47 protein-coding genes, 1 tRNA gene, 1 pseudogene and 1 riboswitch (1 of these 50 running past the window's edge) are annotated in these 57,671 nt (G+C 74.8%); of the genes and pseudogenes, 20 read left to right on the top strand and 29 right to left on the bottom strand.

The window, feature by feature from the left end:
- Window positions 1-72: the 3' portion of a LysE/ArgO family amino acid transporter gene (locus tag Q0840_RS16685; RefSeq protein WP_298461556.1), read on the top strand. It extends 546 nt beyond the left edge of the window; 72 of the gene's 618 nt are visible here — the last part of the coding sequence; the start codon falls outside the window, past its left edge; the stop codon is at window positions 70-72.
- A 13-nt stretch (window positions 73-85) separates the two neighbouring features.
- On the opposite strand, the gene Q0840_RS16680 is transcribed toward Q0840_RS16685, so the two are convergent.
- Window positions 86-1,717: a cation:proton antiporter family protein gene (locus Q0840_RS16680; protein WP_298461554.1), complete on the bottom strand. Its 1,632-nt coding sequence runs from the start codon at window positions 1,715-1,717 to the stop codon at window positions 86-88.
- 241 nt (window positions 1,718-1,958) lie between these two features.
- On the opposite strand from Q0840_RS16680, the gene Q0840_RS16675 reads away from it, so the two are divergent.
- The 4 genes from Q0840_RS16675 to Q0840_RS16660 all read left to right on the top strand — a co-directional run bounded on the left by Q0840_RS16675 (window position 1,959) and on the right by Q0840_RS16660 (window position 8,832).
- Entirely contained in the window at window positions 1,959-3,311 is a 1,353-nt protein-coding gene (locus Q0840_RS16675; RefSeq protein WP_298461551.1) for a hypothetical protein, read from the top strand.
- A 215-nt stretch (window positions 3,312-3,526) separates the two neighbouring features.
- Window positions 3,527-5,050 carry an MDR family MFS transporter gene (locus Q0840_RS16670; protein ID WP_298461548.1) on the top strand — a complete coding sequence of 508 codons (1,524 nt, stop codon included), beginning with the start codon at window positions 3,527-3,529 and terminating at the stop codon, window positions 5,048-5,050.
- Window positions 5,051-5,167: 117 nt separating this feature from the next.
- Complete coding sequence (mprF, locus tag Q0840_RS16665) at window positions 5,168-7,900, top strand: bifunctional lysylphosphatidylglycerol flippase/synthetase MprF (RefSeq protein ID WP_298461545.1); 2,733 nt, start codon at window positions 5,168-5,170, stop codon at window positions 7,898-7,900.
- Window positions 7,897-8,832, top strand: a complete 936-nt coding sequence (locus tag Q0840_RS16660; protein ID WP_298461542.1) for a PHB depolymerase family esterase — start codon at window positions 7,897-7,899, stop codon at window positions 8,830-8,832. Before mprF ends, Q0840_RS16660 begins: the two co-directional genes overlap by 4 nt.
- A gap of 103 nt (window positions 8,833-8,935) precedes the next feature.
- Here Q0840_RS16660 and Q0840_RS16655 read toward each other — a convergent pair whose 3' ends face one another.
- From Q0840_RS16655 to Q0840_RS16640, 4 genes are read right to left on the bottom strand one after another with little or no spacing between them, the layout of a single operon-like run.
- Window positions 8,936-9,961, bottom strand: coding sequence for an alpha/beta hydrolase (locus Q0840_RS16655; protein WP_298461539.1), 1,026 nt, complete (start codon window positions 9,959-9,961; stop codon window positions 8,936-8,938).
- 1 nt (window position 9,962) lies between these two features.
- A complete protein-coding gene (locus Q0840_RS16650; RefSeq protein WP_298461537.1) occupies window positions 9,963-10,787 on the bottom strand; it encodes a carbohydrate ABC transporter permease in 825 nt (274 codons plus the stop codon).
- Entirely contained in the window at window positions 10,784-11,749 is a 966-nt protein-coding gene (locus Q0840_RS16645) for a carbohydrate ABC transporter permease (RefSeq protein WP_298461533.1), read from the bottom strand. The genes Q0840_RS16650 and Q0840_RS16645 overlap by 4 nt, the downstream gene beginning before the upstream one ends.
- A 6-nt stretch (window positions 11,750-11,755) precedes the next feature.
- Window positions 11,756-13,084 (bottom strand): ABC transporter substrate-binding protein, encoded by a 1,329-nt coding sequence (locus tag Q0840_RS16640; protein ID WP_298461530.1) that lies wholly within the window; start codon window positions 13,082-13,084, stop codon window positions 11,756-11,758.
- A 270-nt stretch (window positions 13,085-13,354) separates the two neighbouring features.
- Between Q0840_RS16640 and Q0840_RS16635 the strand changes: the two genes are divergently transcribed.
- Complete coding sequence (locus tag Q0840_RS16635; protein ID WP_298461527.1) at window positions 13,355-14,422, top strand: LacI family DNA-binding transcriptional regulator; 1,068 nt, start codon at window positions 13,355-13,357, stop codon at window positions 14,420-14,422.
- Between the two features lie 100 nt (window positions 14,423-14,522).
- Here the strand turns inward: Q0840_RS16635 and Q0840_RS16630 are convergent, their stop codons facing one another.
- A complete protein-coding gene (locus Q0840_RS16630) occupies window positions 14,523-15,542 on the bottom strand; it encodes an MsnO8 family LLM class oxidoreductase (protein ID WP_298461524.1) in 1,020 nt (339 codons plus the stop codon).
- Window positions 15,543-15,928: 386 nt separating this feature from the next.
- Between Q0840_RS16630 and Q0840_RS16625 the strand changes: the two genes are divergently transcribed.
- The gene (locus Q0840_RS16625) at window positions 15,929-17,164 is read left to right on the top strand and encodes a VCBS repeat-containing protein (protein WP_298461521.1); all 1,236 of its coding nucleotides are present in this window, start codon (window positions 15,929-15,931) and stop codon (window positions 17,162-17,164) included.
- A 281-nt stretch (window positions 17,165-17,445) separates the two neighbouring features.
- Window positions 17,446-17,889, top strand: coding sequence for a tyrosine-type recombinase/integrase (locus Q0840_RS16620; protein WP_298461518.1), 444 nt, complete (start codon window positions 17,446-17,448; stop codon window positions 17,887-17,889).
- A 120-nt stretch (window positions 17,890-18,009) separates the two neighbouring features.
- Here the strand turns inward: Q0840_RS16620 and Q0840_RS16615 are convergent, their stop codons facing one another.
- From Q0840_RS16615 to Q0840_RS16605, 3 genes are all read right to left on the bottom strand, one after another.
- A complete protein-coding gene (locus Q0840_RS16615; RefSeq protein WP_298461514.1) occupies window positions 18,010-19,440 on the bottom strand; it encodes a hypothetical protein in 1,431 nt (476 codons plus the stop codon).
- 92 nt (window positions 19,441-19,532) lie between these two features.
- On the bottom strand, window positions 19,533-20,189 hold the full coding sequence (locus Q0840_RS16610; RefSeq protein ID WP_298461511.1) for a nuclease-related domain-containing protein: 657 nt from the start codon (window positions 20,187-20,189) through the stop codon (window positions 19,533-19,535).
- A gap of 453 nt (window positions 20,190-20,642) precedes the next feature.
- Window positions 20,643-20,715: transfer RNA gene (locus tag Q0840_RS16605), tRNA-Arg, on the bottom strand.
- A 231-nt stretch (window positions 20,716-20,946) separates the two neighbouring features.
- Between Q0840_RS16605 and Q0840_RS16600 the strand changes: the two genes are divergently transcribed.
- Complete coding sequence (locus Q0840_RS16600; RefSeq protein ID WP_298461508.1) at window positions 20,947-21,894, top strand: alpha/beta hydrolase; 948 nt, start codon at window positions 20,947-20,949, stop codon at window positions 21,892-21,894.
- Between the two features lie 137 nt (window positions 21,895-22,031).
- On the opposite strand, the gene Q0840_RS16595 is transcribed toward Q0840_RS16600, so the two are convergent.
- Complete coding sequence (locus tag Q0840_RS16595) at window positions 22,032-23,105, bottom strand: CAP domain-containing protein (RefSeq protein ID WP_298461505.1); 1,074 nt, start codon at window positions 23,103-23,105, stop codon at window positions 22,032-22,034.
- Between the two features lie 273 nt (window positions 23,106-23,378).
- On the opposite strand from Q0840_RS16595, the gene Q0840_RS16590 reads away from it, so the two are divergent.
- Window positions 23,379-23,915, top strand: a complete 537-nt coding sequence (locus Q0840_RS16590; protein ID WP_298461502.1) for an OsmC family protein — start codon at window positions 23,379-23,381, stop codon at window positions 23,913-23,915.
- On the top strand, window positions 23,915-24,745 hold the full coding sequence (locus Q0840_RS16585) for a hypothetical protein (protein WP_298461499.1): 831 nt from the start codon (window positions 23,915-23,917) through the stop codon (window positions 24,743-24,745). Before Q0840_RS16590 ends, Q0840_RS16585 begins: the two co-directional genes overlap by 1 nt.
- Window positions 24,746-24,808: 63 nt before the next feature.
- Here Q0840_RS16585 and Q0840_RS16580 read toward each other — a convergent pair whose 3' ends face one another.
- Complete coding sequence (locus Q0840_RS16580; protein ID WP_298461497.1) at window positions 24,809-25,798, bottom strand: aldo/keto reductase; 990 nt, start codon at window positions 25,796-25,798, stop codon at window positions 24,809-24,811.
- 81 nt (window positions 25,799-25,879) lie between these two features.
- On the opposite strand from Q0840_RS16580, the gene Q0840_RS16575 reads away from it, so the two are divergent.
- The 4 genes and pseudogenes from Q0840_RS16575 to rocD form a co-directional block, all read left to right on the top strand.
- Window positions 25,880-26,296 (top strand): MmcQ/YjbR family DNA-binding protein, encoded by a 417-nt coding sequence (locus Q0840_RS16575; protein WP_298461494.1) that lies wholly within the window; start codon window positions 25,880-25,882, stop codon window positions 26,294-26,296.
- Window positions 26,293-26,766 carry an SRPBCC family protein gene (locus tag Q0840_RS16570; RefSeq protein ID WP_298461491.1) on the top strand — a complete coding sequence of 158 codons (474 nt, stop codon included), beginning with the start codon at window positions 26,293-26,295 and terminating at the stop codon, window positions 26,764-26,766. Before Q0840_RS16575 ends, Q0840_RS16570 begins: the two co-directional genes overlap by 4 nt.
- Before the next feature lie 181 nt (window positions 26,767-26,947).
- Window positions 26,948-27,772: a dimethylargininase gene (ddaH, locus tag Q0840_RS16565; RefSeq protein ID WP_367183148.1), complete on the top strand. Its 825-nt coding sequence runs from the start codon at window positions 26,948-26,950 to the stop codon at window positions 27,770-27,772.
- A 71-nt stretch (window positions 27,773-27,843) separates the two neighbouring features.
- Window positions 27,844-29,013, top strand: a pseudogene (rocD, locus tag Q0840_RS16560) (ornithine--oxo-acid transaminase); the annotation flags it as partial.
- 83 nt (window positions 29,014-29,096) lie between these two features.
- On the opposite strand, the gene Q0840_RS16555 reads toward rocD, so the two are convergent.
- From Q0840_RS16555 to Q0840_RS16535, 5 genes are all read right to left on the bottom strand, one after another.
- Window positions 29,097-29,558 carry an Lrp/AsnC family transcriptional regulator gene (locus tag Q0840_RS16555; protein WP_298461489.1) on the bottom strand — a complete coding sequence of 154 codons (462 nt, stop codon included), beginning with the start codon at window positions 29,556-29,558 and terminating at the stop codon, window positions 29,097-29,099.
- A gap of 40 nt (window positions 29,559-29,598) precedes the next feature.
- Window positions 29,599-30,576 (bottom strand): universal stress protein, encoded by a 978-nt coding sequence (locus tag Q0840_RS16550; RefSeq protein WP_298461486.1) that lies wholly within the window; start codon window positions 30,574-30,576, stop codon window positions 29,599-29,601.
- 142 nt (window positions 30,577-30,718) lie between these two features.
- The gene (locus Q0840_RS16545) at window positions 30,719-31,237 is read right to left on the bottom strand and encodes an HNH endonuclease (protein ID WP_298461483.1); all 519 of its coding nucleotides are present in this window, start codon (window positions 31,235-31,237) and stop codon (window positions 30,719-30,721) included.
- 245 nt (window positions 31,238-31,482) lie between these two features.
- Window positions 31,483-32,313, bottom strand: a complete 831-nt coding sequence (locus Q0840_RS16540) for a C40 family peptidase (RefSeq protein ID WP_298461480.1) — start codon at window positions 32,311-32,313, stop codon at window positions 31,483-31,485.
- A gap of 1 nt (window position 32,314) precedes the next feature.
- Window positions 32,315-32,513, bottom strand: a riboswitch (cyclic di-AMP (ydaO/yuaA leader).
- Between the two features lie 204 nt (window positions 32,514-32,717).
- Window positions 32,718-33,467: a metal-dependent transcriptional regulator gene (locus Q0840_RS16535; RefSeq protein WP_298461477.1), complete on the bottom strand. Its 750-nt coding sequence runs from the start codon at window positions 33,465-33,467 to the stop codon at window positions 32,718-32,720.
- A 156-nt stretch (window positions 33,468-33,623) separates the two neighbouring features.
- Between Q0840_RS16535 and serC the strand changes: the two genes are divergently transcribed.
- Both serC and Q0840_RS16525 read left to right on the top strand, forming a co-directional pair.
- Window positions 33,624-34,757: a phosphoserine transaminase gene (serC, locus tag Q0840_RS16530; protein WP_298461474.1), complete on the top strand. Its 1,134-nt coding sequence runs from the start codon at window positions 33,624-33,626 to the stop codon at window positions 34,755-34,757.
- A 1-nt stretch (window position 34,758) separates the two neighbouring features.
- Window positions 34,759-36,072 (top strand): sugar MFS transporter, encoded by a 1,314-nt coding sequence (locus Q0840_RS16525; RefSeq protein ID WP_298461471.1) that lies wholly within the window; start codon window positions 34,759-34,761, stop codon window positions 36,070-36,072.
- An 86-nt stretch (window positions 36,073-36,158) separates the two neighbouring features.
- On the opposite strand, the gene Q0840_RS16520 is transcribed toward Q0840_RS16525, so the two are convergent.
- The 4 genes from Q0840_RS16520 to Q0840_RS16505 form a co-directional block, all read right to left on the bottom strand.
- Complete coding sequence (locus tag Q0840_RS16520) at window positions 36,159-36,746, bottom strand: LPXTG cell wall anchor domain-containing protein (protein WP_298461469.1); 588 nt, start codon at window positions 36,744-36,746, stop codon at window positions 36,159-36,161.
- Window positions 36,747-36,865: 119 nt separating this feature from the next.
- A complete protein-coding gene (locus tag Q0840_RS16515; protein ID WP_298461466.1) occupies window positions 36,866-38,668 on the bottom strand; it encodes a DUF4012 domain-containing protein in 1,803 nt (600 codons plus the stop codon).
- Window positions 38,669-38,717: 49 nt separating this feature from the next.
- Window positions 38,718-40,073 (bottom strand): MFS transporter, encoded by a 1,356-nt coding sequence (locus tag Q0840_RS16510; RefSeq protein WP_298461463.1) that lies wholly within the window; start codon window positions 40,071-40,073, stop codon window positions 38,718-38,720.
- Window positions 40,070-40,549 (bottom strand): MarR family winged helix-turn-helix transcriptional regulator, encoded by a 480-nt coding sequence (locus tag Q0840_RS16505; protein WP_298461460.1) that lies wholly within the window; start codon window positions 40,547-40,549, stop codon window positions 40,070-40,072. The genes Q0840_RS16510 and Q0840_RS16505 overlap by 4 nt, the downstream gene beginning before the upstream one ends.
- Window positions 40,550-40,660: 111 nt before the next feature.
- On the opposite strand from Q0840_RS16505, the gene Q0840_RS16500 reads away from it, so the two are divergent.
- Window positions 40,661-41,317, top strand: coding sequence for a VanZ family protein (locus tag Q0840_RS16500; protein ID WP_298461458.1), 657 nt, complete (start codon window positions 40,661-40,663; stop codon window positions 41,315-41,317).
- On the opposite strand, the gene Q0840_RS16495 is transcribed toward Q0840_RS16500, so the two are convergent.
- The 3 genes from Q0840_RS16495 to Q0840_RS16485 form a co-directional block, all read right to left on the bottom strand.
- Complete coding sequence (locus Q0840_RS16495; RefSeq protein ID WP_298461455.1) at window positions 41,232-41,864, bottom strand: CAP domain-containing protein; 633 nt, start codon at window positions 41,862-41,864, stop codon at window positions 41,232-41,234. The genes Q0840_RS16500 and Q0840_RS16495 overlap by 86 nt on opposite strands.
- The gene (locus tag Q0840_RS16490) at window positions 41,861-43,174 is read right to left on the bottom strand and encodes a UDP-glucose/GDP-mannose dehydrogenase family protein (RefSeq protein ID WP_298461452.1); all 1,314 of its coding nucleotides are present in this window, start codon (window positions 43,172-43,174) and stop codon (window positions 41,861-41,863) included. The genes Q0840_RS16495 and Q0840_RS16490 overlap by 4 nt, the downstream gene beginning before the upstream one ends.
- A 108-nt stretch (window positions 43,175-43,282) precedes the next feature.
- Complete coding sequence (locus Q0840_RS16485) at window positions 43,283-44,749, bottom strand: NCS2 family permease (RefSeq protein ID WP_298461449.1); 1,467 nt, start codon at window positions 44,747-44,749, stop codon at window positions 43,283-43,285.
- A gap of 243 nt (window positions 44,750-44,992) precedes the next feature.
- Here Q0840_RS16485 and Q0840_RS16480 point away from each other — a divergent pair, with 243 nt between their 5' ends.
- Window positions 44,993-46,102 (top strand): acyltransferase, encoded by a 1,110-nt coding sequence (locus Q0840_RS16480; protein WP_298461446.1) that lies wholly within the window; start codon window positions 44,993-44,995, stop codon window positions 46,100-46,102.
- Between the two features lie 629 nt (window positions 46,103-46,731).
- Here the strand turns inward: Q0840_RS16480 and Q0840_RS16475 are convergent.
- The 6 genes from Q0840_RS16475 to Q0840_RS16450 form a co-directional block, all read right to left on the bottom strand.
- Window positions 46,732-49,533: an O-antigen ligase family protein gene (locus Q0840_RS16475; RefSeq protein ID WP_298461444.1), complete on the bottom strand. Its 2,802-nt coding sequence runs from the start codon at window positions 49,531-49,533 to the stop codon at window positions 46,732-46,734.
- Between the two features lie 93 nt (window positions 49,534-49,626).
- Window positions 49,627-50,811, bottom strand: coding sequence for a glycosyltransferase (locus Q0840_RS16470; RefSeq protein WP_298461442.1), 1,185 nt, complete (start codon window positions 50,809-50,811; stop codon window positions 49,627-49,629).
- Window positions 50,804-51,733, bottom strand: coding sequence for a glycosyltransferase family 2 protein (locus Q0840_RS16465; RefSeq protein WP_298461439.1), 930 nt, complete (start codon window positions 51,731-51,733; stop codon window positions 50,804-50,806). Before Q0840_RS16465 ends, Q0840_RS16470 begins: the two co-directional genes overlap by 8 nt.
- Window positions 51,730-52,659, bottom strand: a complete 930-nt coding sequence (locus tag Q0840_RS16460; RefSeq protein ID WP_298461436.1) for a glycosyltransferase family 2 protein — start codon at window positions 52,657-52,659, stop codon at window positions 51,730-51,732. Before Q0840_RS16460 ends, Q0840_RS16465 begins: the two co-directional genes overlap by 4 nt.
- A gap of 5 nt (window positions 52,660-52,664) precedes the next feature.
- Window positions 52,665-53,585, bottom strand: a complete 921-nt coding sequence (locus Q0840_RS16455; protein ID WP_298461433.1) for a glycosyltransferase family 2 protein — start codon at window positions 53,583-53,585, stop codon at window positions 52,665-52,667.
- On the bottom strand, window positions 53,585-55,135 hold the full coding sequence (locus Q0840_RS16450) for a sugar transferase (protein ID WP_298461430.1): 1,551 nt from the start codon (window positions 55,133-55,135) through the stop codon (window positions 53,585-53,587). Before Q0840_RS16450 ends, Q0840_RS16455 begins: the two co-directional genes overlap by 1 nt.
- 151 nt (window positions 55,136-55,286) lie before the next feature.
- Here Q0840_RS16450 and Q0840_RS16445 point away from each other — a divergent pair, with 151 nt between their 5' ends.
- On the top strand, window positions 55,287-56,852 hold the full coding sequence (locus tag Q0840_RS16445; protein ID WP_298461427.1) for a polysaccharide biosynthesis tyrosine autokinase: 1,566 nt from the start codon (window positions 55,287-55,289) through the stop codon (window positions 56,850-56,852).
- The last annotated feature ends 819 nt before the right edge of the window (window positions 56,853-57,671 follow it).

The following is a 57,671-nucleotide window of genomic DNA, read 5'->3' as shown; positions in this document are numbered from 1 at the left end:
CGGGTGCTCGACGGCGTCATCGCCCTCGTGATGTGGGCGCTGGCCGCCTCCCTCGTGGTGGCCGCAGCGTGACGCCCCGGCGGTCTCAGCCCGGAGCGCGCCCCGGCGCGGCGTCCGGCCCGTGCGGGTGCCCGGGGGCCTCCCGGTGCAGCAGGGTCTCGGCCGCCTGGTCGGCGAGCGCGGTGCCGGCCGAGCCGTAGAGATGGAAGACGGCGTCGGCCCCGTGCCGGCGCAGCTCCGCGACGTCGTCGTCGTAGCGCGCGACGGCGGCGACCTTGCCGGTGAAGCCGGCCGCGTGCAGGCGCGCCAGCGCGATCAGGTTGGCGTTGTGGAACGGCATCGCGAGCACGACCATCTGCACCCGTCCCGCCCGCTCCACCCGGCCCCAGAACTCGACGTCGGTGGCGTCGGCGCGCAGCACGTCGAACCCCTGGGCGGCCAGCTCGCCCGCTCGGAGCGGGTCGTGCTCGACGCCGACGACGGACAGCCCGTACCCGTCGCGCAGCTGGGCGTAGGTGGCCGCGCCGATCCGGCCGAGCCCGAGCACCAGCACGTCGGACCGGCCCACGTCCACGAGGCGGTCGTCGGGGTGCAGCTGCGCGGTGCTGTGGTGCGGCAGCAGCCCGACCATCCGGCTGGCCAGCTCGACGCCGCGCCGGTTGACCAGCGCGGACACCGCGAAGCTGAGCGCGACGGCGAGCGAGATGACCATCACCCACCGCTCGTCCAGCAGCCCGACGGAGGCACCCACGACGGCGACGATGATGCCGAACTCGGAGAAGTTGCCCAGCACGAGCCCGGTGAGGAACGCGGTGCGCCGGCGCAGCCGCATCGCCCACAGCAGCACCGCGTACAGCGCGACCTGCACCGGCAGCACCGCCAGCAGCGCGACGGCGAGCAGCAGGTCGGCGAGGTCCGGCCGGCCGTGCAGGCCGATCTGGACGAAGAACGCGACCAGCATGAGGTCCTTGAACGTCATCAGGGAGCGGGACAGCTCCGAGGCGCCGGGGTGCTTGGCCAGCAGGATCCCCATGAGGAGCGCACCGAGCTCACCGTGCACACCCGCCGCCTCGAACAGCCCCCAGCCGAGCGCCACCGCCACCGTCACGCCGAACAGCGCGTGCAGCTCGCCGTGGCCGATGCGGTCCCACACCCGGTGCAGCAGCCACGCGCCGGGCACCACCAGGACGAGGGCCGGCGCCCACACGTGGGGCACCTCGCCGCCGGCGAGCGCCATGAAGACCACGGCGACGACGTCCTGGAGCACGAGCAGCCCCACGGCGATGCGTCCGTAGAGCGTCGTCGTGTCGGACCGGTCCTCCAGCACCTTGACGACGAAGACGGTCGAGGAGAACGACAGGGCGAACCCGACCAGCGCGAGCCCGCCGACCGGCTCGTCGGCGACCAGCGCCGGCCCGGCCACGGCGAGCAGCCCGAGGAACCCCAGCCCGACCGCGGTGGACAGCACCATGTGCACGCCGCCTGCGAGCCAGATCTCCCGGCGCAGCAGGGTGCGGGCGTCGAGCTTGAGCCCGATCGCGAACAGCAGGAGCACGACGCCGAGCTCGGCGATCTGGTCGAGCCCGGCCGGCTCGGGTGCGTCGAGCGCCCCGAGGGCGAAGCCGGCACCGAGGTAGCCCACCAGCGGGGGCAGCCGGATCGCCGTCGCGAGCAGCCCACCGAGGACGGCCGCCAGGAGGTACAGGCCCAGCTCCATGCGCCCTCCCCCGGTGGTGCGGCCATTGTGGCGTGCGCGACGCCGCCCTCGCCCCTTGACGGCGGTCGATCACCGGTGGGACACCTGACCTGCTCCGTGGGGCGACGACGCCCCGGACGCCACGACCCATCGAGGCCCGCCGTGCGGGCCTCCACACGCAGGCAGGTGCCCTCGCCGTCGGCGGGGCCACCCACGCCGCGTCGCCGAGACCCGCTGGTTCGCGCAGGAGAGGGACAGTGACATGACACAGGACGGCACGGCGTCGTCGAACGGTGCGGCGACCACCACCAAGGCCACACCGCTGGAGGCGTTCATCGCAGCGCTCGGCGCGCTGCCGGAGAGCGAGTCCAAGCCCGCCTCGGGGTCCGTGGCGGCCGACGGCGACGCGCACGGGCGCCTGGAGGACCTCATCGCCCTGTCGCTGCTCGACGAGGTCGTCGGGCCCGTGGTCGACCGGGTCGCGGACCTCAGGCCCGGGTCCGTCCTGGTGGTCGAGGACCGCGCGTACCTGCACTCGTGCTGGGGCTACACCGGCGCCGAGGCGCAGATCGCGGCGCTGGAGACGACGCTCACGACGGCTCGGTCGGTGCTGACGGCCGAGGACGAGGCGGCGGCCCGGGACGCGGCACCGCCGTCTCCCGGCGGCCGCGCGGGCGCCGAGGGGGGCGACGTCGTCGGCGGCGCCGCGTCGATGCGCATGCTGGGCGTGACCACCGCGGGCCTGGCCGCCGCGGCTGGTGCGCTGCTGCCCGCGGCCACGGCCGCGGTGTCCCTGGTCGGGGCCGCGCCGGCGCTGATGGGCGCGGTGTCGGACGTCGTGGGCATGTTCCGGACGTCGTACTCCTTCACGGGCCGGGTGATGACCGCCCAGGGCACCCCGCTGGTCGCGGAGGTCGCGCGCACCCTGCGCGCGCGCCAGGTCCCGGTCCGGGTCGACGGGTTCGGCATGGACCCCGACTCACCGCTGCTGGAGCGGCTCGCCGCGTGCCGGACGCAGGCCGTGCAGCTGTCGGCCGACGCCGTCGCGCTGCGCGGCCGGGTCGCGACCCTGGGTGCGGCCGTCGCCCGCGCGCAGGCGGAGCTCGACCGCCTGCTCACCGCCGACCGCGAGCTCGCCGCGGAGGGCAAGGAGCAGGACGAGCTGCGGACGCGGATCGACGACGCCCGGGCGGCACTGGCCCTCGGCGGGGCCACCCACGGTCGACCGGCGGCCGCGCTGTCCGTCGTCGAGGCGGCCCTGACGGCGACCGACACGGTCGTCACCCAGCTCACCACCTCCGCCGACGGCGCGATGCCTCCCCTGGTGGCCGCGCTGCTGCGGGAGAAGGCGGTGACCGGCGGCGTCTCGCACGTGCTGTTCGTGTCGATCGACCACGCCGGCTCGTCGGCCGGCACACCCAGCGGCCGCAGCACCGAGGTGGTGTGGACCGGTGGTCTCCAGGTGAGCTTCCTCGCGCTGGAGCTGTCGTCCGGGGAGGTGGTCGCGGCGGGCGTCGAGCAGGCCGTCGGCTCGGCGAAGTTCCAGCCGAGCACCGGCACCCTCGCCTTCAGCCCGGCGCAGATGTTCCGGCGGCGGCTGAGCAGCAGCCGGTGAGGCGTGCCGGGCGAGACGTCACCCGTCGCCGGAACGCACCGGCCCGCTCCCGTCCACCACCGCGACCGGCTGCCGCCGGTCCCGGGCGCGGCGCCGAGCTCGGCCGGCGGCCGGGACACGTGGAGCCCCCGTCCCGGGCCCTACACTGCTCAGCCGGTCGACGTCGCAGCGACTGCTCCCGACGTGCAGCAGCGACCGGCCGAGAAGGGCACCACGTGACCAGCCGTACCGACTCCGACACCGGGCGGTCCGACGTCCTGCGCGACGTCACCGAGCTGCCCGACCCGGCCGGTCACCCGCCCCCCGCTGCCCCGGACCGGCTCTCGCCCGGGCACCGTCGCGTGATCGGCGTGCTCATGGTGGCCGCGTTCACCGTCATCCTCAACGAGACCGTCATGAGCGTGGCGCTGCCGGTGCTGCAGGACGACCTGGGGGTCGCCCTCAGCGTCGGTCAGTGGCTCACGACCGCCTACATGCTGACCATGGCCGTGGTGATCCCGCTCACGGGGTTCCTCATCCAGCGCGTGCCCACCCGCGCGCTGTTCGTGCTCGCGATGAGCGTGTTCAGCGCCGGGACGCTCGCGGCAGCGCTCGCTCCGTCCTTCGCCGTGCTGCTCGGTGCGCGCATCGTCCAGGCGTCGGGCACGGCGATCATGATGCCGCTGCTGATGACGACCGTGATGACCCTCGTGCCGGCGGCGCGACGGGGCCTGATGATGGGCAACATCTCGATCGTCATCTCGGTCGCCCCGGCCCTCGGCCCCACCCTCTCGGGGTACGTCCTGGGCCGTTTCGGGTGGCGGGGCATCTTCCTCGTCGTGCTGCCGATCGCCCTGACCACGCTCGTGGTGGGGGCGCGGTGGCTGGTCACCGTCGCTGCCACCACCCGTGCCCGCGTGGACCTGCTGTCCGTCCCGCTCGCCGCGCTCGGCTTCGGCGGCCTCGTCTACGGGATGGCGAGCATCGGCGAGGCAGCCGAGGGCGAGGCGGCCATCCCGGTCGGGGTGCTGTTCGCCGTCGGTGGCCTGTTCCTGCTGCTCTTCCTGCTCCGCCAGATCGTCCTGCAGCGCGACGACCGCGCCCTGCTCGACCTGCGGGTCTTCCGGTCGTCGATCTTCTCGGTCTCCATGGGCGCGATGGTGCTCGCGACCGCAACCATGTTCGGCGCGTTCATCCTCCTGCCGTTGTTCGCCCAGCGCGGGCTCGGGCTGGACCCGTTGCAGGCGGGGCTCATCACCTTGCCCGGTGGCCTGATGATGGGACTCGCCAGCCCGTTCGTGGGTCGCGTCTACGACGCCCGCGGTCCGCGCGTGCTCCTGGTGCCCGGCGCCGTCCTGATCAGCGGCGCCCTGTGGGTCCTGACCACGGTGAGCGCGACCACGACGGCGGCCCTGCTGGTGGGCACCAACATCGCGCTCATGGTCGGCCTCGCCGCCACCTTCACGCCCTTGATGACGGCGGGCCTCGGGTCACTCCCGCCTCGCCTCTACTCGCACGGCAGCGCCGTCCTGGGCTCGTTCCAGCAGGTCGCGGCCGCGGCCGGCACGGCGGTGTTCATCACCGTGGTCGCCGTCGCCGCCACAGCGGCCGGCGGCGACACCGCCGGGGCCGAGGGCACGATCGCCGGCGTCCGGACGGCGTTCCTGGCCGCCGCGATCCTCTCGCTGACCCTGTTCCCCGCCGTCCTGCTCGTCCGCAGGCCGGCGTCCCCCACGTCGACCGACGTCCCGGCGGCCTGACGGTCCGGCCGGGCGCAGCATGGACGACCGCACGCAGCGGGCCGTCATCTGCACCGACCCATGTCCGCCGCCCGGTTCGTTCACGACGGCGCGGCTGCGGACGATCCGTACCGTGCCATGGAGACGACCACCGCACCCCTGACGCCCCCGCACCCCCGACGGGGCCCGACCTGGCGCACCCTGCGCCGAGCGCTCGCCCCGGTGCTGGTGACCGGTGTGCTGGCCGTGGCCATCGGGCAGCTGCACCGGACCCTCGACGGCTACCGGTGGTCGCAGCTGCCCGGCGACGTCGCCGGGATCGGCGCCCCGGCGCTGGCCCTGGCCGTCGTCGCGACGGCGGTGTCGTACGGGGCGATGACCGGGTACGACGCCCTCGCGCTGCGGTACGTCGACCACCGGCTGCCGTACCGGCGGTACGCGGCCGCGTCGTTCGTGGCCACCGCATTCGGCAACTCGACCGGGGCCTCCGCCGTCGTCGGGGCGATGCTGCGGGCCCGCGTGTACTCCGCGTGGCAGGTGCCGGCGTTCGCCATCACCCGCATCGTGGCGTTCAACCTGGTGACCCTCGGTCTGGGCTTCGCGGCACTGTCCGCCGTGGGCCTGCTCGCGGCGCCGGGGCGGGCCGCCGACGCGCTGCGCATCGGGCCCGCCGCGGCCGTCGTCGTCGGCGCCGGGCTGCTGGCGGCCGTCGTCGGCTACGTCGCCTGGGCCCGCCGCGGCGGGCGTGCCCTGCACTGGCGCGACTGGCGGATCGACCGGCCGACGCGGCCGCTCGCCGTCGCCCAGGTGCTGCTGTCCACCGCCGAGGTCGCGACGATGGCCGCCGCGCTGTGGTTCCTGCTCCCGGTCGGCTGGGACGTCCCCTTCGTGCCGTTCACCGCGGCCTTCGCCCTCGCCACCCTGCTCGGCCTGCTCAGCAACGTCCCCGGCGGCATCGGGGTGTTCGAGGCCGCCCTGCTCGTGCTGCTGGCCGGCGCGATCGACCCGCTGGTGCTGGCGCCGGCGCTGGTGGCCTTCCGCCTCGTCTACTACGTCCTGCCGCTGCTGCTCGCCGCGGTCGTGCTGGTCACCCTCGAGGCCCGCCGCGGGCGCGACGCGACCACCGGGTCTCCCCGGTCCGAGCTCGTGCAGCGCACCGGCGTGCTGACCCCGTGGGTGCTCGCCGTCGTCGTGGCCGGTGCGGGCGCCGCGCTCGTGGTCACCGGGGAGATCCCCGGCCTCACGCACCGGCTGCCCGTCCACTCCGGGCCGACCCTGGGCCTGCTGGGCGTGGGGCTCGTGCTGCTCGCGCTGGGTCTGCGCCGGCGCCTGCACGAGGCCTGGCTGGGGACCGTGGTGGTGCTGGTGCTGCTGACCGCGCTGTGCCTGCTGCTGGACGCCCGCATCACCGGCCTGGTGTCCCTGGGCCTGCTGGCCCTCATGGTCCCGGCGGCCCCCGTGTTCGACCGCCGCAGCCACGTCTTCCACCACTCCCGCGGCTGGACCTGGTCCGCGGTGGCCGCCGGCACCGGCACGACGGCGGTCGCCTGGCTCGCGCTGCACGCGGCGGCCGACGGCAGCTCGACCTGGTGGGGGCTCGTGGTCGACGGCGCGCACCCGGTGTCCGCCCGCCTCGTCGCGCTGGTCGGGCTGGCCGGCGTCCTGCTCGCGGGCGCGCGGCTGCTGGCGCCCGTGGTGCCGGGGCCGGCCACCGGCGACGAGCGGGACCTCGCCCGCGCCGAGGACGTCGTCCGCCGGTTCGGCCGCGCCACGGCCCACCTCGCCTTCACCGGGGACAAGCGCCTGCTGTTCAGCGCGGGCGGGGACGCGTTCCTCATGTACGGGGTGGAGGGCCGCAGCTGGGTGAGCATGGGCGACCCCGTGGGCGACCCCGCGCAGTTCCGCGAGCTGCTGACCGCCTTCGTCGAGCGGGCCGAGAGGCACGACGGGCGGCCGGTGCTCTACGGCGTCGGCGACGCCCTGGTCCCCACCTACCGCGAGCTCGGGCTCGGCCTGAGCAAGCTCGGCGAGGAGGCCCTGATCGACCTCGGCACCTTCGGCCTCGAGGGCCGCGACCGGGCGAAGATGCGGCGCTGGCGCAGCATCAACGAGCGGGCCGGCTGCAGCGTCGAGGTCCTCCCGCCCGAGGCGGTCCGCCCGCTGCTGCCCGAGCTGCGGGCCGTCTCGCAGGAGTGGCTGGCCGGCCGCCGCGCGTCGGAGAAGCGGTTCTCCCTCGGCCCGTTCGACGAGGACTACGTGGTGCGGTTCCCGCTGGCCGTGGTGCGCCTGGAGGGCCGGATCATCGCGTTCGCGACGCTGTGGGTCGGCGACGGGGAGGGTGAGGTCGCGATCGACCTCATGCGCCAGGTGCGCACGGACGTGCCCAACGTCATGAACTACCTGTTCGTCGAGGTCATGCTGTGGGCCAAGGAGCGCGGGTACGCGACCTTCAGCCTCGGCATGGCGCCGCTGTCCGGGCTGTGCACCGACGCCACGGCGCCCTTCTGGGACCGCATCGGCCGGCTCGTCTTCACGCACGGCGACGCCTTCTACAACTTCCGCGGGGTGCGGCACTTCAAGGAGTGCTTCCACCCGCGCTGGGAGGAGCGCTGGGTCGCCGCGCCGCCCGGGCTGGCGTTCCCCACCACGATGCTCAACGTCGCGACGCTCATCGGCGGCGGGATGCGCGGGGTGTCGGCCGGGCTGCGCACCGCCGACGCCGCCGTGGTGCGCCAGCTGTGGCAGGTGGCCGGGGCCCAGGCCCGACGGCGGGTGTGGGCGAACCTGCCGGGGACGCGGGCGGGCACCGTGCCCGCTCCCCGGAGCGAGGCCGCGACCGGCGCCGAGGTCCCCGCGGACCAGGCGGCGTGACGGCCCGCCGGTCCGCCGGCCCGGTGGTGGTCCGGGCCGGCGTCCGCGCCGGGGACCGCGACCGGACGCTCGTCGTCGTCGGGTCGCGCGAGGCGCCGCCCGGGCGGGACCTGGTGCTCGTGCTGCACGGCTCCCGGCAGGACGGCGCCGGGCTGCGCCGCGTCACCGGCGCGGCGCTGGACGTGCTGGCCGCCCGGGACGGCGCCGTCGTCGCCTACCTCGACGGCTACCGGGGCGCCTGGAACGACGCCCGGCGCCGCAACCGGTTCCCGGCGCGACGCGACGGCGTGGACGACGTCGCCTTCGTCCGGGCCGTGGTCGACCGGCTGGCCGACACCCACGGCACCGACCCCGACCGCGTCCACGCCGTCGGGTTCTCCAACGGCGGCCTCATGGCCCTGAGCCTGCTGCACGTCGACCACCCGCCCCTCGCCGGCGCCGCGGTCGTCGCGATGACCATGCCGGCGCCGGACGACTTCGGGCTGCCCGTCGGCCCGGCCACCCGGCCGGTCCCGGTGCTGCTCGTGCACGGCACCGCCGACCGGGTCGTGCCCTACGCCGGCGGCCGGGTGCCGTGGTGGGTCCGCCGGGTGTTCCACGTGGACGGCCTGTCGGCGTCGGCGCCCGCCACGGCGGCCTACCTCGCGCGCCGCAACGGCATCACCGGGCCGCCGGTCACCGGGGCGGTCGAGCCGCCGCCGGGTCCGGCCCGGCGGGCGACCGGCCGGGGGCTGCGGGCCGAGGCCCTGACCTACGCCCGGGACGGGCGGCCGCCGGTCGTGCTGGTCACCGTGCACGGCGGCGGGCACACCGTCCCCGGGCCCCGGCGGGGGCCGCGCCGGCTCGGGCGCACCGCCACCGTGCCGACCGCGGACCTCGTGGCCCCGGTGCTCGGGATCGGCACCGGCGGCGGCGGCGGCGCCGGGGACTGACCGGCGCGACGACCCGCCCGTCGTCGGCCGAGCCGTCCGCGCCCGCCGGGCGTCCGACATCCGCCCCCGCCCGACGCCCGACGCCGCCCGGCGCCGCCCCGCGTCACCCGGCTCGGGCCACCCGCCCGGCCGCCTCCCCCACCGGCTCGGCCCCCGGCCGCGAGCCGGGGGCCCGCCCCAGCAGGCGTGCGAGCCACTGCCGCCGGGCGTGGCGCGCGTCCCGGGAGACGGCGGCCTCGGGCGCGAAGTGGTCGAACCCGTGGAAGCCGCCGGGCCACACGTGCAGCTCCGCGTCTCCCCCGGCGGACCAGAGCCGGTCCGCGTACCGCACCACCTCGTCGCGGAACGTCTCGGCCGAGCCGACGTCCAGGAACGCCGGCGGCAGCCCGGACAGGTCCGTGGCGCGCGCGGGTGCGGCGTAGGCGGGCACCCCCGGGCCGCCCGCGACGTCGCCCAGGTAGGCGCCCCACGCCGTGGCGTTGGCGGTGCGGTCCCACGCCCCACGACCCGCCATCTGCCGGGCCGACGGGGACCCGTCCCGGTCGTCGAGCATGGGGCACACCAGCAGCTGGCCGAGCACCGGCGGTCCGCCCCGGTCGCGGGCGAGCAGCGCGGTCGCGGCCGCGAGACCGCCCCCCGCGCTGATCCCGTGCAGCACGACGCGGTCGGGGTCGATCCCGAGCCGGACGGCGTCGGCTGCCAACCACGACAGCGCAGCGAAGGCGTCGTCCACGGCCGCCGGGTAGGGGTGCTCCGGCGCCAGCCGGTACTCGATCGACGCCACCGCGCAGCCCACCGCGGCCGCGAGCTCGGCCACCGGCCCGACGTCGTCGTACCGGCCCCCGGTGATCAGCCCGCCGCCGTGCAGGTGCACCAGGCACGGGACCGGGGTGCGGACCGTCGCCGGCCGGAGCATCAGCACCGGGACGTCCGGGGCGCCGAGGGCCCCGGGTGCGGCGTGCGTCGTGGCGGCGAACCAGCCGCCCCGGGTCACCGCGTCCCGGTCCGGCTCGACCGCCTGCCGGCGCAGCGCCGGGATGTCGGCGGGGGCCAGCGACGTGACGACGAGCTCCGGGCGGGCGCCGAGGGCGACCGCGAGCTCGGGGTCGAAGGGCGGAGGGGTCGTCACGTCAGCCCTTCAGGGATCCCTGCAGCAACGCCGCCACGAACTTGCGCTGGAAGATGAGGAACACCGCGAGCGTGGGCGTGAGGATGAGCAGGGACCCGGCGCACAGCAACGGGATGTCCGTGCCCCACTGGCCCTGGAACGCCCCGAGCGCTCCCGCCATCGTCCGCTTGGTCGGGTCGTCGACGAGCACGACGGCCAGCAGGAACTGGTTCCAGGTCCACAGGAACAGCAGGATCGCCAGCGAGGACAGCGCCGGCACCGACAGCGGCACGTGGATGCGCCAGAACAGCACCCAGGTGCCGGCGCCGTCGATCCGCGCGGCCTCCGACAGGTCCTCGGGCATGTTGACGAAGTGCGCGCGCATCCAGAACACCGCGAACGGCATGTACAGGCCGATCAGCGGCAGGATGATCGCCCACCGGGTGTTGAGCAGCCCCAGGTCCCGCATCTGGTAGTAGAGCGGGATGATCACGCCCTCGAACGGCAGGGTCAGGCCGAGGATGAAGGCGATGAAGATCGCCCGTCCTCCCGGCGGCCGCAGGTGGCCCAGCGCGAAGCCGGCCAGGGTGGCGATGAGCAGGGACAGCGGGACCACGCCCGCCACGATCAGGACGCTGGACAGCAGCAGCCGCCCCATCCCCGCGGACTGGAACGCCAGCACGAAGTTGGACCAGTGCGGGTCGTCGGGCCAGGCCAGCCCGGCCGGGTAGGTCCCGGGCGGGTGCAGGGCCGTCAGGAACAGGCTCACGAAGGGCAGCACGGTCACGACCATGAGGACGACGAGCAGCACGCGGCCGAACACCGCCTCCCGCGTGGAGACGATCATCGGTCGCTCTCCCGGTTCAGCCACTGCAGCGGCAGGACGACGGCCAGCACCAGGACCATGAGCGCGACGGCGAGCGCGGACGCCATGCCGACCTCCCGCTCGAAGAAGGCGAGGTAGTAGATCTCCAGCCCGGGGACCAGCGTGCTGTTGCCCGGCCCGCCCTGGGTGGAGATGTAGACGATGTCGAAGCTGGCCAGCGCCGCGATGATCGTCACGGTCAGGCAGACCGCGACCTCCTGGCGCAGGCTCGGCAGCGTGATGGCGAAGAACTCGCGCACCGGCCCCGCGCCGTCGATGCGGGCCGCCTCGTACAGGGCGGGGTCGATCTTCGTCATCCCGGCCAGCAGCAGCAGCATGCACAGCCCGAGCAGCACCCAGGCGCCGATCACCCCGACGGCGCCCAGCGCCGTGTCGAAGTCCCCGAGCCAGGCGCGCGTGACGGCGTCCAGGCCCACCAGGCGCAGGATCTGGTTGACCACCCCGTTGGTCGACAGCTGCCAGCTCCACATGATGCCGGCGGCGACCAGCGGGATGACCTGCGGCAGGAACAGGACGGTCCGGGCCACCACGGCGAGCCTGCTGGTGGCGATCCCGCGGATGAGGTTGGCGGTGAGCAGGCCGAGCGCGACCGGGATGAAGCTGAAGAACACGATGAGCTCGAAGGCGTTGAGGATCGGCCCGAACAGGGTCGGGTCGGTCAGCAGCGCCCCGTAGTTCGCCAGCCCCACCCAGGTCGACGGCGTGATGCCGTCCCACTCGTAGAACGAGAACTGCAGCGTCAGGCCGAGGGGCCGCAGCACGAACAGCGCGTAGGCGAGGGCGGCCGGGACGATCAGGGCGTAGGCGACCCCGCCCCGGCGCAGGCGCCGCGCCCTCAGGGCGCGGCGCCTGCTCTGCGTGCCGGCCTCGACGCCGGCCTGCCCCACCCCGCCGGCTGCGCTACCGACGTCGATCTGGGTCATGGCGCGTCAGTTCCCGGCTTCCGTCTCGTACTCGGCCTGCACGGCCGCGAGCAGACCCTCGGGGTCCTGCTCGCCGGCCACGAGCTTCTGCAGGTTCGGCGTCCAGCCCTTGGCGTAGATCGACCCGGTGGCGTTGGCGATGAAGTCCATCGCCCCGTCCTGCTCACCGAGGGCGGCACCGGCCTCGAGGGTCTGCGCGGTCACGGTGTCGGGGTCGACCTCCGGCATGAACGCGTCGGCCGGGCCCATCGGGTGCGACCCACCGACCTCGACGCCGATGGTGCGGGCGGCCTCGTCGGTGGCCACCCAGTCGAGGAAGAAGGCCGCGCAGTCCGCGTTCTCGGCGCCCTCGGCGATGCCGAACGTCAGCGGTGCGGACATCGCCCCGAACGTCCCGCCCTCCTCGAGCGGCGGCATCAGGAAGAACCCGACGTTGCCGGGCATCTGCTCGTCGAGGTTCCCCGACTCCCAGTCGCCGTTGAAGATGAACACGCTCTCCCCGCCGATGAACCGGCTCATCATCATCGCGTAGTCCAGCGAGTTGACGTCGTCGGCGAAGTAGCCGGCGTCGACCCACCGCTGCAGGTGCTCGGCCGCCTCGACGTTCTCGGGGGTCTGGATCGTGGCGCCCTCCGACTGGAAGATCCAGTCGTTGATCTCGGCCGGGTCGCCGTAGGAGGCCATCAGCGCCTGCAGCGGGAACGCCAGCCCACCGGTGGCGCCGCCGTTGAACTGCGCCATCGGCGTCAGGCCGGCGTCCTTCGCGGCCTGCAGGGCGGCGTCGAGCTCGGCGAGGGTCGACGGCGGCTCGGTCATCCCGATCTGCTCGGCCAGCTGCTTGTTGTAGAAGACGCCGGTCAGGGAGTAGTTCAGGCCCATCGCGTACAGCGGCCCGTCGCCGCGGCGGCCCTCCTCGTCCACGCGCAGCTGCTCGAGCTGCGAGGCCGGCCACTCGTCCCAGCCGAAGGCCTCCGCGTACGGGTCGAGGTTCTTCAGCAGGCCGTCCTCGGCGAGGTTGGAGACCTGCGGCAGCCGCATGAGGTCCGGCGGGTCGTCGGCGAGCACGCGCGGCGCGTTCTGGGTCAGGACGGCGAACTGGTCCTCGCGGATGTCGAACGTGACGTTCGGGTACTGCGTCGAGAACTCCTCGGCGAGCACGCTCGGCAGCGGGAAGCCCGTCTCGAAGTAGGCGTCCAGCGTCACCGGCTCCGTGCCGCAGTCCGGCGCCTCGCCGGTCCCCCCGGCGACGGCGGGCGTCTCCTGGTCGGGGGCGTCCTCACCCGCGGTGCTGCCGGGGCTGGAGCACCCGGCCGCCGAGGCCACGGCGAGCAGCACCGCGGTGGCGACAACATGCTGAGTCGATCTGCGAGCTCGAGACACCGGCGTCTCCCTTTCGTCACCGAACTGGATGGCCGGGCCACATCGCCCGACCGTGCTAAACCGAGTTAGCATGCGTTAGTCTCAGCGGGTCCCCGGTCGCCTGTCAAGCGACGAGACGCCGTTCGCCCAGTCGTGACACAACCGAGACCCGCCGGTCGGCATCGCCGCCCGCCGCCGGGTCGAGGCCACGCACCGTGCCCCGGACGGGGCCGCAGAAGGGGGCCCATGAAGCAGCGCAGAGTCACCCTGGCCGACGTCGCGCGCCGCGCCGGGGTGTCGTCGCCGACGGCGTCCCTGGTGCTGTCGGGGCGCGGCTCCGAGCTGCGGATCTCCGAGGCCGCCCAGCAGCGCGTCCAGGAGGTCGCCGCGCACCTGGGGTACCGGCCCAACATCGTCTCGCGGGGGCTGCGCAAGGGGTCGAGCCTCACGCTGGGCTTCGTCTCGGACACGGTGGCGACGTCGCAGCTGGCCGGCGACCTCATCAAGGGCGCGCTCGAGGCCGCCCACGACCGCGGCTTCATGCTGTTCATCGGGGAGACCGAGGGCGACCCGGCCCTCGAACGTCAGCTGCTGGACGCCCTGCTGGACCGGCAGGTCGACGGCATCATCCTGGCGTCGATGTTCACCCGCTCGCGGTCGGTGCCCGCGGGCCTGGGCGCCGTCCCGGCCGTGCTCCTCAACGCCCTCGGGGAGGACCTCGACGCCCCGCTGCCCACGGTCGTCCCGGACGAGATGGACGCCGGCCGCCGGGCGGCCCGGCTGCTGCTGGACGCCGGCCACCGGCGCATCCACGTCATCGGCGCCGGCCCGACGGCGGACCTCGTGCCCCCCGGCACCGTCGCCGGGCGCGACCGGCTGGCCGGGATCCTCGAGGTGCTCGCGGCGGCGGGGGTCCAGGTCGTCAGCGGCCACCTGTGCGACGAGTGGCTGCCCGCCAACGGGTACGCGGCGACGCGGCGGATCCTCGACGCCGGCGGTGGCCAGGACGCGATCATCACCTTCAACGACCGGCTCGCCTTCGGCGCCTACCAGGCGCTGCAGGAGGCCGGGCTGGCCGTGCCGTCGGACGTCTCGATCGTCTCCTTCGACGACCACCCCCTCGCGGACTGGCTGCGGCCGGGCCTGACCACCTTCGGTCTGCCGCACGAGCAGCTCGGGCGGCGCGCGGTCGAGATCCTGCTGGAGGTGGTGCGGGCGCGGGCCGGCACCGGCGAGGCGCCGAGCGGTGTGGAGCGGCTGCCCATGCCGCTGCGCACCCGCGGATCGGTCGCCACCTGCTCGACGCGCCCGTGACGCCTCGCGCCACCGGGGGGCGGGCGGCCGTGGGGCGCGGGGCACGGCGGAGGTCCCGGGACCGGGTGACCGTCATCCGGCGGTCCCTGATGACGAGGCGTCATGGTGCAGGCGTCGCGGTCTGACGATGGCCGAGCACGGCGGCGAGGGCGGCGTCCGAGGCAGCGAGGGCGTCGCGGTCGAAGGTGCTGCCGGCCGCGACCAGCTCGGCGGCCCCCGTGCGGTCCAGCAGCTCGGCGAGCCGGCGCTCCACCTGGGCCGGCGTGCCGGTGATCGCCGCTGCGGCGGTCTGCTCCAGGTACCGCTGCTGACGCGAGGTCGGGGTGGCGGCCCGCACGGCGGCCACCGGCTCCAGCGGCCCGAACACCCCGGTGGTCCGGCTCTGCGCCATCGCCCACGCCTCCGGCAGCAGCAGGTCCGCCGCCTCGGCGGCGGTGTCCGCGACGAGCACATCCAGGCTGACCGCCACCCACGGCTCCGGCTGCTGCGGGGACGGCCGGAACGCCCGCCGGTACCCGGCCAGCGCCTCCACCCCCGGCGCCGGGTCACCGCCCACCCCCAGCAGCGGGCCGCCGACGATCACCGGCAGCCCGAGCTCGGCGGCGACCTGCAGACCGCTGCCCGTCGCCAGCACGTACATCGGCACGGCGCCGGCCGGCTGCGGTCGCACGGTGATCTCCGCCGTCCCGTCGAGAAAGCCCCGCAGCTCGGCCAGGTCCGCGGCGAAGTCCTGCTCGACCTGCCGCAGTGCCCGACGCACCGGCGCCGTGAACCCCGGCGACCGCCCCAGACCCAGATCGACCCGGCCCGGCGCGAACGCGGACAGCATGGCGAACTGCTCGGCCACCACGAGCGGCTGGTGGTGCGGCAGCATCACCCCCGCCGACCCGAGCCGGAAGGCCGACGTCGCCCCGGCGACCGCCGCCAGCAGCACCGCCGGCGCCGCGCTCGCGATCCCCGGCACCCCGTGGTGCTCGGCCACCCAGAAGCGGTCGTACCCCAGCCGCTCGGCGTGGGCCGCACGCGCGACGGTGTTGCGGAGAGCGGCGGTGTCGGGCTCGCCGGCACGGGTGCGGGACCGGTCCAGGAGGGAGAGGCGGGGCGGGGCAGCGAGGGGCACGACGGGTGCAGCGTGGGGCGGGAGGTCGTTGTTCCGTCGCGACGCCGTCGTGCCGCAGCCTGGATCGCCCCGGCTTCCATGGCGGTTCCGGCGTGAGCCGGGTTCCGTGGCGTCGGGTGGCTGGACTCCAGCGGGACCCGGCACCGGAGCCCGAGTGCACAGTCCGGCCACCCCGATGGATGCTTCACGCAGGTGCACGCCCGGATCTATCGTGATCCCACCAGCAGTTCCGTCCGCTCGGCGAGAGGCGGTCGCCGGTGGACCACGGTCCCGGGACCCTGCCGAGCCCACGCCCAGTCGCCGTTCGGTGGGGTCGACCGGCAGACCATTCGCAGTCCGGCGGTCCGGACAGAGTTCTCCACTCCTCGGAACCTGGAGGCCCCACCATGAGACGTTCACCGACGGCCCGTCTGCTCACCGGGCTCTGCACGGCGGCGCTCGCCACCAGCGGCATCGCCCTCGCCGGACCGGCCCACGCCGAGTCTGCGCAGCGATTTCTCTCCTACGTCGACGGCTGGCGGGTGGATCGCCACGTGCGCGAGCTCGCCGACGTCAACGGGGACGGCCGCGCCGACGTCGTCGCCTTCGGCGACCCCGGCGTCTTCGTCGCCTACGGCCAGGCCGACGGCACCTTCGCCACTCCGGAGCTGAAGGTCCGCAACTTCGGCACCGCGCAGGGCTGGTCCACCGCACGGCACGTGCGGACGGCTGCCGACGTCGACGGCGACGGCCGGGCCGATCTCGTCGGCTTCGGCAACGCCGGCGTGATCGTCTCCTACGCGCAGCCCGACGGCAGCTTCACGGCGCCGGAGCTGAAGCTCCGCGAGTTCGGCTGGGACCAGGGCTGGCGGGTCGACCAACATCCGCGGATGCTCGCCGACCTCTCCGGCAACGGCACCGAGGACATCGTCGGCTTCGGCTACTCCGGAGTGACGATCTCCCACGGCCGGGCGGACCGCGCCTTCGACGGCACCGGCAAGCGGATCGACAGCTACGGCTGGGACCGCGGCTGGCGGGTCGACAAGCACCCGCGGATGCTCGCCGACATGGACGACAACGGGACGACGGACATCGTCGGTTTCGGGGACGCCGGCACGTACGTCTCCTACTTCTCGGCGCTCGGCGACACGTTCACCCAGCCCGCACTGGAGATCCGTGACTTCGGGTACGCCCAAGGCTGGCGGGTCGGCCAGCACCCCCGCGACGTCGGCAACGTCAACGGGCACGGCCCTGCGGACGTCGTCGGCTTCGGTCACAGCGGGGTCCTCGCGGCCTACTCCCGGCCCTACGCCCCGGGCGAGCCGAAGTACCTCCCCGTCTCGCTCGAGCTGGCCGACTTCGGCACGGCGCAGGGCTGGCGCACCGACCGGCACCCGCGGGACCTCGCGGACATCCACGGCGACGGGATCCTGGACGTGGTCGGCTTCAGCGACGCCGGCGTGCTCGTGGCCTACGGGGACGACAACTTCTTCGTCGGCCCCCAGCTCACGTCCACGTCCTTCGGCTGGAGGGCCGGCTGGGACCCGGCACGGTTCCCGCGCCTGCTCGGCGACGTCAACGGCGACGGTCGCGACGACGTCGTCGGCTTCGGGTACTCGGCCACGTACGTCAGCCTGGCCTGAGCACGGGACCGGGACGGCCGCCGTGCCGTCCCGGTCATGCTCCGGTCACGGAAGCATCCAGGCACCGCGGCCGTTCCCCGCCAGATGCGGGAGTCGCTGGCTCCACCCGAGCAACGGGGACCCGGCGAGTTCGTCTCTCGGCTCGACGCGGTCGCCCCGCGGTAGCGACTGCCGCCGCACCCGTCCGCCGGCACGACGCCCGACGTGTCGTGCAGACCCCGCACGGCCTCGGCGTCCGGGTGCACCGCGCGGCGACGCAGTCCAAGCGTTCGAGTGCGGCGGTGTTCGGTCCCACGAAGACGCATCAAACCCGGACCGTGCCGGTGCCGGCGGCGCTCGACGGCTACGTCCGGCACCGGGTCGCAACGACGCCACCGGGCGGGTTCCTGTTCCCTAGTCCCACTGGCGGCGTCTGGACCAACACCAACTTCCGTGCACGGTCGCGGTGGACCGAGGCGACGAAGACCGCCGGCGTCGAGGGCACGACCATCCACGACCTGCGGCACACCGCTGCCTCGCTCCTCATCGCGGCCGGCGCGGATGTCAAGGCGGTGCAGGTCATCCTGGGCCACTCGACCGCAACCATGACGATGGACGTGTACGGGCACCTGTTCTCGGAGGCGACCTGGGCGGCGATGGACCGGTTGCCGACGATCCCGCTTCAGAGCGCACCGCCAGCCATCGAGCCTCCACGGCAGATCGAGCCGCCGGGCTTCGGCATGTAGGCGTAGGCCAAGTCCGGCGTCCGGCGTCGTTCGTGCTACCGGTCCGTAGGACCTGTCATCGCGCGAAGCGGGCGGTCGGCCGCCCCGGCGTGCGTCACGGTCACGAGCCGCCGTCGGGAGTCACGCCATCGCTTGCTCTTCTACAGGCGCGTCCTCGTCGGCCCCTCCGTCGGCCGGATCAGTCGGCGCCGGTCGGGCATCGCTGACCTCGCGGGCCAACTCAGCACCGTCCTGGGACGAAAGTGCCGTAGACACCAGAGCGGGCGGCACGGGCTCGGCTGCGTCGGAGTCAGAGCGCACCCGTGGCGGAGCGGCGGACCACGCCTTCAGGTACTGCATCACTTCGGCGTAGAAGCCGTCGACAGCCTCGAGCACCGAGTCGATGAAGGTGCCGCGCCCGCGCCCCCGCTTGGACCCCATGGGGCGCGTGATCGCCACCTTGAACGATCGCAACTCCTTGGTCGGGTCGGTGACCAGGATCGCTGGGTCCGCACGAACATCGCGGAGCAGCTCGGCCGCGCCGGCGCCACGCGCATGAGCTGCGTACGCCTCGACCCGGACCGTCTCGGGTGCGTTCTTCAATTGGCGGACAAGCCAGTTCACCCGAGTCGTCGGCCGACCCTCCCGAGGGGCGTCGATGTCCACCTGGCACGTGACCGTGCCGGCACGCAGGTCGGCGGTGACGACGAGATTGCCGACGGTGCCCGGGATGCGTATAGCCCCCGTAAGCTGCCCGACCGAGGCGAGCGTGCCAACCAGGTCGGCGGTTCGTAGGGTGGGGTCTGCCAACTCCTTGCGGGTCAAGACTGGGGTCACCTCAGCACCGAGGCGCCGCCCAAGAGACAGGCTGGCGAAACGAAGCAGCGCATCGAAGCGGGCGGCGACCTCGCCGACACCCTTGTCGGCCGGACGCAGCGTCCCTGCCCTGACGGCGTCGCGAACGGTGACCCACGACTCCCCCATGTCGTCGAACTCAAGAGCGCCAGAACGCGGGTGCTCCAGGTAACGAATCAGCTCACCGAGGATCCACGCCTGGTCCGGATCGGCGATCCCACGGAACTCCTTCTGCATGACGGCTTCCGCGAGCACCTGCGTCCACGACAGGTGATGCAGCTCGACCTTGCGGAGTCGACGCTTGTCCACCTTGGTCGGGTGCTGCCCAGCGATGGCGGGGATCTCGTTGGAGATCGTGAGGACAGCGTCGAAGCCCTGCTCACGCGCGATGTCGAGGTAGTTCTCCAACTGCTCCGTGGCAAGCTGGTTGGTGCCCGTCTTGACCTCGACGAGAGCCGTCCACACCTTCTGACCACGCGCTACCCGGATGAGCCCGTCGGGGTAGAGGCGCTTGTCGCCGAGGGGGAAGGGCACCTCGATGTACGTCTCCAACGTTCCAGCGGGAGCCCCGTACGGCTTGGTGAGCGCACGTCCGAATTCTCGGACAGAACTCATCACCGCCAAGAGGGCGGACGTAGCGCGACGCTCCTGCTCTTCGGCACCGTTGATGCCCGACGTCGGAATGAGTCGTGCCTCGTGCCAGGCTTCTTCAGCCATTGTTTCCCCTTGCCAGTACGTCGTTGTGCTCGGCTCGACCCTACTCAGGTGTCGGCGGGCGCCCGCAGCAGGTCACGCGGTTCCGCCCGAAATCACCCGGCGTGCCGGCCCGGGCGTAGAGCCGCAGCTACGGCGTCGAAGTTCGTCACCGGCCGTCCCCTCTGTGCTCGCAATCGGTCGGCGAGGTGCCTTCCCTGGACGACGCCGACCCCGTCGATGTGCTTGCCGCCGTTGGCCACGTCGCCCCACCACACGACGACGGGCTGGACCCACACCTTCTGCCCACACCTCGCCGCGACCTGCCCGCTGAGCGCCGCCGCCTCCCCACGTGCTTTGCGGATGACCGACTCGACGTCGCGGTACAGATCAGGGTCGTACTCATGCCGTCCGATGAGCCTGCCCTCGGATGTCTCCTCGAGCCGGTAGCCGGACCACTTGGAGTTGAGGCAGTAGACGCCCGAGGGACCGAGCACGACATGGTCGAAGTTGGCCGACCCGTTGGCGAGGTCGTGGAGAACGACCCAGCCATCCCTCTCCAGGGCGCGCAACTGCTTGGCGGTTTCCTCCTCGCCATAAGCACCTTCCTGCCAGCTCGCGATGGAGACCGGGGGCGACTGCCGAAGTCCGAGCACCATGCCGATCAGGACGCCAGCGAACGTGGCGGCCGCCACGGTCTGGTCGCCCGGCAGCAGACTGAACGCCCACGAGAAGGAGCCCCAGATCGCAGCTGCAATCAGCGCAACGAGCACCCACCGCTTGCGGTGGCGCCTCAGCCACGCCTTCCGCAGCGCTTCGTACTTCCGCCGCGCGCGTCCGCCGGCACGACGCCAAGCTCGCCGGGCACGGACCCGCTCCCTGATCGCCGTCAACACGCCGTCCGATCGGCAGCCGACCCCCGGGCGTTGAGGAGTCGACGTCGGGCGCAGCGGAGCGCACTCTTTGCACGTCCGGCACGCCGTCATCGCCCGCGTCATCGACGCGGCTCTTGCGTCATCGCCTCGTCATCGTTCCGTCACCGGCGCGCGGCGATCGGCCCTGCATGCGCGAATCACCCGCGGACCCCGCGAGCGATCACAGCGAACAACCCATTCCAATATTCGAGAAGGGCTACTGACCATCCACTGACCACACCTGCCGATGACCGGCGTGCGACCCATGCGCGCAAGACCGCATTACCGTGCCTGACCAGCACAAACACCCTGTGCGCCTGGGCAGATTCGAACTGCCGACACCCGCTTTAGGAGAGCGGTGCTCTATCCCCTGAGCTACAGGCGCATGGGACTCGCAAGCCCCTGCGGCCAGCCTTGCCCCGGCGCGCGAGGCGGGACTGACGCCGTCGAGCGTACCGGCTCCCCCACGGGCGGCGCTGGCACGGCCCCGCCGCACGTCCGGACCGGCCGACACATCCACGGACGCAAGAAGCCCATCGGGTGCAGAGTGCTGGGCGTCGCCCACCGCCCCACGGGCCCGTCCCTGCCGCCTCAGCCCATCGAGGAGCCCACCCGCATGGCCTCGACCACCCCGGCCCCCGTCGCCGGCGCAGACGCGCCCGCCGTCGTCCCCGACCTCCCCGACCTCCCACTCCCCCGCCGGACCGACGACCGCCTCGTCTACGACGCCGTCACCTACGCCCGCCCGCTCGGGTTCCGGCCGCTCCTGATGGACGTCCACGTCCCGGCGGATGCCGACGGCCCCGTGCCGTGCGTCGTCTGGATCCACGGCGGGGCATGGTGGGACGGCGACCGGCGGTTCACACCGGGCAACTGGCCGAAGGACGACCACTGGTTCCGGCTGGTCGTCGGGTCGGGGATGGCGGTCGCGACGGTCGACTACCGGCTTTCCGGTGAGGCGCACCACCCCGCCCAGCTCGCCGACGCCCAGGCGGCCATCCGCTTCCTCCGGCACCGATCCGCCGACCTCGGCATCGACCCCGACCGCATCGGGGTGTCCGGCGAGTCGGCAGGCGGCCATCTGGCAGCGCTCGTCGCGCTGACCGGTGATGCGCCGGTCCCGCCGACGGAGCGCAGCGTCGTCGGGCCGAGCAGCGCGGTCGCGGCGGCGGTCCCGATGTACCCGGTGACCGACCTGTCGGCCTTCGGCCCGGACGGTCCGGACGCCGCCGCCGACACCGCCGGCGCCCCACCGTGGGTGGGGCCGACCCCGGAGGACCGGCTGCTGGGCCGGCCGGTCGGGGAGGCGGCCGACGTCGCGCGGGCGGCGTCGCCGGTCGGCCGCGTGCACGCGGGCGCACCGCCGATGCTGCTGCTGCACGGCACGGCGGACACCGTCGTCCCGCCGGGCCACAGCGAGCGCCTCGCTGCCGCGCTGGCCGACGCCGGCGCCCCGGTGCGGCTCGAGCTCGTGCCGGGTGGCGAGCACTGCTTCGACCGCGTGGACCCCGTGCCGGCGCTCCGGGCGGCGGTGGACTTCCTCGCCGAGCACCTGCGGGCCTGACGGCGGGCGGGCGGCGCGCCACCGCCCGCCGCACGCCCGTCCGGGACGCGGACTGCACACAGACGCGCCGGGCGGACGACGACGGGCCGGCACCCCGAGCAGGAGTGCCGGCCCGTCGCCTCAGGTGGTGGCGGACGTCAGCTGAAGTTCACCGCTCCGTACAACCGGTCGCCCAGCACCGCGGCGCCGACCTGCATCGACGACTTGTCGGTGCGCAGCATCCACGCGTTGTGCGCCGGGGAGTTCGCCCAGGCCCTGACCAGGGCCGACGCGCTGGCGGGCTTGACGTACCCGACGATCTTGTCCGAGCCGCCGTGCCAGATCGACCCGGCCTCGGCCATCGCGGCGGCGTGCGCGTAGAGGGTGCCGGACCGCGAGATGCCCAGCGCCGGCAGGCCGTTGGCCGCGCGGTAGGCGTTGATCGCCTCACCCAGCGCACCGGCGCTGAACTCAGGGGCGCTGCTCGCCGCGGGGGCGGGCGCCGGGGCAGGAGCGGGGGCGGGTGCGCCGGGCGCCGGGGACGACGCCTTCGCCTTCGGGGCGGCGGGCGCCGCCGCACCCGAGCCCGACCGCTGCGACCGGGACGCAGCCTGCGGGGCACGCGCCGACGCCGCGGCGGCCGCGGCGGCGCGCTCCTGCTCGGCCTGGGCGGCGGCCGCGGCGGCCTCCGCGGCGATGCGGGCGTCCTCGGCGGCTTGCCAGGCGGCCTGGCTCTCGGCGACGGCCTGCTGCGGTGCGGCCAGCGCGGCGACCGAGTCGTTGACGGCCTGCACCTCGGGCAGCGGGTCGGTGGCCAGGAGGGCCGCGGTCTGGTCGATGGCGACCTGGAGGGCCGCCCTGGTCTCGGGCGTGGCCTGCGGCGCGGTGTCGTACGTCGCACGGGCCGCGTCCAGCGGTGCGGCGGCGGCGGCGACCGCGGCGGCGCGCTCGGCCAGGATCCGCTCCAGCTCGGCCCGGACCTCCTCGCCGCGGGCCAGGGCCGCCTCGCGCTTGCGGGCCAGCTCGGCGGCCTTCGCCTCGCGCTCGGCCTCGGCGACCTGCGCCTGGCGGGCGTTCTCCTGGACGGTGACGGCGACCGACGTCGCCCCGACGCCCAGCGTCAGCACGCCGGTCACGATGATCGCGAGGACCGCCGGACGGCCCTTCCACCGCGGACGGTCAGCGGTGGGAGCGGTGGCCCCCTGGGCGGAGCGGTCGTCGGGGTTCGCCATAGGTCGTCCTTCTGTGTCAGTCGCGTGGTGCGCAGCGGGCAGGTGGGGTGGGCGTCTGCGGACCTGATCGGCGCCCCGCCGGGCGACGTGAGCACGATGTCGGGTTGCTGCCGTTCCTCTCGAAGATAACGGACGGATAACAGGCGGCAGAACCCCGGCAGTGGTAAGGCCTTCGTCACACCGCCGCGGCTCGCGCGTCGTCGTGGACCACACCGCCCGTGGACGACGCCGCGGTGACCGGCCCGTGTGGGAGCCGCGTGGCAGGATCCGACCATGAGCACCGAACGCGGCGGGCGGCCGCCGAGCGTCCTCGAGTCCCCCGACGTCCCCGGCGCCGCGCCGACGGACGCCCTCACCGGCCCCCTCACCGGCACTGCCACCGGTGCCGTCGCCGGCGGACCGGCCGAGCTGTGGGTCGAGCGCACCGGGACCCGCACCTACACCGGCTACAGCTCGCGCGGGGCACAGGTCAGCATCGGCCCGGTCGAGGCCGGCGCCGTGTTCACCCCCGGCGAGCTGCTCAAGATCGCGCTGGCCGGCTGCACCGGCATGACGTCCGACGCCGCCCTGGCGCGCCGCCTGGGCGACGACGTCGCGGTCACGGTGCGGGTCTCGAGCGTCGCGCACCCCGAGGAGGACCGGTACACCGACCTGCACGAGGAGCTCGTCGTGGACCTGTCCGGGCTCGACGACGCCGCCCGCACCCGCTTGCTCACGGTCGTCCAGCGCTCGGTCGAGCAGAGCTGCACGATCGCGAACACGCTGACCCGCGGCGCTCGGGTCCACCTGAACGTCGTCGAGGAGGTCTGATGCCCATCCTGCGCCGTCGCCGACCGGACGAGCCGCCCGCGCTGCCCGCGACGGCGGATGACGACTCCCTCGGCAGCCCGCACCTGAGCGACCGCGGCTTCCTCGACCGGATCCTCGACCGGGCCGTCACGATCCCGTCCGGTGCGATCCACGACCACGTCCAGACCCTGCGCCGCCGCAACCCGCACGCCTCGCCGGCCCAGATCATCGGGCTGCTGGAGAAGGAGTACCTGCGCGTGGTCTCCGCGAGCGGCGGGGCCGTGGGCGCCGCCGCGGCCGTCCCCGTGGGCGGCACCGGGGTCGCGGTGAGCCTCACCGCCGGCGACGTCGCCGCGTTCTTCGCCGCCTCGGCCGCGTTCTCCCTGGGGGTGGCGAGCGTGCACGGCATCGAGGTGGAGGACGCCACCCGCCGCCGGGCGCTGCTGCTGGCCACCGTGCTGGGCGAGGACGGCGCCGCCGAGCTGCAGGACGCCATCCAGAGCGGCAACGCCGCGGCCGCCCGCACCCTGCTGACCCGGATGCCGACCACGACGCTCACGGCGGTGAACGGCACCCTGGCCCGCCGGCTGCTGCGCCGGCAGGCCGCCAAGCGCGGCGCCGTGGCGTTCGGCCGGCTGGCGCCGTTCGGCATCGGCGCGTGGATCGGCGTCAAGGGCGCCCGGTCGCTCGGCAAGACCGTGATCGACGGCGCCCGGTCGACCTTCGGCCCGCCGCCGCTGGAGTTCCCCCGCGTGGTGGAGGTCGTCGAGGCGGGCGGCACCCGCCGCCTGGTCGACGCCGCGGACCGCGACGCCGAGGTGAGCCACCGGCCGAGCCCGCCGACGGGCTGACCGCCCCCGAGCGCAGCGACGGCCGCCGACCCGCACCGGGTCGGCGGCCGTCGTCGTCGGTGACTACCAGCGACCGTGCACGTGCTCGCGGATCGCGTCGTCGTAGACCTGCCGCAGACCTTCGGACGTCGCCTCGTCGATCGGCGCCAGGTCCGCCGCACCGGCGTTGGCGCGCGCCTGCTCGGCGTTGCGGGCGCCGGGGATCACGGTGCTCACCCCGGGCTGGTCCACCAGCCACCGCAGGGCGAGCTGCGCCGTCGTCGCGCCGTCGGGGGTGAAGCCGGCGACCCGCTGCGCCGCGTCCACGCCGACCTCGAACGGCACCCCGGAGAACGTCTCGCCGACGTCGAAGGCGTCGCCGTGGCGGTTGTAGGTGCGGTGGTCGGACTCGGCGAACTCGGTGTTGCGGTCGTACTTGCCGGACAGCAGCCCGCTGGCCAGCGGCACCCGGGCGATGATGCCGACGCCGGCGTCGAGCGCGGCCGGCAGCACCCGCTCCAGCGGCTTGCGGCGGAAGATGTTGACGATGATCTGCACGCTGGCGACGTTCGGGCGGGCGATCGCGGTCAGCGCCTCGTCGACCGTCTCCACCGAGACCCCGTAGGCGGCGATCCGCCCCTCCTGCACCAGCGTGTCGAGCCCGTCGTAGACGGCGTCACGGGAGAACACCTCGGTCGGCGGGCAGTGCAGCTGCACCAGGTCGACGGTGTCGACGCCGAGGTTCTCCCGGGACCGGTCGGTCCACGCGCGGAACGCGTCGAGGGTGTACGCGTCGGCGACGTGCGGGTCGGCGCGGCGGCCCATCTTGGTCGCGACGGTCAGGTCGCCTCCGGCCGAGCGCTCGGCCAGGAACCGGCCGATGAGCTTCTCGCTGCGCCCGTCGCCGTACACGTCGGCGGTGTCGAGGAAGGTGACCCCCGCCCCGACCGCGGCGTCGAGGACCGCGAGCGCGTCGTCCTCGACGACCTCGCCCCAGTCCCCGCCGAGCTGCCAGCAGCCCAGCCCGATGACGCTCACCGAGCGCCCTGTCCGTCCCAGAACCCGTGTCTCCATGGGCGGGCACGTTACCGTGGCGGCGGGACACCCGCCCGAGCCCGAGCCCGGCCCGGGGCGGCCCGAGGTCAGGAGGCCGCCGTGGAGCACCCGCGGATGTACGACGACGCCGACCCGCTGCTCGCGCGGTTGCGTCCGCTGGCCCTCGCGTTCCCCGAGTCCGCCGAGGTCGAGGCGTGGGGCCGGCCGACCTTCCGCGCGGGCCGCAAGATCTTCGCCGTGTACGGCGTGACCGAGCACCACCCGCACGCGCTGGTGGTCAAGCCCGACCCCGACGAGCGGCCCGCGCTCGCCGGCGACCCGCGCTTCTACGCCCCGCCCTACTTCGGCCCCGGCGGCTGGCTCGCCCTGGACCTGACCGCCGACGCCGACTGGTCGGAGGTCCGTGAGCTGCTCGACTCCTCCTACCGCCAGGTCGCTCTCGTCCGGATGCGGCGCGCCCTCGACGCCGCCCAGACCGACGCCACCCTCACCACCACACCGAAGGACTCCCCATGACGTCGACCGTCGCCGTGACCCGCGTGATCCCGCTGCCGCTGACCCAGGCGTGGGAGCTCGTCGTCGACCCGCGCCACCACGCACGCTGGATCCCGCTGACCCGCATCACCGTCGAGGGGCTGCCGATCGGGGTCGGGACCCAGGTCCGCGCGGTGTCCGGGCCGTTCACCGACCGCGGCGTCCCGGGCCTGCTGGACACCATGCGGGTGGACGTGTTCGACCCGCCCGGCCCCGGGCACCCCGGCGAGGCGCAGTTCACCAAGCTCGGGCCGGTGCTGCTGGGCTCGGCCGGCATCTTCGCGGCCGGGGTCGACGACGGCCGTACCGCCGTCACCTGGACCGAGACCGTGCACCTGGCCGGCCCGGTGCCGCGGGCGCTGACGGCCGCCCTGCTCGCGCCGGTCATGCACCTCATGCTGCGGTTCGCGCTGTACCGGGTCGGCCGGGACGCCGCGCGCGGGCGCGTCTGACCCCGGTCGCGCAGGGTCCGTAGCCGTACGCAACGAATCGCCGCAAGATGCCCTCGGTGCGCAACGATCCGCGCCCGATCGCGCAACGACGCGGCCTGCGCCGTCGTCGTCGGCGTCCCTAGGCTGGTGGGTGAGCCTGCGACGACGCGGCGACCCACCGCCCGCGACCCCCGGAGGACCCGTGCTCACCGCCACCCCCCGCCACTACCTGATGTGCGAGCCCGTGCACTACACGGTCAGCTACGAGATCAACCCGTGGATGGACGTGACCCGCTCGACCGACAGCGCGCTCGCCGTCGAGCAGTGGCGCGTGCTGCGCGACACCTTCGTGCGGCTCGGCCACACGGTCGACACGATCGACCCCGTCCCCGGCCTGCCGGACATGGTCTACGCCGCCAACGGCGCGACCGTCGTCGACGGCGTCGTGTACTCGGCCAGGTTCCGCTACCCCGAGCGCGAGGCTGAGGGTCCGGCGTACGAGAAGTGGTTCGCCGACCGGGGCTACGTCACGCACACCGCCAGCGAGACCAACGAGGGCGAGGGCGACCTGCTCACGGTCGGCGACGTGATCCTCGCCGGCAGCGGGTTCCGCACCGAGACCAGCTCGCACGCCGAGGCGCAGCGGCTGTTCGGGCGCCCGGTCGTCTCCCTGGAGCTCGTCGACCCGCACTACTACCACCTCGACACGGCGCTGACCGTGCTCGACAGCGACCCCGCCCACCCGCAGGTCGCGTACTACCCGCCGGCGTTCTCCGCCGGGTCGCGCGCCGTGCTGGAGCGGATGTTCCCCGACGCCGTGATCGCCACCGAGCGGGACGCCGTCGCGCTCGGCCTGAACGCGGTCAGCGACGGGCTGCACGTCGTCGTCGCCCCCGGCGCGGTCGACCTCGCCGCGGCGCTGCGCGAGCGGGGCTACGAGCCGATCCCGGTCGACACCAGCGAGCTGCTCAAGGGTGGCGGCGGCGCGAAGTGCTGCACCCTCGAGGTCCGCGGCGGCCCCCGGTGACCACCGCGGTCCCGACGTCGTCGGCGCCCCCGGGGCGAAGCACGGGGCGGCCCCCGGGGGCAGCCGGGGGGCACCTCGCGCACAACTACCACCCGTTGCCGGTCACCGTCACCGACGGGCAGGGGTCCTGGCTGCACGACGCCGACGGCCGCCGGTACCTGGACCTGCTCGCCGGATACTCCGCGCTGAACTTCGGCCACCGCCACCCGGACCTGGTGGCCGCCGCGCACGCGCAGCTCGACCGGCTGACCCTGACGTCCCGGGCCTTCGAGCACGACCTGCTGCACCCCTTCGCCGACCGGCTGGCCGCGCTCACCCGCACTGAGACCGTGCTGCCGATGAACACCGGTGCCGAGGCGGTCGAGACGGCGATCAAGGCGGCCCGCAAGTGGGGCTACGAGACCCGCGGAGTCGCTCCCGGCCGGGCCACCATCGTCGTCGCCGACGGCAACTTCCACGGCCGCACCACCACCATCGTCTCCTTCTCCACCGACGACGACGCCCGCCGCGGCTTCGGGCCGTACACGCCGGGCTTCCGGGTCGTGCCCTTCGGTGACGCGGCGGCCCTCGCCGCGGCGATCGACCACGACACGGTCGCGGTGCTGCTCGAGCCCATCCAGGGCGAGTCCGGCGTGATCGTGCCCCCGGACGACTACCTGCCTGCCGTGCGCGCCGCGTGCGACGACGCCGGGGTGCTGCTGATCGCGGACGAGATCCAGTCCGGCCTCGGCCGGACCGGCACCACGCTGGCCTGCGACCTGTGGGGCGTCGTCCCCGACCTCGTGCTGCTCGGCAAGGCGCTCGGCGGCGGCATCGTGCCGGTGTCCGCGGTGGTCGGCTCGGCCGACGTGCTGGGCGTGCTCACCCCCGGCACGCACGGGTCGACGTTCGGCGGCAACCCGCTGGCGTGCGCGGTCGGGCTCGCCGTCGTCGGGCTGCTCGAGACCGGCGAGCACCAGGCGCGCGCCCGCACGCTCGGGGCGCACCTGCAGTCCCGACTCGCCGCGCTCGTCGCCGACGGGCTGCTGGCCGGGCACCGCGGCGTCGGGCTGTGGGCCGGGATCGACGTCGACCCCGCCTGGGGCACCGGGCGAGACCTGTGCGAGCGGCTGCTGGCCCGGCGGGTGCTGGCCAAGGACACCCACGGCGCGACGATCCGGCTCGCACCGCCCCTGACCATCGCCGAGAACGACCTCGACTGGGGACTGGACCAGCTCACCGCCGTCCTCCGCACCCCCTGACCCGCCCCGCTCTCTCGCCGAGTGCGACGTTCCGGACCCCTCAGCCGCCGCGAGCGGTCCACAACGTCGCACCCGGCGGAGGGTCAGTCGTGCGGGAGGCCTTCGACGTCGGCGCGGCGGACCAGGGGGGACAGCACGATCGTCGACCGGGTGCGGGCGGTGAACGGCTCGGCGTTGAGCCGCTCCACGACCCGTTCGAGGTGCCGCATGTCCCGCGCCCGCAGGTGCAGCAGGAGGTCCACCTCGCCGGTCACCGTGCTGGCCGAGATGACCTCGGGGTACCGCTCGACGGCGGACCGCATCGTGCTCGGGCTGGTGGACCCGGAGCAGAACAGCTCCACGTACGCCTCGGTCTCCCAGCCCAGCGCTGACGGCTCGAGCCGGACGGTGAACCCGCGGATCACCCCGCTGGCGCGCAGCCGGTCGACGCGCCGCTTGACCGCCGGCGCGGACAGCGAGACGACGGCGCCGATGTCGGCGTAGGAGGCGCGGGCGTCCTTGCCGAGCTCGTGCAGGATCGCCTCGTCGAGGTCGTCGAGCGTCATCCGGCCATCGTCCCAGGCCGGCTCAGGTGGCTCGGCCGGCTCAGCGGTACAGGTCCCCGATGTCCCGCACGCGCCCGCGCGCGGCGGGCCGGGTGCCGGGCTGGCCACCCTCCTCGCAGCGGCGGGTGACCACCATGACCGGGCACGCCGAGTGGTGCAGCACCGCCTGGCTGGTCGAGCCGAGCAGCAGCCCGGCGAACCCGCCCCGACCGCGCGACCCGACGACGATGAGGTCCGTCGCGGTCGAGAACTCGGTGAGCAGCTCGGCGCCGGTGCCGTCGAGCACGTGCCGCTTGACCCGCACGCCGGGGTCGTCCGCGACGGCCCGGTCGATGACGACGTCGAGCCCCTCGGCGATGTCCCGCAGCACCGCCTCGTGGTCGACGGCGGCCGGCAGCCACGCCAGCAGCCCGGACCCGGAGCCGACCGGCACCCCGGCGACGGCGGTGAGCTCGGCGTCCCAGACCTTCGCCTCCCGGATCGCGTGCCGCAGGGCGACGTCGGACGCGGGCGACCCGTCGACGCCGACCACGATGCGGCGCACCGGCTGCACCGGCGCCGGATCACCGGGGTCGGCACCCTCCGGACGGGACGGCACGACGACCGTCGGGCAGTACGCGTGCGCGGGCAGCGCGGACGACACGGTGCCCAGCAGCCGGTCGGTGAACCCGCCCCGGCCCCGGGTGCCGACGACCGCCATGCGTGCCGAACGGGACATCTCCACGAGCACCGCGGCGGCGTCCCCGGTCAGCACCGACGCCGTCGAGCTCACGCCGCGGTCCTGCGCGCGGGCCTGCGCCTCGGCGAGGACCGCCTTGGCGCCGGCCTGGATCGCGGTGTCGTCGAGGGCGGCGTAGCCGCCGTCCAGCGAGGCGGCGGTGAATGCCGGCAGCGCGTAGGAGCACACCAACCGCAGGGCGTACCCGTGGGCGCGGGCCTCGGCCGCCGCCCAGTCCAGGGCGTGCAGGCTGGTCGCCGAGCCGTCGACTCCGACCAGCACCACGTCGTCGTGGGTCATCGCTACCTCCCGGGTTGAGATGGATGGACCCTCTCAGCCCCAGTGTCGCGCGACAAGCACCGGAAGAGGGAGACTTCTCACATCTCGATTTGACCCTGACCACACCGACGCTTGGCGAACTGTCGCCCCGGGCGCTGACGGGTCAGGCTGCGGCGTCCCGGGCGAGGTACGCCGTCCAGGACGGGTCGGCTCGCACGCTGGCGGACAGCAGGGCGGCGGCCCCGCGCGGGGCCCGGGGCGTGAACGCCAGCTCCCAGCCCAGCTCGGCCAGCAGCCGGTTGGACTTGCGGTTGTTGCACCGGCTACACGCAGCGACCACGTTGGTCCACTCGTGCCGCCCGCCGCGCGACCGCGGGTGCACGTGGTCGACGGTGTCCGCGGCGCCGCCGCAGTACGCGCACCGGTGGCCGTCGCGCAGCAGGACGGTCCGGCGGGTGGGCGGCACGGTGCGGCGCCTGGGCACGTGCACGTACCGGGTCAGGCACAGCACCAGCGGCGCCGGCAGCGTGGAGCGCTCGGAGTGCAGCAGGTGCTCGTCGGCCTCGAGCACGGTCGCCTTGCCGGTGAGCACCAGGAGCACCGCGCGGTGCATGGTCACCACGCACAGGGGTTCGAGGCTGGCGTTGAGCAGCAGCGTCCGGCGGGGGGGCGCTGCGGGCATCAGCACGATGGGCTCCAACAGGTCAGCGGACCCGTCTGGCTGACCGGGGCCGGCTGGGGAGTGCAAGCGTTGCCAGAGTAACCGCCCGCACCCGCGCCTGGGCCCGGACGCGGTCACCACCTGCGGCGCGACGTCGGGCACGGCCCGCAGCACGACGTCGGGCACGAGGTCGACCCGGCCCGCCGACGACACAGGGCCCCGCCCACGCCGAGGCGTGGACGGGGCCCTGTCGAGCGACCGGTGGGTCAGCCGACCCGGATGAAGGTCGGGTTGCTCTGCCAGATGGAGCGCACCTGGATCGACTTGCCCGGGCGGGGCGCGTCGATCTGCATGCCGTCGCCGAGGTAGATGCTGATGTGACCGGGGGACCAGATGAGGTCACCCGCCTGCGCGTTGGCGCGGGACACGACGGTGCCCGCGCCCTTCTGCGCGCCGGACGTGCGCGGCAGCGAGATGCCCGCCTGGCGGAAGACGTAGGACGTGAAGCCCGAGCAGTCGAAGCCCTCGGGCGTGGTGCCGCCGGAGCGGTACGGGACGCCGACGTAGCGCAGCGCGATCTCGGCGATGGCGCTGCCGTTGGCCGACGCGGGGGCGCTGGCGGCGGGCGCCTCCTGGGCGGGGGCGGACTCCTCGGCGGACGCCGAGCGGTCCGACACGCTCTGGCGGGTCGTGGAGCGGGAGGCGGCCGCGGTCGACCGGCGGGTCTCCTTCTTCTCCACCACGACGGGCGGCGGGGGCGGCGGGTCCTTGACGACCGTGACCGCGGGGACGTCGAGCGTCCACTGCGCGTCGGCGGCGACGGTGACCACCGGGGCGGCCGCGAGGGCGGCCCGGGCGGCAGCGGTCAGGGACGAGGTGTCGACGGCCGGCAGGCTGGACGCCGCGGCGTCGGTCCCGGGCGCAGCGCCCGCGGGGGCCGCGATGGTCGAGACGACCAGCCCGGCGGAGGCCGCGGCGACGGCGGTCCGACGGCCGACGACGGCGATCGAGCCGGTGGCGGCGGTCGCGAGGTCGGTCAGGGGGGTTGCCGGGCGGCGCGCAGCGCGATGCCGGGCGCGAGTGGTGCTCACGGACACGGGTGCCTCTCCTGTACGCCTACGAGGTGAGCTGTCGGGTTCGGGTTGGAGAATCACCCGGCCGAGTGAGTGCCTGTCGACACCCGCCCGGCTTCACCCCAAAGGACGCCGTCTCCAGCGCCCACTTCTTGGGTCCCCCGCCCCTGCCGGCGAAGTCGTACGGAACCACGCGCGCCGGCAGGGTTAGGCGTGCCGCGCATGGGCTCCCACGGAGGAGGGTTCCGAGGAGCGAGCCGAACGTACCCGAGCGGACACGCTGATGTCACGCTTCGGTCACGGTGAGATCACCGTGGGGAGGGTGAAACGTGACACACCCCGGTGTCGCCGTGCGGGACGAGGTGCGCGGCCGGGGGGCGCCACCGGGGCGCGCCACCGGGTGCCGGGCTCAGCAGAGTCGGCGTCGGTCAGGGCGCCGCGAGCCGTCCGGCCTCGGTGTGCGCGACCGCCTCGGCCGGCACCGGCGCCGCCACGAAGATGTGCCGGGAGACCTCGTCCGGCAGGTCCAGCACGACGTCGGCGCCGGGCGCGGCGACCGTGAGCACGCCGGCCCCGCGCTCGACGGTGATGGTCTGGCCCGGACGCACCCCTGCACCGGCCAGCCGGGCGAGCAGCTCGATGTCGGTCTGCAGGGGTTCGCCGAGCCGCTCGACGACGGCGGTCGTCCGCTCGCCGCCGACCGGCACGACGCTGCGCAGCGGCAGCACGCCGTGCAGGAACAGCTCCTCCGGGCGCTCCTCCCCCAGCTCGCCGAGGCCGGGGATCGGGTTGCCGTACGGCGAGTGGTGCGGGTGGTCGAGCAGGTCCAGCAGCCGCTTCTCGACCCGGTCGCTCATCACGTGCTCCCAGCGGCACGCCTCCTCGTGGACGAACTCCCAGTCCAGCCCGATGACGTCGGTGAGCAGCCGCTCGGCGAGCCGGTGCTTGCGCATGACCCGCACCGCCTTGAGCCGGCCGTCCTCGGTGAGCTCGAGGTGCCGGTCGCCGCTGACCACCACCAGGCCGTCGCGCTCCATGCGGGCCACGGTCTGCGAGACGGTCGGCCCCGAGTGCCCCAGCCGCTCCGCGATCCGGGCGCGCAGGGGGACGATCCCCTCCTCGGCCAGCTCGTAGATCGTGCGCAGGTACATCTCGGTGGTGTCGATCAGGTCGCTCACGGCTGCTGCCTCCAGGGTCCTTCGCTCTCGCCGGGTCCAGGCTACGGGTTCACGACGCCGCGGTGGCGGGGTGCCGACCGGCCGCCGCCCGCGCGCCCGGCCCGGCCACGCCCGGCGGGGTCGCCGCGCCGGGCGGCCAGCGCCTACGCTCGCCGGGTGCCCGCGGCCCCCGACATCACCATCCCCGCCGACCTGCTGCCGCGCGACGGCCGGTTCGGGTCGGGGCCGAGCAAGGTCCGGCCCGAGCAGGTGGACGCGCTCGCCGCCGTCGGCGGGACGCTGCTGGGGACCTCGCACCGCCAGCCGCCGGTCCGGCGCCTGGTCGGCCGGGTCCGGGAGGGCCTGGCGGACCTGTTCTCGCTGCCCGACGGGTACGAGGTCGCCCTCGGCAACGGCGGCTCGACGGCGTTCTGGGACGTCGCGACGGTGAGCCTGGTGCGCGAGCGCGCCCAGCACGCCGCGTTCGGCGAGTTCGGCGCGAAGTTCGCCGCCGCCACCACCCGCGCGCCGTTCCTCACCGACTCCTCGGTCCGCGCCGCCGAGCCCGGCTCGGTGGCGCTGCCGGAGCTCGAGGACGGCATCGACGTCTACGCCTGGCCGCACAACGAGACGTCCACCGGCGTGATGGCGCCGGTCCGACGGGTCGCCGGGTCCCGCGAGCAGGGCGCGCTGACCGTCGTGGACGCGACGTCGGCCGCGGGCGGGCTGCCGGTCGACGTCGCCGAGACCGACGTCTACTACTTCGCGCCGCAGAAGAGCTTCGCGTCCGACGGCGGCCTGTGGCTGGCCCTGCTGTCGCCCGACGCCGTCGCGCGCGCCGCGCAGGTGGAGGCCGACGGCCGCTGGGTGCCGGAGTTCCTGTCGCTGACCACCGCGGTCGCGAGCTCGCGGCTGGACCAGACCCTGAACACCCCCGCCCTGGCGACCCTGGTGCTGCTCGCCGAGCAGATCGAGTGGCTGCTGGGTCACGGCGGCCTGGGCTGGGCCACCGCGCGCACCGCGCAGTCCGCGTCGCACCTGTACGGCTGGGCCGAGTCCCGGGACTGGGCGACGCCGTTCGTGGCCGACCCGGCGCTGCGCTCGCACGTGGTGGGCACCGTGGACCTGGACCCCGGCGTCGACGCCGCCGCCGTCGCGGCGGTGCTGCGCTCGCACGGCGTCGTCGACGTCGACCCGTACCGCAAGCTGGGGCGCAACCAGCTGCGGGTCGCGATGTTCCCCGCCGTCGACCCGGCCGACGTCCACGCGCTCACCGCGTGCGTCGACCACGTCGTCGACCGGCTGGGCTGACGTGGGCGGGACCCCGGCGCCCTCGGCGCCGGGCCGGCCGCCCGGCGGGACCCCGCGTCCGTCGACCCGGCGACGGCTCGCCACGCTGCCGCCGGCGCAGCACGACCGGGACCGCCTCACGCTCTCGCTGTACACCTACTTCATCGCCTGGGGATGGCTGCTCTACAGCTTCTCCCCCGCGATCCCGCTGATCGCTGCCGAGCAGCGGATCTCCGGGGCGCAGGCGGGGCTGCACGGCACCGCCATGGCCGTCGGCACGGTGACGTCGTCGTTCGTCAGCGCGCGGCTGGTGGCGCGCACCGGTCGCCGCGCCGCGCTGCTGATCGCGGGCGCCGTCCTGGCCGCGGGCGTCGTGGTGCTGGTGACCGGTCCGAGCATCGCGGTGACCCTGACCGGCGCGCTGGTCACGGCGCTCGGCGGCACGCTGGCGATCTCGGCCGCGCAGCCCGCGCTCGCGGTGCACCACGGGGAGGCCAGCGGGTCGGCGGTGTCCGAGGCGAACGGCGTCGGTGCGCTGTTCGGGCTGGTCGCTCCGCTCGCGCTCGGCGGCAGCGTCGCGGCCGGCTGGGGCTGGCGGCCGGCGGTCGCGGCCACGGTCGGGTTCGTCGTCGTGGCGTCGGTCCTGGTGACGCTGCTGCCGGGTCGCGGCGCGCTCGGCCACCCCGCGGCCTCCGGGCCGGCACCCACCGGACCGGCCGCCGACGACGCGTCGCCCGCGCCGGACGCCGTCGCCGGCGCGCCGCCGCCCGGTGCGCGCGGCTTCTCCCGGGCGTACTGGCTGTTCTGGTCGGCGCTCATCGCCGCGGTCGCGATCGAGAACGCGACCACGTTCTGGGTGGCGGACCTGGTGGCCGAGCGGACCGGGGCCGGGCCGGGCATCGCGACCGCCGCGCTCGCCGGGCTGGTGGGGGCGATGGCCGTCATGCGGTTCGCCGTCGGCGCGCTGCTCAACCGGTGGCCCGTGGAGGCGGTCCTCGTCGCGGCCTTCGCGGTCGCGGCGGCCGGCTGGCTGGTGACCTGGACGGCGACCTCGACCGGGGTCGCCCTGGGCGGGCTCGTGCTGGCGGGGCTGGGGTACGGGGCGCAGTACCCGCTGACGATCGCGCTCGTGCTGCGCTCGTCGGGCGGTCGTCCGGACCAGGCGCAGGCGAGCTCGTCCCTCGGTGTGGGCCTGGCGATCGGTGGCGCGCCGTTCCTGCTCGGCGCCCTGGCCGACGGGCTCGGCACCCGCACCGCCTTCGTGCTGGTCCCGGTGCTGACCGCGCTCGGCGCCGCGGCCGTGCTGCTCGGCCGGCGGGCCGAGCGGCGGTCCTGAGCACCCCGTCCCGGACGCAGCGAAGGGGCCACGCGCGGTGTGCGCGTGGCCCCTTCGCGGTCAGCCCCTGGGGGAGGGGCCGGGGGTCACTCGGCGGCGCCGGCCTGGCGGCTGCGGCGGGCGAGGATGACGGCGGCGGCACCGCCGACGATCAGCGCACCGCCACCCAGGGCGATGGGCAGGCCGGTCGCGCCGGTCTGGGCCAGGACGCCGGACTCCGAGCGGGCCGCGACGGCGGTCCGGGTGGTGGAGCGGCTGGTCGGCGTCTCGCCACCGGCGGCGACGCCCGAGTCGTCGTCGCACGGGTACTCGGCCAGCAGCGCGGTGGGCGGCGTGGTGCCGAAGACGATCGTCGCGTCGGCCGTGACGCCGGTGGGCCAGGTGAGCGTGCCGGTCAGCGGCTGGCCGGTGACGGTGACGTCGCCACCGGGCAGGCCGGTCCAGGTCACGTCGACGAGGCCGTCCTCGTCGCCGGTCCCCGCGATGTCGTAGTCGATCGTGGCGACGCCGTCCGGGCAGTCCAGCTCGGCGAGGACGACGGACTCGCAGGTCTCGCCCGGGACGTAACCGTCCCCCTCCTCGCACAGCGGGAGCTCGGCAGCGGTCGCGGAGGTACCCGCAAGGCCGCCGACGGCGAACATCGTGGCAGCAACGACGGAGAATGCGCGGCGCATCAGGACCCCCAGCACAGCAGAAAACTCGGACAAGTAGGACCGAGTGTGGCATGTCGGGGCTCCCGGTGCGTGCGGCAGCCGGGTGAAAGCCTGCGCACCACCACGGCGCGTGCCACCACTCAGTCTGCGCCGCACCCGGTGGGAGCGCTCGCCAGACCGGGCTGGGTCGTGGTGGGGGTGCTCCACACCGCGACCTGCGGACCCGGCGCCGGGGCGGTCACGGTGAGCCGCAGGGTCACGCTCTCGCCCGGGGCCAGCGTCTCGGTCAGGACGCGCACGTCGCGGCCCGCCATGGTGGTGCCGGCCGCACCGAGGAACGACTCGCCGCGCCGGATCTGGGCGACCGTCCCGCCGACCGGGGAGTAGACGGACACCCGCTGCCGGATGTCCCCCACCGCCACGCCGGTGCTGCCGTCGCCGACCACGTACCGCGGCAGGTCGCCCGGGTCCGCCGGGACGGTGGAGGCGAGGTCGACGACGACGTCCATCACGAGCCGGCCGTCCGTGCAGCGGGCGTCCTCGACGGTCACCGAGCTGCGCAGGAACGTGTCGGTCTTCCACCCCGAGGCGTTGTCGAGGAAGACGCCGACGGCGTCGTCGTGCCCGCCGGTGAGGAACGCCCCGTCGACGGCGCTGCCCTGGATGAGTGCCTGCTCGCCCGGGTCGGCGGACCACACCGACAGGCGGTGCTCGTCGCTCGAGCGCCGCAGCGCGTCCACGAGCTGCGCCGGGTCGCCGGCGCCCTCCGCGAGCGCCCGGAACGTGGCCCCGGCGGCGTCGGCGAAGAACGCGTCGGAGTCGGCCTCCTCGGTCTCGCGGACGTAGGCGTCCAGCAGCAGGGTCTGCACCAGCGTCGCGGCGGTGAGCGTCTGGCCGTCCGGGTGGTGCACGTCCCCGGTCGCGCCGAGCACGTAGGACAGCGCGACGGGGTCGACCAGGACGACGCCGTCCACGGTGCGGCCGCTGGCCCGGCGGTACATCTCGGCGGCGATCTGCGCCGCGCGGGGGCTGTCGGGGACCATGACGGTGTTCGGGACGAAGCGGCCCAGGTCCTCGCCCATGATCGCGAGCTCGGCGTCGGTGAGCGGCAGCACGGGATCGGAGAACCGCGGCACCTCGCTGCCGGGGAGCTGGTCGGTGAGCGCCAGGGCGCCGTCGTCGGCGGTGACCAGGGCCAGCGCGCCGACGATGCCGCCCTGGGCACGCAGCTCGGCGGAGTTGAGGAACAGCACCAGGTACTCGCGCGGCCCGTCGGCGCCGAGCATCGGCGGCAGCAGCGAGGCGACCCGCGCCGCCGTGCCCAGCGCGTCGGCCGCGGCGGTGAGCCCGTCCTGCAGCTCGGTGACCGGGTCGACCAGCGGTCCGTGCAGCGCGGCCGGGTCGAGGTCGGCGACGTCGCCCTGCACGCGGTCGGCGACCCGCGACGCCGTCACCAGCGCGGGTGCCGCCGCGCTGAGCGGGGCCAGGTCGATCCGGCCGTCCACCGGGCGCAGCGCGGCCGGGTCGAGGCCCTCGGCGACGTCGGCGAGCGGCGTCAGGGCGTGCGTGGCCAGGTCGTCGAGGCCCTGCGCCACGACCCGGACCGCGGTCGCGTCGCCCCCCACGACGGGCAGCACCTCGGCGAGGGACCACACCGGGTCGGACGTCGCCCGCCCGGCCCGGGCGGCGTCGGCCCGGATCGCGGCCACCGACTCCGCCAGGCCGTCGGTCCGCCCGGCGCGCACGTCCGCCTGGATCTCCCGGGCGCCGTCGGCCACGGACCGCAGCGAGGTCGCGGCCTGCAGGCCCCGGAACGCCAGCCAGCCCGTGACCACGACGAGCAGGGCGAGGACGACCAGGGCGGCCACGAGCACCGGCCGTCGCGACCGCCGGCGCGGCGCCTCGCCCGCCGGCTCCGCCATGGTGTCCACCCAGTTCTCCACGCGGACGAGGGTCGCACACCCGGCCGGGCCGCCCAGGGGCCGGCAGGGCCTAGGCGGCGCTGGAGGCGTCGCGCGCCTGCTGGGCGCGCAGCTCACGTTCCGCGGCGGAGCGGGCCTCGCTCTCCGGCTGCTCGCGGACCGGCACGTCGGGGTAGGTGACCTGCAGGTGCGGGCGGTGCAGCACCCGGTAGCGGACCTCCAGGTGCCAGTTCCGGATCGCCCAGACCGCTGCACCGGACGCGACGAGCAGCGAGCTGATCGCGCCGATGCCGATGGCCCAGCGGGCGCCGAACTGCTCACCGACCCAGCCGACGATGGGCGAGCCGATCGGCGTCGCACCGAGGAACACCATCATGTAGATCGCCATCACCCGCCCACGCATGGCCGGGTCGGTGCTCATCTGGATGGTGGAGTTGGCGGCGGTCATCATCGTCAGCGACGCCAGGCCGACCGGCACGCAGGCGATCGCGTAGGTCAGGTAGGTCGGCATGAGCGCCATCACGCCGCTGGTGAGGCCGAACGCCATCGCGGAGCCGATCACCAGCCGGACCCGGGGCCGCTCCCGGCGGGCGGCCAGCAGCGCCCCCGTGAGCGAGCCGATCGCCAGCACGGACCCGAGGACCCCGTACTCGCTGGCCCCCTTGCCGAACTCGGTGCGCGCCATCAGCGCGCTGGTCAGCTGGAAGTTCAGCCCGAAGGTGGACACCACGCCGACCACGACCATGATGACGACGATGTCGCTGCGGCCGCGCACGTAGGCCCAGCCGGCCCGGATCTGGCCCTTCTCGTGCCGCTTGGCGTGCGGCATCGGGTGCAGCTCGCGCGACCGCATCCGGGTCAGCGCGACGATCGTCGCGACGAACGACACCCCGTTGGCCACGAACACCCAGCCGATGCCGAGCGCGGCGATGGCCAGCCCGGCCACGCCCGGGCCGATCAGGCGGGCGGCGTTGAAGGACGCGCTGTTGAGCCCGACCGCGTTGGACAGCTTGTCCGCCGGCACCATCTCCGCGACGAAGGTCTGCCGCACCGGTCCGTCGATCGCGGTCACCGCACCGAGCAGCCCGGCGAACACGTACACGTGCCACAGCTCGGCCTGGTCGCTGAGCACGAGCACGCCCAGCCCGAGGGCCAGCACCGCCTGCGCCGCCTGGGTGATGACGAGCAGGAGGCGGCGGTCCATCCGGTCGGCGAGCACGCCGGCGGGCACGGACAGGAACAGCACGGGCGCGAACTGCAGCGCGGTCACGACGCCGACCGCGACGCCGGACTCGTCGGTCAGGTGGGTCAGCACCAGCCAGTCCTGCGCGACCCGCTGCATCCAGGTGCCGATGTTGGCGACCAGCGCGCCGGCGAACCACAGCCGGTAGTTGAAGTACTGCAGCGAGGTGAAGGTGGGACTCATGCGGTGGCGATCCTCCGCAGGATCTCGGTGGCCTGGGCGAGGGTGGCCCGCTCGGCGGGGGCCAGGCCGGCCAGCTGCTGGGCGAGCCACGCGTCCCGGCGACGTCGGGTCTCGCGGACCTCCTGGTCGCCCGCCGGCGTGATGGTGACGAGCACCTGGCGGCCGTCGGTGGGGTGCTCGGAGCGGGACACCAGGCCCACCTCGACGAGCCGCGCCACGGTGCGGGTCATCGACGGCGGCTGGACGTGCTCGCGCTCGGCCAGCTCACCGGGGGTCATCGCGCCCTGCTTGGACAGGGCCGCCAGCACCGAGTACTGCCCGTCGGTGATCTCCTCGCTGCTGCGCTCCAGGCGCATCCGGCGGTTCGTGCGGACCAGCGCGACCCGCAGCTCGCCGGCGAGCGTGGTGGGCCGGCACTGCGCGGCGGTCGGGGACGACGTCGGCGTGGCCGGGTCGGGTCGGGTCGCGGTGGGCATGTCGTTAGTCTAGGTCATTACCTTGGGTAATGACCTCCCGAACGGGTGACGGTGCGCCGTGACGCACCGCACCCGGCTGCCGTGGTCGACGCCGCCCCGTACCCTCGTGCGGTGACCCCCGCCCCGCCGACCCGCCCGCCCGGCGCGCCGGTCTCCACCCCGCCGGCCGCGCGGCCCGGGGGCCGCCCCGCCGTCACCCCGCCGGGCGCCAGCCCGACGTCGGGGGCGTCCGGGCCCTCGCCGGCGCCCTCCCCCGGCCGACGACGGCGCCGGCTGCCGTGGGTGCTGGCGCTGGCCGTCTACACCGTGCTGGTGGCGCTCGTCGTCGGCTGGCCGACCCCCGTGGACGCGAACGCCCGCGCTCCGCTGTCCGAGCTGTTCGCCTACCTGTACGGCCTGGGCGTCCCCGACTGGTTCGACTACAACGTGCTCGAGAAGAGCGCCAACGTGGCGATGTTCGTGCCGTTCGGCGTGCTGATGGTCGGGCTGGACCCGCGTCGCTGGTGGTGGGGGATCCTGGGTCCGGCGGCGGCGTCGGGCGCGGCCGAGCTCGCCCAGCACGTGCTGCTGCCCGACCGCACCGCGACCTGGACGGACGTCGCCGCGAACACCGGCGGCGCAGTCCTGGGCGTCGGCGTCGCGCTGCTGGTCGCCCGCCGCGCGGGCCGGACCGAGGGGCGCGTCAGGGGCCGAGGAAGATCTGCGAGCACACCAGCGGGCCGCCGTCCGGCACGCACGCCACGCCGAGCTCCGTCACCTCCGCGCTGAGCAGGTTCGCCCGGTGACCGGGCGAGTCCATCCACGCGTCGACCACCGCACCGGCGGAGGCGCTCGCCCGGCTGAGGTTCTCCGCGGCGCGGGTCGCCGGGGCGCACGCCGCGAGCACCGGGTCCATCGGCGCGTGCTCGAGCCCGGGGTCCCCGACGAGGGCCTGCGCCCGGCCGGTCGCCGCCTCCAGCGCGCAGGCCGACGACGTCAGGGCGGGCAGCCCCTCGTCGGCGCGGACCCGGTTGGTCCCGGCGAACAGCGCGTCGGCGTAGGCCTGGGGGTCGTCGGTGCCCACGTCGCCCGGGGACGCCGGGTCGGGTGCGCCACCCGTGGCGCCGCCGGTGGGTGTGCTCGTGGGCGTGGCGACGTCGGCGCCCGGGTCCGTCGTGCTGGTCGTGCCGGTCGTGCCGGCGGGGGCCGGGGACGTCGTCGTGCAGGCGGGGGCCGCGAGCAGGGCGAGCACGACCAGGCCGAGGGCCCGCGGCGCGAAGCGCGACGGGGCCGCCGTCGTCGGACGGCGGCCCCGTCGGCGCGTGGCGGGGATCAAGGGCGACCGAGCGCCCGGTACGTCCACCCGGCGGCGCGCCAGGCGGCCGGGTCCAGCACGTTGCGGCCGTCGACGATGTTGCGCGAGCGCACGACGGTCGCCAGCTTCTCCGGGTCGAGGTTGCGGTACTCGGCCCACTCGGTCGCGAGCAGCACGACGTCGGCGCCGGTCGCGGCCTCCTCGGCGGTCTCGGCGAAGGCGAGGTCCGGCCACTTGGCGCGCGCGTTGTCGATCGCCTCGGGGTCGGTGACCACGACGCGGGCACCCTGGAGCTGCATCTGCGCGGCGACCGACAGCGCCGGGGAGTCGCGGACGTCGTCGCTGTCGGGCTTGAAGGAGGCACCCAGCACGGCGACCCGGCGTCCGACGATCGACCCGTCGCAGACCTCGCGGGCCAGGTCGACCGTGCGGACCCGGCGGCGCATGTTGATCGAGTCCACCTCGCGCAGGAAGGACAGCGCCTGGTCGACGCCCAGCTCGCCGGCGCGGGCCATGAACGCGCGGATGTCCTTGGGCAGGCAGCCGCCGCCGAAGCCGAGGCCGGCGTTGAGGAAGCGGCGTCCGATGCGCGCGTCGTGCCCGATCGCGTCGGCCAGGCTGGTCACGTCGGCGCCGGTGGCCTCGCACAGCTCGGCCATCGCGTTGATGAACGAGATCTTGGTCGCCAGGAACGAGTTCGCGGCGACCTTGACCAGCTGCGCCGTGGCGTAGTCGGTGACGATGAGCGGGATGCCCTCGGACAGCGGCGTCGCGTAGACCTCGTCCAGGGCGGCCTTGGCGTGGTCGCCGGCCTCGCCGGACGGGACGCCGTAGACCAGCCGGTCGGGGTGCAGGGTGTCCTTGACGGCGAAGCCCTCGCGCAGGAACTCGGGGTTCCACACCAGGGTCGCCGTGGAGCCCGACTCGGCCAGGCGCTCGGCGAGCCGCTCGGCGGTGCCCACGGGCACGGTCGACTTGCCCACGACGACGTCGTCGGCCCCGAGGAAGGGCAGCGCCGCCTCGAATGCGGCGTCGACGTACTTCAGGTCAGCGCCGAACTCGCCGCGCTTCTGCGGGGTGCCGACGCAGATGAAGTGCACCTGCGCCCCGGCGATCTCGCTCATGTCGGTGGTGAACCGCAGCCGCCCGCTGGCGGCGGTGTCTGCGAGGAGCTCGGGCAGGCCCGGCTCGAAGAACGGCGCACGCGCCTGCGACAGCGCCTCCACCTTGGCGGCGTCGACGTCCACGCCGACGACCTCGTGGCCGAGCTGAGCCATGGCGGCCGCGTGGACCGCGCCCAGGTAGCCGCAGCCGATGACCGAGATGCGCATGTGTTGTCCCCACGTGTGGCGGTTGAAGGCGCCCCGAGTCTAGGGCGGGGCGGGTGGTGAGCGGTCCGGGGTCACTCCCCCGGCTCACCGGGGCGGTCACGCGCCCGGTCAGGCGCCGAGCAGCGTCCGGATCGGCTCGAGCGCGAAGTAGACGACGAACAGGGCCGCCGAGAGCCACATCAGCGGGTGCACCTCGCGCACCTTGCCGACGGCGACCTTGAGCACGACGAAGGCGATGAACCCCGCCCCGATGCCGGTGGTGATCGAGTAGGTGAACGGCATGAGGATGATCGTCAGGAACGCCGGGATGGCGATCTCGTAGCTGGACCAGGTGATGCCGGCGACCTGCATCATCATGAGGAAGCCGACGATGACCAGGGCCGGGGTGGCCGCCTCGTACGGGACCATCGCGACCAGCGGGGACAAGAACGTCGCCAGCAGGAAGGCGATCCCGGTGACCACCGAGGCCAGGCCCGTGCGGGCGCCGTCGCCGACGCCGGTCGCGGACTCGATGTAGCTCGTGTTGGACGAGACGCTGCCCGCGCCGCCCGCGGCGGCCGCCAGGGAGTCGACGACGAGGATCTGCCGGGTGCGCGGCGGGGTGCCGTTGTCGTCGAGCAGGTCCGCCTCGGCGCCGATCGCGACCATCGTGCCCATCGTGTCGAAGAAGTCGGCCAGCATGATCGAGAAGACGAGCAGCACGACCGCGACGAGGCCGATCTTCTCCACCGACCCGAACAGCGAGAACTGGCCGAGCAGGGAGAAGTCCGGCGCGGCGACCAGCTGGTCGGGGATGGCGGGGACGTCCAGGCTCCAGCCGTTCGGGTTCTCCTCGGTCCGGCCACCGATGCCGACGACCGCCTCGAGCGCGACGGCGAGCAGGGTCGCGGTGACGATCGAGATGAGGATGGCCCCGCGCACCCGGCGGGTCATGAGGACGATCATCAGCAGCAGTCCGACGACGAACACCACGATCGGCCAGCCCACGAGCGACCCGCCCGCGCCCAGCTGCAGCGGCGTGCCGGCGCCCGGGGTGACGAAGCCGGCGTCGACCAGGCCGATGAGGGCGATGAACAGGCCGATGCCCACGCTGATCGCCGTCTTGAGCTGGACGGGGACCGCACGGAACACCGCCTCGCGGAACCCGGTCAGCACCAGCAGCAGGATGATCAGGCCCTCGAGGACCACCAGGCCCATCGCATCGGCCCAGGTGACGTCCGGCAGGCTGGCGATGGAGAACGCGACGACGGCGTTCAGGCCCAGGCCCGCCGCGAGCGCGAGCGGGAAGTTCGCGACCACGCCCATGAGGATCGTCATGACGCCCGCGACCAGCGCGGTCGTCGCCGCCACCATGCCGAGGTTCGGCTCGGTGCCACCGCCCAGATACTGCCCGGTGCCGTCCGGGATGGTCCCGATGATCAGCGGGTTCAGCACGACGATGTAGCTCATCGCGAAGAACGTCACCAGGCCGCCGCGGACCTCCGCGCCGACGGTCGAGCCGCGCTCGGTGATCTTGAAGAAGCGGTCGACGGCGCCGGTCGCGGGTGCCGGTCGCGTGGGGGTGGAGGTCGCCATGGGGGCATGGTGGCAGAGGGGGCGGGGTGGGTGGCGGGGGTGTCCGGGGATGCCCGCCGGCGGACACGGGGCCGGGACGAATCCGGCGAGCAGGACGATCCGACCGCTCAGGTACCGACCGCACGCGTCGATAGGGCCGAGGTGCCCGCCGTCCGCGGTCGTGCCGCAGCCGGCCGTCCTGCGCCCGCGGGCCGGTCCCACGTCCCGTCGGCAGGTCGGCGAGCGGTCCCCTGAGGAGCATCGATGTCGCACGACAACAACCTCCACGCCCTGCGCCTGGCCGCGGCCGTTGCTGTGGTCGTGTCCCACTCCTTCGCGGTCGCCGGCAGCGCGGAGCCCGCACCGTGGTTCAACCCGCTCGGCACGACGTGGGGCTACCTCGGTGTGCTGGTCTTCTTCGGGATCAGCGGCTACCTCATCACGACGAGCTGGGAGCACGACCCGTCGGTCCGTCGCTACGCAGCGAAACGGGCACTGCGCATCGTGCCCGGGCTGGCGGTCGCAGCGGCCGTCACCGCCTGGGTGCTGGGTCCGCTGCTGACGACCGTGCCGCTCGGCCGCTACCTGTCGAGTGCCGCGACGTACCTCTACCCGCCGCTGACGACGCTGGTGTTCGCCCCGACCCCCGAGCCCCCGGGCCTGTTCGTCGCCAACCCCCGCGCGGACCTCAACGCCTCGTTGTGGACGATCCCCGTCGAGGTGCTGTGCTACGGGCTCCTGGTCGTCGCGGCCCGGACCCGGCTGCTGCGCTCACCCCTGCTCCCCCCGCTGGTGGTCGTCGTCGCGGTGCTCGGCTCACCGCAGCTCGGTGACGCCCACGGCCTGCTGCGGGCGGCCGGCGTGCCGCTGCCTGCGGTCGGTGGAGCAGCCATCCCGGTGGACGAGATCCTGCTGCTCGGCGCAGCGTTCTTCGCCGGCTCGCTGCTGCGCACCTGGCGCCGCCGGCTGCCGCTGCGGCCCGATGTCGCCGTGGCGGTGCTGGTGGCCCTGGTGCTGCTGCGGGACACGGCAGCGGGCGACGCCGCGGCCGCCGTGGCGTTCCCCTACGTGGTGCTCACGGTGGGCCTGGCATGCCGCCGGGTGCCGTTGGGCGGCGTGACCCGCAACGACCTGTCCTACGGGGTGTACCTCTTCGGCTACCCGGTGCAGCAGGCCGTCGTCGTCCTCACCGGCACCCGCGACCCGGGACTGGTCACCGTCCTGACGCTGGTCGTGGTCGTGCCCCTGGCTGGCCTCAGCTGGCGGTACGTCGAGAAGCCCGCCCTGCGCCTCAAGCCCCGGGCCAGGAGCGTGACGACGCCCGCGGCGGCAGCGTCGTCGTCCCGCGAGCCGGTGGACGCGTCGGCGCCGTGAACCGCGGCGTGAGCCCCGGACGTACCGCGACGGTCGACGCCGTGCCCCAGCACCGCCCGGCGGCGCCCGGCCCGCCGTGAGGTGCCCGGGTCGTCGCCGGCGACGTCAGTGTCACCGGTATCCGCCCACCGGCTCGCGCGTCGCACGGTGGCTGGTGCGTACGGACGGACGGCGGACCCGCATTCGCCCCGCTGACTCGTCCGCGGGGACGACCGCGAGGAGCCGGGCTGGGCGTCGAACCCTTTTTGATCTGCGGCTGCCGTGGATCGCAGGCCGGTGTCCATGACGTCGACGAGCGATCCGCTCGCGACGCGGTCGTGCCCTGGGTAGCGGGCGGCGCGCGCTGGTTCGACCGCTCGGGGCGACCCGACCCGTGGTCGGTCGTGCGGCACCTGGCCGACACGGGCGTCGAGGGGAGGCGGCGTGATCTCGGCCGTACCGATGGCCGTACCGATGGCCGTACCGATGGGACGAACGACGGGTCCCCGCTCGGCGCAGATCACGACGAAGCGGCCCGACGTTCTCGGCGCCGGTGCCGAGATCACGGTTGCGCTGCCAGCGTCCTGCACCATGCCGGCGCCCTCGGCAGTCCCCCCGGTGCGCGCGGTCGTCGCCGACCTCGCCGTCGATCAGCGCCCGGAGGACGCGACTGACCGCACGGAGCGACGCGCGGCGCCTCGAGCACGTCGGTCGACGCGCGCCGGGGCACGGCGTGGTGACGGGACGACGGCCTCACCCGCGAGCCCGTCGGGACGGGCACTCGCGGCAGCGCGCCCCGCCGCCTGCCCGTCCCCTGCGGCGGCCGCCTCACGCGCGCCTCGCGATGCCGGCCCGGCGGTCGACGAGCTCGCCGCGGCTCCGCGGGACGACAGCAGCGCCCAGCCGAGGATGCCGATCGCCATGGCTGCCGGCCAGGTCAGCACGTAGAAGAAGGCCATCTCGACGGCGAGCACGGCGAGGACCAGGCGGCCCGCACCGCGTCCCCGCACGACGGCGACGAGGAGCGGGACGGCCAACGCCAGGACGGCGGCCAGACCGTAGTCGAGCCAGACGCTGACGTAGAAGTTGTCCAGGGTGACCGCCTGGCCGTCGCCGATGCGCGCGGACTGCAGCAGCCGCTGCTCGGCGCCGGGGCCGGCGCCCAGCAGGAACGTCGCGGGGTCGCGGGTGATCTGCTCCCAGGCGAGCTGGAGCCGCAGGGTCCGGGCGCCGGCCGAGACGTCGCCCCCGATCTGCAGGCGCAGCAGGAACGACCGCCAGAGGTCGCCCGCCGCGGCCGGGGCGGCCACCGCGGCGGCGAGGGCGGCCACGACTCCCACCACGGCGATCCCCACGGTCCCGCGGGTGACCAGGCGACCGCGCTCGCGACGCGCCAGGACGTGCACGGCCGCGACCACCAGCAGCGCCAGGAACGCGCTCCGGCTGCCGGAGACGGCGACGCCGAGAGTGGTGAGCCCGGCGGCGATCGGCCACCACCGGGGGCGCCGGGCGAGGGCCAGCGCGGTCGCGGTCACCGCGACGGCGCCGAACACGATGGGGTGCCCCTGGGTGCCGCCCGGTCGTCCGCCGTAGGCGCGCGAGGAGTACTGGACCGCGCTGGCCCACGCGTCCAGCACCGGCCACGTCCCGGTGAGCCGCTGGTAGAGCGCCAGGAGGCTCACCGCGACGCCACCCCACACCACGGCCACGACGACCCGGTGGGTCAGGCCCGGGTCGCGGCGCAGCTCGGCGACGACGTGCCAGGCGATGAGGGCGTACAGCGCGAGGGTCCGGATCGGCGCCTGGACCGCGTCGAAGCCCGGCCAGCTGACCGCCACCGCGACGGCGACCGCGACCGCGACCGGGAGGATCGGCAGCAGGACGCCCCAGTCGGGCGCGCCCTGGACGAAGCGCCGCAGCCGGCCGACCGCCGCGACGGCGGCGCCGCCGACGAGCAGGTACGTCAGCGTGCTGATGGGCCATCGGTCGTCGACGGTGATGGTGACGGTGACCGGGACGAAGAGCATCCCGAGCACGAGCGCGAGGGCACCCGCACGCGGCCGCACGAGCACCGCGGCGAGGCCGGCACCGGCGACGAGCGCAAGGAGCTTGGGGTCCGACGCGACGGCCCAGCCGAGCAGGGCGGCCAGCACGGCGCCGAGGACGACGGAGGCCTCCACGCGGCGCCGGGCACGGGGGCTCGGGGCGACGTCGGGCACCGCGCGAGCGTAGCCCGACCCGTGCCTGGTTGCCGGGGCGGCGTCCCGCACCGAGCGCAGTCCGGCGGTCAGCCCGACCACCTGGACCGTCAGCACCAGGGTCTCGGCGGCCACCAGCGCCCACAACGCTCCCTCGGCACCGGACCGGGACGCGCCCAGCAGCACCAGGGGGATGCCCATGACGCACGCGACCGTCGCGCTCGCCAGGATCCAGCCGACCCGTCGCAGGCGCACCAGACCCAGGCCGCCGACCGCCCGGGAGGCGGCTGTGAGGGTGATCAGGACGCCGCCCAGCGCAGCCGGTGCGGGCGGCACGGAGACCGCGCCGGTGAACACGACGTGCGCGACCGTCGGCCCGGCGACCGCGAAGAGGACCCCCCCGGCGACACCGGCGGTGAGGTTGACGAGCGTGGCGACGCGGATCCGCCGGTGCTCCTGCGGCCGACCGCTCGCTGCCCCGATCCAGCCTTGGAACATGTTGGGCACGCTCTGCATAACCGCGAGAGCCATCCGAGCGAGGCGCTCCACGGCCGCGAACCCCGCGACCGCGGCCGGGTTCACGGCGCCGACCAGCGCGGTGGGCAGCGCGATGTAGGCGGCACTCAGGGCGCGAGCACCCATCGCGGTGCGCTGCGTCCGGATGCCGTCCCGCACCGCCGCGAACGGCACCCGCACCGACGTCCCGGGGACCCGGTCCACCAGACGCCACCCGAGCACCGGAGCCGCCAGACCCGCGACGAGCGTCCCGAGCGGCGACACCCACAACGGAGCGCCGAGCAGCAGCGCACCGGAGGCGGCCACCACGGCGACCATGCGCGGCACGGAGTCCGCCAGCAGCACGTGCCGCGGTGAGCCGGTGCCGAGGAAGTACCAGGCGGGCGACAGCGCCGCGGCGGTCGTCGAGAGGGCCGCGACGGCGGCGGCGACACCGTGGTCGGGCGCCAGCACCGCGGCGACGAGCGCGGCGGGCACGGCGAGCAGCGCGAGGACGAGCGCCTTCGCGTAGCCCGCGAGCAGGTACAGCCGCGGCCGCTGCGGGGCGGGCGTGCGGGCCACCAGCTGCGGACCCGTCAGACCCCAGGCGAGCTCGGCGAACACCGCGGCTCCCCCTCCCACCGACATGCCGACCGCGACCGCCGACCAGCCGGCGCTGCCGGACGTCGCGGTGATGGCGGGGATGGCCAGCAGCGGTGTCGCCGCGGCGAGGGCGGGGATCGCGAGGTGTGCGAGCACGGGGCGTGCTCGCCGCGTCACCGAGGTGCGCGAGGCCATGAGGTGTTCACTTTCGGTCGGTGGTGCAACGGGGATGGGTCGCGCGCAGACGCGTCAGCGACGGGGACGACGACGACCGGGGCGCACGGACTCGATCCGGTCGACGAGGTCCCGCGCGCTGCGGGCGCCGCTCAGCTGCTCCCCGCGGGCTCGGGCCTGGGCACGCAGCGCGGGCAGCCGGTCGGGGTCAGCGGCCAGGGCGCACAGCGCGTCCGCGAGCCGGCCGGGGGCCGGCTCCACCAGCACTCCTCCCCCCGGGCGCAGGATCTCGACCGTCCCGCCGCAGGCGTACCCCACGACGGGCGTCCCGGCGACGAGCGACTCGGCGGTGACCCGGCCGAACGCCTCGTTGCGCGCTGTCACCAGCGAGACGTCGTAGCCGGACCACCGCGACGGCATGTCCGGGACGGCGCCGTGCACGGTGACGAGCCGCTCGACCCCCAGGTCCGCGATCTGCGCCCGCAGGACGGCGAGCTCGCGCGCCGTGCCGGCGCCGAAGACGTCGAGCGTCACCGGGACGTCCCGGTCGCGGCAGGCCGCCACGGCGGCGACCGCGTCGGACTGGCCCTTGTCGCCCCCGAGGGTGCCGGCGATGACCGCGCGGAGAGCGCCCGGCTGCGGGCCGCCGGAGCGGTGCGCGGACGTGCCGACCGGCGCGGTCGGCTTCACGGCGGGGGGAGCCGGCGGGGACACCGGCGGGGACACCGGCGGGTGGATGACCACGCTCGGCGTGCCGAGCTGGGAGGCAACGTACGCCGAGACCGCCACCACGAGCGAGGACCGGCGGGCGATCTGGCCCACGAGCACGTCCTTCGGCAGCAGGCTGCGCAGGGTGGGGTTGGACCGGACAGACTCCCGGACCACGGTGACCACCGGGATCCCGCGCCACGCCGCGGCGTACATGGCGGCCGGGGCCACTGCGGAGTTGACCACGACGACGTCGGGCCGGGCGCTGCGCAGGCGCCACCACACGGCCGCTGCGTCGCAGGCGACCTGCGCGAGCCGGACCGCGCCGACGAGCCCGCCGCCGCGTCGGCTCATCCACCAGTGGTTCGCCACGACCCGCACGTCCACCGGCCGACCCGGCCGGCTCCTCAGGGCGACGGTGAGCGGGCCGTCCGCGGGCACCCACACGGTCACCGCGTGCCCCCGGGCGGCTGCCTCGTCGACCAGGGCGAGCAGGCTCCGCTCGGCACCGGCCAGCTCCGCGCTGTGGCTCGCGAAGAGCACGTCAGCCATCGGCGGGCCGCCGCCCGTGCACGCCACGCGCCCCGTGCACCAGGCCCTGCGCGGCGGCCCGCGCGTGGCCCCGCGCGACGGCGTCGGCGGCGACGGTGGCCCAGATGCGGTGCAGCCGCCAGGACAGCAGCGCGCCGACCGGCCCGCGGTGCTTGCGGAAGAAGAGCCACTCGTTGCGGATGGAGTAGTAGAAGGCGGAGGCCGACCGCGCGGGCAGCGAGCCACCTCGGGCGTGGCCGACCGAGTCACGGCACAGCAGGGTGACCGCCATCCCGACGCCGCGGGCGCGGGCGCACAGGTCGAACTCCTCCTTGTAGTGGAAGAACGACTCGTCGATGCCGCCGAGCGCGCTCATGGCGCCGAGCTCGACGACGATCGCCGCCCCCGTCACCACGCGCACCTCGTGGCGGCCCCGGTCGCAGCCGGGGCAGACGAAAGGTCGCGGCGTCATCGGGCGCCCGACGGCGGCGGTGACGTACTGCGCACCCGCGACGCCGTCGCGGGTGACGACGTGCTGGGAGATGCCCACCACCGCGGACCGCTCGGCCTCCTCGAACATCGCGCGCAGCGCCCGTGCGGTGGGCACGGCATCGGCGTTGACCAGGGCGACGGCGCGGTCACCGCGCTCGCGTGCCGTCCGCATGCCGGTGTTCATCCCGGCCGCGTAGCCGCCGTTCGCCGCGCGCCGCACCACGACCACGCCGGGGAGGTCGCGCAGGGCGGCCCGCTGCGAAGCCCAGTCGTCCGACCCGTTGTCGACGACGACGACGCCCGGCCACCAGGACCGCGGCAGGCTCTGCACGGCGCGCACGGTGTCGCGTGCGCAGTTCCAGTTCAGGACCACGACCGAGCACCCGGCGGGACGGCCGAGGTCGTCGTGCTGACGCCCCGCGGCGGGGACGGTCGCGGCAGTCGTCGTCATCGGCCGGACCCCGTCCCTGTCCGGCGCTCGCGCAGCCCGACGGCGAGACCGACCGCGGTGCCGCGCAGTGCGGCGCCCAGCGACCCGGCGCGCAGGTGCCGGACCGACTTGGCGACGGTCACGGCCATCACCATGAGCTCGAAGCGGACCAACCGGCCCACCGGGAAGTGCCGCAGGGCGACCTGCTGCCGGTTGCGGGCGAGCAGGTACACCTTGCGGGCGTGCAGGGACCGGTCGTCGCGGACGCTGTGCCCGCCGATGTGCGGGAAGAAGGTGGCGACCGGCCGGCACGGGACGCCCTTCGCCTGCAGGCGCAGCGCGAGGTCGACGTCCTCACCCCAGGCGAACAGGGACTCGTCGAACCCGCCGGCCGCCAGGAACGTGGACCGGTCGAAGACGGCGAAGCCACCGCTCGGGCCGACCAGCGCGGACCGCTCGGACGGTGCACGGTCCACGAACCACAGCCCCCACATCATGCCGATGCCCAGGTGGCGCCGTCCGGCGGTCTCCTGGCCCACCGCGAACGACCGGGCACCGGTGGTGTCCCTGGTGACCGCCTCCAGGACGCTGCGCACGGAGGCGGCGTCGACCAGGACGTCGGGGTTGACGAACGTGACCCAGCCGGTGCGGGCGGTCGCCGCCCCGTGGTTGCTGGAGGCGGCGAAGCCCGGGTTGTGCGGGCACTGCTCGACCCGGACGTTCGCCCCGGGGGCACGGCCGCGCAGCCACCGGGCGTCCGAGGAGTCCTCGGAGTTGTCCACGAACACCCAGTCGACCTCGTCGGCGAGCTCGCGGGCGACGTCGAGCATGGCGTCGAGGCACTCCGCGGCACCGGCGTGCGACCGGTAGGTCACGGTCACCATGGTGAACCGGGCAGCACGGGTGGAGCGGTCGGGGACCGGGGCGGCGAGGAGCGGCGTCGTCATGCCGGTCACCGTCCGGCGACGGCGGGGACGAGCCGGCCGGCGTCGGGCCGCTGCCGGGAGCGGCGGCGGTGGGCGGCGCTCACGCCGGCGAGGAGGACGAAGCGGGCGGCGATGCCGGCGTACACGGCCGCGTCCGCCGCGAGGTTCCGTCCCCCGTCGTAGGTCGCGTAGAAGATCGCCATGCTGCGGTGGAAGTGCCAGTTCAGCTTGGGGCTGCGGTGCTTGCCGGAGACGCCACCCTTGAGGTGGACGGCGGTGACCCGCCCGTCGTACCAGACGGGCCAGCCGGCGTCGGCGAACCGGCGGCACCAGTCCAGGTCCTCGCCGTACATCCAGTAGCGCTCGTCGAACAGGCCGACCTCGCGCATCGCCGCGGTCCGCACCAGCATGAACGCCCCGTTGACGGCGTCCACGCGGTCCAGGCCGCGCTCGGGGACGTGCGGGGCGCGGTAGCCGCCGGCGCTGCCCGACCGGCCGAGGAAGTACTGCAGCGCCTGGAGCGCCGACGGGAACGACCGCTTGGCGGCGTGGTCGAAGGTGCCGTCGCTCTGCTCGAGCCGGCAGCCGACCATGCCGATGTCCGGGCGCGAGCCGAGCAGGTCCAGCAGGTGCGGCAGGACGCCGGCGCGCAGCTCGGTGTCCGGGTTGAGCACCAGGACGTACGGGGCGGTGACGTCGCGCAGGACGGCGTTGTTCGCGACGGCGAACCCGTCGTTGCCGGCCCGCCGGTGCAGCCGCACCCACGGGTACTCCTGCTCCACGCGGTCCGGGGTGCCGTCGCCGCTGCAGTTGTCGACGACGTGCACGACCACCCGGTGCTCGCCCAGCACGTGCTCGGCCAGCGAGTCCAGGCACCGCCGCAGCACGCCCAGCCCGCGGTAGGCGACGACGACGATCTCCAGGTCGGGGATCCGGGTGTCCTGCATCAGTACGCTCCTTCGCCGGCGACGATCGCCTTGGCAGTTCGGGCGAGGATCAGGAGGTCACCGAAGACCGTCCAGTTCTCGACGTAGTAGACGTCCATCCGGATCGCCTCGTCCGGGCTGAGCTCGGACCGGCCCGAGACCTGCCACAGGCCGGTCAGTCCCGGCTTGACCAGCAGCCGGCGGTGGGCACGGCGGTCGTACTGGGCCACCTCGCGGTCGATCTGCGGCCGCGGCCCGACCAGGCTCATCTCGCCGCGCAGCACGTTGAACAGCTGCGGCAGCTCGTCCAGGGAGTAGCGGCGCAGCACCCGGCCCAGCGGCGTGACCCGCGGGTCGTCCTTGGCCTTGTAGAACATGCCGACGTCCGCGCCCATCACCTCGTCGAGCCGGCGGTCCGCGCCCTGCTCCATGGACCGGAACTTGAGCATCGCGAACGTGCGGCCGCCGCGGCCGACCCGCTCCTGGCGGTAGATGACCGGCCCGCGGCTGGTCACCGACACCAGCAGCGCGATGACCGCGAGCACCGGGGCGAGGACGACGGCGATCGCGAGGGCGAGCACCCAGTCCAGCGCCGACTTCAGCGCGTACTTCGGGCCGGAGAACCGCGGCTCGTCGACGTAGATGAGAGGCAGCCCGTTGACGGGCTGCATGAGGACGCGCGGTCCGGCGACGTCGGTGAGCGAGACGGCGAGCGCCAGGTCGATGCCGGAGCCCTCCAGGTCCCAGCCGAGCCGGCGCACGGTGTCCGCGGTGACCGCGTCGGCGCCGGTGACCGCGACCGCGTCGACGCCCAGCGTGCGCGCCATCGCGGCGGCGCCGTCGAAGGTGCCGACGACGGGGACGCCCAGGACGTCGTCGTCGGGCCCGGCGGCGGGGCCGGGAAGGCACACGCCCGCGACGCCGAGCCCGGCACCTCGGCGCAGGCCCACCTGCCGGATCAGCGCCTCGGCTTCCTCGCGGTGGCCGACGACCAGGACGCGGGAGGCCATCCGTCCGCCGCGACGGCGCCGGTGCAGCCACTGACGCCAGCCGAACCGGCCCAGGAGCAGGAGCGTCAGCCCGAGTGGGAGCGCCACGGCGAGGTAGCCGCGGGCGATCTCCATCCGGAGCAGGAAGGCGGCCACGGCGACCGCGGCGAAGAGCCGCCAGGTCACCCCGACGACGCGCTGGTACTCGGTCGGTCCGCTGCCGACCAGGCGCCGGTCCTGCGTGCGGCCCAGGACGAGCGCGGCGAGCCACGCCCACATGAGCACGACGGAGACCACCAGGTAGCTCGTCGAGAGGTCGCCGCTCACGCGCGCCGTGCCCACGGCGTCGAACCGCACGACGTACGCGGTGAAGACGGCGAGGTAGACGGCGACGGCGTCGGTGACCAGGACGCGGGTCAGGTAGGCCGACCACCAGCGCACGGGTCGCGGGGGCGCGGTCGCTGCGGTGGGCGTCGGCGGCGCGGTGGGCGTCGGAGGCGGCGTCGGCGTCGGGGTCGGGGTCCCGACCGCACCGACGGCGCGCACGGGACGCACGTTCGCTGGCGTGGCGGTCTGCACCATGACTTCTCCCTGCAGAGGCTGCCGGGCCCGTCGGGACCGACCCCCGCTGGTGGCGGGGCACCCCTCACATCGGCCGATGCCCGGCCGAATGGAGGGATATCGCGCCAAACGTTCACGGGCGGCGAAACCGCCCCGAAGCAGGAGAAACCGGATGGAACTGCACGACTACCTCGTCACCTTGCGCAAGCGCTGGGTGTCCGTCGCGTTGATCACGGCGCTCGCCCTGTGCGGTGCGGTGGCGGCGACGCTGCTCGCCACGCCGGCCTACGAGGCCAGGTCGCAGGTCTTCGTGTCGGTGCGCACGGCCGGCGGCAGCACGTCCGACCTCGTGCAGGGCAGCAGCTTCACGCAGAAGCAGGTGAAGTCCTACACCGACCTCGTCACCAGCCCGCGGGTGCTGGTGCCGGTGATCCGGCACCTGGATCTGGCGACGACGCCGGACGAGCTGGCCGAGTCGGTGACGTCCAGCTCCCCGCTGGACACGGTGCTGATCAACATCACCACCACGCACCAGGACCCCCAGGTGGCCAGCGACCTCGCCAACGCCATCGCCGACAGCCTCGCCGCGCAGGTCACCGAGCTCGAGCAGCCGTCCGACTCCGCCGTCTCCCCGGTCGAGATCAACACCGTCCGCACGGCCACCCCGCCCACGGAGCCGTCGTCGCCCAACGCGGTGCTGAACATCGCGCTCGGCCTCGTCGTCGGGTTGGCCGCGGGACTCGGCCTCGCCGTCCTGCGCGAGGTGCTCGACACCAAGGTCCGCACCGAGTCCGACGTCCACCACGTCACGGACACCTCGGTCATCGCGACCATCGGCTACGACGTGAACGCCCCCGACGAGCCGCTCATCGTGCAGACCAGCCCGCAGAGCCACCGCGCGGAGTCCTTCCGCCGCCTGCGCACCAACCTGCAGTTCCTCGACATCGCCGACCGCCCGCAGACGATCGTCGTGACGTCGTCCCTGCCGGGCGAGGGCAAGTCCACGACCACCGTCAACCTCGCCATCTCGCTGGCCGACGCCGGCTCGCGCGTCGTCCTGGTGGACGCCGACCTGCGCCGTCCCTCGGTCGCGGAGTACATGGGCCTGGAGGGCGAGGTGGGCCTGACCACCGTCCTGATCGGCCGCGCCACCGTCGAGGACGTCGTCCAGCCCTGGGGCAACGGCAACCTGCACGTCCTCGCGTCCGGTCAGATCCCGCCGAACCCGAGCGAGCTGCTCGGCTCGCGCTCGATGGCGAACCTGCTGGACCAGCTCGCGAGCGAGTACGACGTCGTCCTCATCGACACCCCGCCGCTGCTGCCGGTCACCGACGCCGCGATCCTGGCCAAGCTCACCGGCGGCGCGCTGGTCGTCGTCGGCTCGGAGAAGCTGCACCGCCAGCAGCTCGCCGAGGCCATGGGGTCGCTCGAGACGGTCGGCGCCCGGGTGCTCGGCGTGGTGCTCAACCGGCTCGCCCGGACGCAGGGCGACACGTACGCGTACTACGACTACTCCTCCACCCCGACCGAGCCGGTGAGCCGCAAGCAGAAGCGGTCCCGGGCGGCGTCCGTGCCGCAGCAGCGGTCCGGACGCGCACCCGCCCGGCGGTTCCCGTCCCGCGCCCAGGGCGACGTCGCCGCACAGATGATCCAGAGCACCAACGGCGAGCTCGCGGGCGCCGGCAGCCACCGGTGGCCCGGCGGTCGCCTCTCCGACCACGAGCCCACCCAGGGCTGACCGACACCGCACCACCGCAGCACCGCAGAGGGGCCCGTGCCGGACGGCACGGGCCCCTCTGCCGTCCCCGGCACACCTCCGCTCCCCTCGCCGCGCCCGCTGCGGTCCTGGGCGCCGTCGGCGCCGGGCCGGGCCGGGCCGGGCCGGGCCGGGCCGGGAGAGCGTCGGGGCAGACCGGCCTGGAAAGCGTCGGGCGCGCTCGCTCCCCCGCCGCCCAGTGCGACGTTGTCCACCGTTCATCGGCCCGGCACAGGTGGACAACGTCGCACTCGGCGGGGAGCGGTCCTCGGGCACCGCCCGACGGCGTCGGGAGGCGCAGGGCGGCGCAGGGCGGCGGGAGGCGGACCGCGCCGTCGTGCACGCGCCGCCGAGGAAGCGGTTCTGGGGTTCCGCCGGGCCGCCCGCGGAGCGACCGGCGCGCGCTCGCGCACCCGATGCCGAGTGCGACGTTGTGGACCCTTCGCCAGCCGCGAAAGGTCGGCTACGTCGCACCCGACAGGCGCAGGCCGCCGAGTGCGACGTTCCGGACCGTCCAGACACCAGCAAGGGTCCACAACGTCGCACTGGGCAGGCGTGGGGCGCCGAGTGCAACGTTCCGGACCGTTCGGACGCCGGGAAGGGTCCGGAACGTCGCACTCGACCCTGCCGGGGGCCGGGGGCCGCCCTCGCGGGGGGCGGCGGGGGGCGGGCGGGGACGCACGACAGGGCCGGGGGGCCCCCCCCGGGGGGGGGGGCCCCCCCCCCGGGGGGGGGGGCCCCCCCCCCGCGCGGGGGGGGCGCCCGGGCGGTGAAGGCGCCACCCGCCCCCACAGGCGGGCG

It is taken from the genome of uncultured Cellulomonas sp. (assembly GCF_947494015.1).
Lineage (GTDB): Bacteria > Actinomycetota > Actinomycetes > Actinomycetales > Cellulomonadaceae > Pengzhenrongella.
The sequence above is the reverse complement of the archived record's forward strand: the minus strand, read 5'-3'. Positions and strand labels throughout refer to the sequence as shown.

Bases quoted from the DNA above. Each gene is read 5' to 3' on its own strand.
- Q0840_RS16680 (WP_298461554.1), bottom strand. From the start codon at position 1,717: ATGGAGCTGGGCCTGTACCTCCTGGCGGCCGTCCTCGGTGGGCTGCTC.
- Q0840_RS16675 (WP_298461551.1), top strand. From the start codon at position 1,959: ATGACACAGGACGGCACGGCGTCGTCGAACGGTGCGGCGACCACCACC.
- mprF (WP_298461545.1), top strand. From the start codon at position 5,168: ATGGAGACGACCACCGCACCCCTGACGCCCCCGCACCCCCGACGGGGC.
- Q0840_RS16650 (WP_298461537.1), bottom strand. From the start codon at position 10,787: ATGATCGTCTCCACGCGGGAGGCGGTGTTCGGCCGCGTGCTGCTCGTC.
- Q0840_RS16645 (WP_298461533.1), bottom strand. From the start codon at position 11,749: ATGACCCAGATCGACGTCGGTAGCGCAGCCGGCGGGGTGGGGCAGGCC.
- Q0840_RS16635 (WP_298461527.1), top strand. From the start codon at position 13,355: ATGAAGCAGCGCAGAGTCACCCTGGCCGACGTCGCGCGCCGCGCCGGG.
- Q0840_RS16625 (WP_298461521.1), top strand. From the start codon at position 15,929: ATGAGACGTTCACCGACGGCCCGTCTGCTCACCGGGCTCTGCACGGCG.
- Q0840_RS16615 (WP_298461514.1), bottom strand. From the start codon at position 19,440: ATGGCTGAAGAAGCCTGGCACGAGGCACGACTCATTCCGACGTCGGGC.
- Q0840_RS16600 (WP_298461508.1), top strand. From the start codon at position 20,947: ATGGCCTCGACCACCCCGGCCCCCGTCGCCGGCGCAGACGCGCCCGCC.
- Q0840_RS16595 (WP_298461505.1), bottom strand. From the start codon at position 23,105: ATGGCGAACCCCGACGACCGCTCCGCCCAGGGGGCCACCGCTCCCACC.
- Q0840_RS16590 (WP_298461502.1), top strand. From the start codon at position 23,379: ATGAGCACCGAACGCGGCGGGCGGCCGCCGAGCGTCCTCGAGTCCCCC.
- Q0840_RS16585 (WP_298461499.1), top strand. From the start codon at position 23,915: ATGCCCATCCTGCGCCGTCGCCGACCGGACGAGCCGCCCGCGCTGCCC.
- Q0840_RS16580 (WP_298461497.1), bottom strand. From the start codon at position 25,798: ATGGAGACACGGGTTCTGGGACGGACAGGGCGCTCGGTGAGCGTCATC.
- Q0840_RS16570 (WP_298461491.1), top strand. From the start codon at position 26,293: ATGACGTCGACCGTCGCCGTGACCCGCGTGATCCCGCTGCCGCTGACC.
- Q0840_RS16555 (WP_298461489.1), bottom strand. From the start codon at position 29,558: ATGACGCTCGACGACCTCGACGAGGCGATCCTGCACGAGCTCGGCAAG.
- Q0840_RS16550 (WP_298461486.1), bottom strand. From the start codon at position 30,576: ATGACCCACGACGACGTGGTGCTGGTCGGAGTCGACGGCTCGGCGACC.
- Q0840_RS16545 (WP_298461483.1), bottom strand. From the start codon at position 31,237: ATGCCCGCAGCGCCCCCCCGCCGGACGCTGCTGCTCAACGCCAGCCTC.
- Q0840_RS16520 (WP_298461469.1), bottom strand. From the start codon at position 36,746: ATGCGCCGCGCATTCTCCGTCGTTGCTGCCACGATGTTCGCCGTCGGC.
- Q0840_RS16510 (WP_298461463.1), bottom strand. From the start codon at position 40,073: ATGAGTCCCACCTTCACCTCGCTGCAGTACTTCAACTACCGGCTGTGG.
- Q0840_RS16505 (WP_298461460.1), bottom strand. From the start codon at position 40,549: ATGCCCACCGCGACCCGACCCGACCCGGCCACGCCGACGTCGTCCCCG.
- Q0840_RS16490 (WP_298461452.1), bottom strand. From the start codon at position 43,174: ATGCGCATCTCGGTCATCGGCTGCGGCTACCTGGGCGCGGTCCACGCG.
- Q0840_RS16485 (WP_298461449.1), bottom strand. From the start codon at position 44,749: ATGGCGACCTCCACCCCCACGCGACCGGCACCCGCGACCGGCGCCGTC.
- Q0840_RS16480 (WP_298461446.1), top strand. From the start codon at position 44,993: ATGTCGCACGACAACAACCTCCACGCCCTGCGCCTGGCCGCGGCCGTT.
- Q0840_RS16470 (WP_298461442.1), bottom strand. From the start codon at position 50,811: ATGGCTGACGTGCTCTTCGCGAGCCACAGCGCGGAGCTGGCCGGTGCC.
- Q0840_RS16465 (WP_298461439.1), bottom strand. From the start codon at position 51,733: ATGACGACGACTGCCGCGACCGTCCCCGCCGCGGGGCGTCAGCACGAC.
- Q0840_RS16460 (WP_298461436.1), bottom strand. From the start codon at position 52,659: ATGACGACGCCGCTCCTCGCCGCCCCGGTCCCCGACCGCTCCACCCGT.
- Q0840_RS16455 (WP_298461433.1), bottom strand. From the start codon at position 53,585: ATGCAGGACACCCGGATCCCCGACCTGGAGATCGTCGTCGTCGCCTAC.
- Q0840_RS16450 (WP_298461430.1), bottom strand. From the start codon at position 55,135: ATGGTGCAGACCGCCACGCCAGCGAACGTGCGTCCCGTGCGCGCCGTC.
- Q0840_RS16445 (WP_298461427.1), top strand. From the start codon at position 55,287: ATGGAACTGCACGACTACCTCGTCACCTTGCGCAAGCGCTGGGTGTCC.